Genomic DNA, 57,671 nt, shown 5'->3' with positions numbered 1-57,671 from the left:
CACTTTACTCTTTTCGATTTCAAAGGATATATAGCGCTGGCTCTTTTCCCTGGTCAGGCCCATTTGTCCACGGGCTTTAGAGGCTTTTAGTTCTTCGGGAGACATAGTTGTCACATACACTGCTTTGGGTTTTCCTGCTATCGCCCCTTTTCCCCTGGCTCCCGGGTCGCTCATGTTAATTTTCCCGCTTCCCATAATACCATTATATCCGCGTATATCCGTATAATGGTATACCCTTATCATTTCTTCCCCTTCCAATCCCCAGGCGTCTATCCAGGTATTTGGATCACGCACGTAAGCATAAAGATTGAACTCACCGGAAGCTAACTTAATCGGGTCCTGGGAGATGAACATTCCACTATCCGGTTCATAGTATCTGAACCTGTTATAGCACAACCCTGTTTCAGTATCTTCATACTGTCCCTGATAAAGATAATTACAAAAAGTTCTATCACCATGCAGATGCCGCACTTTTCCATAGCAATCCAATTCCCGCTCCCATACTTTGTTTCCGGAAGCATCGAAGGCATGTGTGGGCGTGCCCAGGTAATCAGTTACAATACTGTAGGAACCGTTGGCAGTGAGTTTGGCGCAGGGTACAAATGAATTTTCTTCGAATATCCATGTCACCAGGTTTTCCACGGGTTCCTGTTCCAGCTCTAATGCTCCATCTGCCACGGCCTGCAAATGCGGCGGGTAATCACCGGTATATTGCCATTCATGCAAGGGTACATGTCCATCCCAGAGCCAGCGGGTTACCTGCTGCTTCCGTTTATTTACCCTGGCAATACGGCGGCCCAACGGATCATAGCTAAAAACAATTTCTCCGCCGTTGGGAGTGATCACTTTTCCCAGCAATCCATTTGCCTTCCATTCATATGCCCAACCTGTATAGCTGCCATTGAGCGTAATTTTATTTGCTTTTGCCCAGGGGCGTTTATCTTCTGCAGTACTGTTATTGTTGTGCCGGAATTCTTTGAAAATAAGATTTCCTTCTCCGTCGTAGTAATAGAAATAATCCGGGCATTCCAGCAGCCGGCCGCCTTTTCCGTATATACGGTCTTTCCGCGCCTGTGTTTTAAAAAGATGCCCCAGCCTATCAGGTACACGATAAATTGTTTCGGCAACCGTTCCTCCCGTTTGACTATAACTGGCGCTCACCAGGTTATCAAATTCATCGTATGCGAACTGCGTATGCATACCGCTCATTTCATTCACAATACGGCGCAGCTGTGTGTTTCTATCCCAATCATACCGTATACGGCTTTGTTCAGCTTTATGTACACCAATGGATTGCCGTAATACCTTTCCCTCTTTGTCGCGTTGCGTTTGTACTGTTACTCCGCCTGAAAGCTGCCGCAATACTTCCAGCCCGCTTTCATTATGTTTCCACTGTGCCTGCCAGCTATCCTGATATCCGTTGGAGGCCTGCATTTTTTCCACCTGTCCCGCTCCATTGTGTTCTAACGTGATAGCAGCTCCCAGGCTGCTTTCCACAAGAACCGGATCACCCCACTCATTATACCGGCGGGTTACAGCATAGGCTCCCTGCGTTTCGCTGATTACACGACCATAATTATCCCGTTGAATAGTTACAGCGCCATCTTCATTAAAAGCGCCTGTAAGCAGGCCGTCCTTGTTATATCCATAAGCCGTTACACTACCGTCATAATGTTCTTCCCGCACCAGTAAACCGGTGCCGTCATAATCGCAAACAGTCCAGCGGTTATCAGGACGGATGACTTTTCTCACTCTTCCGGCGATGTCCCGTTCATAATGGTAATGTACGCCATCGAAGCCCCATTCATTGATCACATTGCCATTGGCGTCCTGCTCCAGCCTGTACAGCTCCCCGCCTTCGTTGGCAATGCTGCGCAACTGCAATTCGTTATCATAATTAAACCGGATGTTCACGCCTTGCTGGCTTCTTCCCGTTAATACGCCCAGCGGCCCGTAACTGAATTTAACTTCGCGCTGACCATCTGCCGCCTGCACCAGGTTATCTGCAGCATCATAACTAAAATGCTGGATGGTACCATTTGCTTCTTCCATGCGGATCATATTCCCGGAAGCATCGTAATCATATTCGTACCAATAACCTGTTTCCGTGATCTCTTTTATTAACTGGCCCAGTTCATCATATTTCCAATGCAATTCAGCATTTTCCGGTGAAATGAGCCGGGTAAGATTATGCTGCTCATCATATGCCAGCCTGAAAATGCGCCCATTGTTGTAAGTGATTTTTGTCAGATATGGACCTGTATATCCATACCGGATTATATTTCCATCAATGGTCTTTCTTCTTTCCGGTAATCCCTGTTCATTATATTCCCATTGCTGTTTCCTGCCGGCTGGTGTTTTAATACCTTCCAACCGCTGTGCTTCATCATAATAGAACGCGGTAGATTCTCCGTTTTCATTGGTTTCCTTCACTTTATTTCCAAACGCGTCATATTCAAACTTCATTGTATTCCCTGCCGGATCTATAATTACCTCCAGTTCTTCGTAGAGATTATATTGTTGCAGGACAACGCCACCGTTACCATCTGTTATTTTACTGATCAGGTTACGATCATCATAACAGTAAGTGGTGGTATGCCCAAGGCTGTTAGTAGTGGTGGTTTTTCCCTTCTCATACTTCGCATGATATTCCAGTACTCCTCCATCTCCCCAGGTATGTATACAACGGGCGTTTTCCCCGCTGCCGTCATATTCCCAGTAGAAGTTCATCCCGGTTTTGGTTGTTAACCGCACCAGTAAATGTCCTTTGTAAAAAAAGTATTTGCTCACATCCCGCGCATTGGTGGTGCTCACCATATTTCCTGCTTCATCATAGGCATAGCGCACCAGGTTAATACGGGTGGCTGCTTTGTAGGTATGAATGCATTCAATACGGCCCTGCTCATCTGTGGTTACCTGCAGCACGCGGTTGCTGCTGTCGATGATCTGTTGCAGATAGCCGTGCCCGTTATACCGGAACTGTATATGGAATCCTGCGGGGTTGAGGATTTCAGAAAGCATACAACTTCCGTCATGTGCCGGTTTTGCATGGAACCGATAGGTAAGTTGGTCTTTACTCTCCAGGTAATACCCGCTGTTGTCGCGGCGCCACCATAATTGTTCTATCCTGTTAAAGTAACTGCCGCCTGCAGGTAGTGCAGGCATTACTGTTTCGCGGCCGTCTGCCAGGCGTATACTGAAGTAACCATTACGCAGGTCATACACGCTGAGGTGATAGCTGTGATGCCAGTTGTAGCCCAATGGGCCGGGTACTTCCGCGCTGCTGTAATAGGTGCGTTCCCATACCAGTGGTATAGGCCCCGGTAACTGAAAATCTATATTGGAAGAAACCACCTGCCCGCTTGCTGCATCCACGGGCTCTCCAAACCTTTTACACTTAAAGTCCTGCAGTATGCCTGCCAGTTTGGGAAAGCGGCTTTCTATTTTATTGATCACCTTCTGCAGGGCCGCCCCTGCTGCTTTTGACAATCCTTTCAGGCCCAGCTTAAACATCAGCTGGAACAGGTCGATAATTGGTGGACCGCCTACCAGCACCGGTTTCCCGGAGGATGTCATGATCAGCAGTACTGAAGTGGGCGCCATCAGGGCGAAGGCGGAACTTTTTTTATTGAGCCGTGGCGGAGATGGTAACCCCACAAGGTTACACGATAATGCCGGGTGAAACTGGGTGGAAAAGGGACCACCATCTGCCAGCACGGTAGAACTGCCCATCCACATTTCGGAAGCGGCTTTCGGCTTCACAATGGGAAACGGCAGGTGTGCTATGATAGCGGGCAAATGCAGGATGGGTGTACCTGCATTTGCTACCCACTGGTTATGTACTTTTACTGAAGGGCTCAGGGCATGCACCAGCATTTGTGCCGTAGCTGCCAGCGAGAATGGTTGCTGCTCCGGCTCTTTTCCTTCCTCCACTGGCGGCGGTGGCGGAGGTGGCGGCACTACGCTGGCAATGGCGGCCATTATAGCTCCTATGATATCGAACACCATACCGATATGAGGCACCGGTAATAAGGGAGAAGGAGGAAATACCGAATCATGAAAATCTATGCCTATACCGAGGTCAAAATATTTTGCAGCGGGCATTCCGGGGAAAGCCGGTAATATACTGGCCATTCCTTTCTGGATATGGTCCAGTGAGTTTTTCTTTTCTGCAAATAATGCCCCGAAGCCTTTATTTTCTACAGCCATGATATGATTACTTTATCCCCGGCGGGATACGGTCTTAGTTAAACTCAAACAATGTGGATTTGCGTCTTACGGTGGCTTTGTCCATGCCCTCCGCCTGTAACAGTGTATTCCAGTCGTCGCCCAGCAATTCCTGCAGGTTGCTTTCCAGTATACGGAGATCTTCAGGTCCCCTGACCTTCTCACATAGGTGTACAGCCATAGCAGCTGCGTGAAGGAAGGTAGACTGCCTTCTTACTTCCCGTTCCAGGTAGCTGCCACCGGTCATGGCAAGCAACAGATTTTCAAATGCTGTGTTCATCTGGCCCAGCTCATAATGCAGATGTCCGCAAAGCCGGTATCCTTCCATGATCATAAAGGCATCGCCTTTGTTCACAGCTTCCAGCGCCAGCGCTTCATAAAGCGCGATGGCCTGTTTTCTTTTCTTTTTGCCCGCCAGTATAGCTGCATGGATCATAATACAGGATTTCCAGGTGGGGTATCCTGCAGGATCTCCTTTATCCATCAGCTGCCTCGACAACCGGATCGCTTTGTTGGCATAGCCTGCGCTTTTATCAGATTCCCGCGCCATGAAATAAGCCTGTGCAGCGATCATGATGCCGGCCACTTCATGTACTTCCCCGCCCATTTTTTTGCTGAGGGAAAGCAGTGCAGCCACTTCCTGGTCCAGTGCCGGCGTGCCCGGTTGCGTGGTACAATCCAGCACTTTGCGGATCTGTTTACGGAAACGGGCATCTGTGCTGATGGTATCGGAATTACCACCCCCTTTGTCCATTTCATGGTTAATTGCTGCCACCATCTGGAGGGATGGCTGTAATATTTTTACCTTTTCTGTAAATACTTTGGGGATAGTGATACGGGGGTTGGTTACCACATCAATGGTTACTAACCGGATGCCTTCAGGCAGTCCTTTTTTAAGTACATCGGTATACCAGCTGCCTGCATCAGGCTGATCGGTTCTCAGGGGAGGAAAATAAACACAGCAGCCGGTGTCTTCAAGTCCGCGGATACATCCCATAAGCCGGCGCAGTTCCTTCCAGATGCTTTGTACTGTTGGCGGCAGGCTGCGGTCCGGATGATAGTCTGTTTTCAGCAGCCCGTCTTTTTTCAGTGCCTGGTATACATCATACTCTTCGCGTGGCAGTGGTTCAAACCATTCCAGGTATTCATTCCACAATGCTGTTTCATAAGCAGTATGATCTTCCTGGTAAGGCGTATCAAACCGGAAAAATATCTCCTTAAAAACGCCAATGGCAGTACGTTCTGTTTCCAGGAACTTATCGATGATATCCACATCGGCATATTGTACCAGCCAGATGGCCAGCTTCCAGCGCCGGTCACTGTCGGCGGTAGCCCATGTATCCCTTACTTTATGAAATTCCTGTCCTATAGTTGGTGAGGTGGTCATAAGTTGGCTTTAGAGGATCAGGAATTTATTTTCACCAGTCCACCGGAAACCACTACATCTCCGTTACCGCTAACAGTAACATCTTTAGTCCCGTTTACCATTACAGAAGCGCCGGTAATATTGGCATTTTTGCTTCCGGAGGCGAGCAGGTCTTTAGATATCAGTGTGAGCGAGTCTCCTCCTTTTACTATGGCATCCTTACTATTTACGGTCACAGTTTCGGAACCTTCGAGGTAAATTCCTTTCTTGGCTACAATAGAGCCTTGCTCTGAGGCGCCTATGGAAAATTTTTCGGAAGTGATGGTGACTTCCTTGGAAGAGATCTCCATTTTATTTTTTGCGAAGAGAGACATTTTATCAGTACCATCTATGAAGATCTTGTTACCCGATTTATCCAGGATAGTGACACTGCCATCGGCATCATTCAGTAAAATAGAGATACCGGTGCGGGTACGGATGGCTTTCATATCGTTATTGGCGGTGCCAAATCCTGATTTGCCTTCCCCGTTGTAGGTAGTTCCCAGTACAAAGGGCAGTTCAGGATTACCGCCTTCAAAATCCACTACCACTTCCTCTCCTTTTTCCGGTACCATGTACATGCCTTTACTGCCGCCGCCGTGGGGGGCTACCACTCTCATCCAGGGGGTCATGCCCTGTTGCTGCCATTTAAAGCGGGCCCTTACCCGTCCCAGGTCTTTAGGGTCATGATTATCTACCACAGTGGCGCTCTGCGCTTCACTGAAGGGGATATTTTCCAGGTTCACCGGTGGTGCTGCCGCATCTGCAGGAATACCTTCAAACTCGTTGTAATAGTCGCCATTGCCGGTTACATGATGCGTAAGCCCCCATATCATAAATTTACCGTGGTCGTCATTTGCGTATACATTTTCCCTGATGGAGATATGATCTCCCACCCGCAGGGAAGTTTGCCTGCTACTGCCTTTCAGCTGTACCATGGCAGCCATGCGCCCTTTTTTCTGGCGGGTGATCAGTGTATCCAGTTCGGCTTTGGCATTGCTGGTAAACGCATGATTCATTTTATAGGTAGAAGTATTGCTGTACAATTTTTCGCTGAGCCCCTGTACATGTGAGGTATAGTCGTTCACCTTTCCGGCAGGCTGTGCCAGCGTAGTGTTTTCCACTACTTTACTGTTCCGGTAATCGTACCCGTGCAACTGCTGGTTGTTGGGTTGTACTTTCATTTCCAGGTCGAAGCTCATGAGGTCAACCAGGTGTACCAGTGATACTTCCCTGGGCTGGTATTTCCCGAAAACCAGCTGTTGCCCGTTGTAAAAGAACCATTCGCCGAAGCGCTCGGAGAGGCGGCGGAGAAAATCGAACGAATTTTCCTTGTATTGCACAATATACTTCAGCGTTGATGTGGTACCGGGATCTACCAGAGGACGTGCCACATAGGGGCCGCAGGCTTTCAGTGTAGTGTTCACGATAGTGGCGAGATCCTGGTTTTCAAAGGCCTGTATATGCAGATCGTTGTTCAGCAGGATAGTAGGGCTGTATCCGCGGATCGCACAAAACCCGTGTGTACCGTCGCTTTCCTTCCCTGAGCTTACAGACATCACAATGCCGTTGAAAATAAGGGGCTCATACGACTGCAACTGTTCAAACGCCTGGATGGTAATGCTCACTTCCTTTCCCAGGAAAGCCTTGGTAGCTGATACCATACCTGGCCCCAGTTCCTGCAGCCAGTCGTACCCTATTTTCAGCTCAAAATAATGATGTCCCTGTAACTGTTGTTCCAGGCGTAATGAATGAAATTGTTTAAACTGTTTGTCAGCAATAGATACGGTTGTTATGGTATGTAACATATACAGGGGGGCTTTTAATATTAATATGGTTCCTATATCTGATCTGAAAAGGCAGATGGGGACTGCATTCCGCGCAGGTCTCCATCTCAAAAAAACACCGGAAAACGGGTTAAGAAAATCCTAGTTAACAAAAATAAATTTAAGGAAATTTATATTACATCCGGCTCATTTCAAATATTTCCGGGTTAATTTTTTGGGGAGATGATCCTGATGTACGGATTCCTATCTACATGTTATAACACGTGACTGCGAACCAGGATCATCCTTAAGGTGGGTCAGGATTTTTGTGGCTGTACCTGTAATCCGTAAATATCCTTTAAGCGCAGCAGGCATAGCTCCTCACCTGATTTCGGAACACCGATCACCATTTCGCAGAACAGCTGGAGCTCCTGGGAAATAACGGTGCAGTTATTTTGCTTTACTACCATCATTACATCGTTCATAATGGTATAGTCGAAGCTGAGATGGTATTTTGCCTCTATATTTTTCTGGATCACGGGGATCAGCTGCAGTACCATGGCTGCACTCATCTTATACGCATTAATGAGCCCGGGCACGCCAAGCAGGCTTCCGCCGAAATAGCGGACCACCACAATGAGCACATCCGTAATCTGCTTACTGTCTATCTGTCCCAGGATGGGTTTGCCCGCAGAACCGGAAGGCTCTCCATCGTCGCTGGCGCGGAACTGCAGCCCTGCAGTACCAAGGCGGTAGGCATAACAATGATGGGTGGCCTTGGGGTGTTCTTTTTTCACTTCTCCCAGGCATTCTTTCACTTCCTCCGGCGATTTAACGGGAAAAGCGTAGGCCAGGAATTTGCTTCCCCTGTCTTTAAACTCTGCTACAGCTGTTTTATCAATTGTAAAATAAACCTCCATCAAAATAATTTAATACGCGTTTAAAACTACGCGGGATGATAAAAATCAATGCGGTCGCCCGCCACCTGCAGGGTATGCGTAAGCGAGGCATTGGTGAGCACCGGTGCTGCGGGTCCTTCCGGCAGTGTATCCGTACCTGTTATAACCCGGGCCTCATCCCACAGGCCGGCTGCAATAAATTGCTGCAGCGTAGTGCTGCCTCCTTCCACGAGGATGCTCTGTATTTGCCGCAGGTGCAATTGCTGCATCAGCTGTGGCAGCAGTGCGGCGCTGAAATCGAGGGACAGGGTTTCAGTAAGGCCGTGGGTTTCCGCGGCATTGGCCGTAATAAAAATAGTAGGAATACTGCCATCCCATACATGATGTGAGCGCGGCACCTGGAGGTGGCGGTCTATGATAATGCGAACCGGGTCTTTCCCTGTCCACAGCCGGTTATTAAGCCGGGGGTTGTCGTTAATAGCGGTGCGGGTACCTGCCAGGATGCCCATTTCCTCGCTGCGCCATTTGTGCACCAGCCGATCGCTGTACTTATTGGATATCCGCACCGGTACACCGCCGGCGCCGGCCACCAGGCCATTGCGGCTTTGTGCCCATTTCAGTACAATATAAGGCCGCTGCTGTTCGTGAAAGGTAAAAAAGCGGCGGTTGATTTGCCGGCATTCTGCTTCCAGCACGCCTGTTTCCACCTGTATGCCTGCTTTTTCCAGCTTCTCTATACCTTTTCCTGCTACGGCTGAAAAGGTATCCACGCAGCCGATCACCACCTGTTTTATTCCCTGTGCCACGATAAGATCTGCGCAGGGCGGCGTTTTACCATGATGTGCACAGGGCTCCAGGCTTACATACATGGTAGCCAGCGGGATAAGTGAGCGTTCCTCCTCTGCTACGCTGTTCACACAGTTCACCTCAGCATGGGCCTGCCCGTATTGCCGGTGATAGCCTTCGCCGATGATGCGCCCCTGGTGCACCAATACGGCGCCCACCATGGGATTAGGCGCCACCTGTCCGGCGCCCATAGCGGCCAGTTCCAGGCAACGCTGCATATAAAATTCATTGAATGTGCTATTCATAATCACCAGGCGAAGTAATATTTTTGCAAATGTATCGTTTTTACCGAATGGAAAAAGCCGCCACAGGTCTGCATTTTTCCTCTCACATTTTCTTAAACTGATTATATTGACTATACAAACGGCCTTTACCTATATTACAGGCGCCATCAGTGACCTATATGATGAGCGGGAAGCCGCCAATATTGCCCATATTGTAATGGAATACCTAACGGGCATGAGTAAACTGGACCGGATTGTTCATAAAACAAAGATCCTTTCCCCCGATCAGAATCAGCGGCTGAAATTGGCCATAGAAGCCCTGCAACGGCATGAACCGGTACGGTATATTACCGGCAGCAGCTGGTTTTACGGTATGGAGCTGCTGGTAAATAAAAATGTACTGATCCCCCGCCCTGAAACAGAAGAGCTGGTGGAATGGATGGTACATGACGCTGCACACCGCCACAGGCTTCACCTGCTGGATGTGGGCACCGGCAGCGGATGTATTCCGCTGGCCCTGAAAAAATCATTGCCGGATGCACAGGTATCTGCCATAGATGTAAGTGAAGGCGCGCTGGAAGTGGCCCGCAGCAATGCAGCGCGGTTACGGCTGGAGGTTAATTTCCTGCATATGGATGCCCTGAATACCGTGCAGGTGGCGGGCCTGCCGGAATTCGACATGATAGTGAGCAATCCCCCTTATATAACACAGAGCGAACAAACCGGCATGCAGGAATCGGTTTGGGGCTTTGAACCATCCCTCGCACTGTTTGTACCGGACAACGATGCGCTGCTCTTTTACCGGCACATCTCCCAAATGGCCCTTTCCCGGCTGGTTCCCGGCGGTACGCTCTATTTTGAGATCAATGAGGCGCTGGGAAAAGAAGTGGTGGCATTGATGGAGCAAACCGGTTTTGCGGAAGTAATACTGAAGCAGGATATGTTTGGGAAAGACAGGATGGTAAAGGGCAAAAAGATATAAAAATAAAAAGACCTGGTGGTATGGTACCGCCAGGTCCTGTTAAAAAAGTTAAGGCATCTTACTTATGCGCGGTGGCCAGTACCACTTTGGCGCCCATCTCCCTGGCTACTTCCATCACACTCACTACATCCTCCACAGGCACAGATTTCTCTGCATTGATCACAATGGTGGGATCAATTTTTTCATTACCGATAGAAGGCGCCAGCGCCTGTTTCAGGTGATCGAAGGTCACTTTATTGGTGCCAACAAAAAACTCGCGTTTATCGTTGATGCTTACCACTACCGTTTGTTTCGATTTGGTATTGCTCTTCGCTTTCGGCAGCAGCAGCTTAATCACATTCGGATTGGCCAGGGTGGAAACGATCAGGAAGAACAACAACAGAATGAACAGGATATCATTCAGTGCTGAGTTGTGCATTTCCACCTGCCTCTTATTTCGTCTGCGTAAATTCATGAGGGTGGTTTTAGCGGGTTGGTTCCTGCAGAATATCGATGAATTCAGCAGAGGCGCCTTCCATCTTGTTTACTACCTTATCTATCTGGGCATTGAGGTAACTGTAGCCGATGAAAGCCACGATACCGATAATCAGCCCGGAAGCGGAGGTGATCATTTTTACGTAGATACCGCCGGCAATGGTGCCCAGTGTAATATCTGAAGTGATGGAGATATTGAAAAAGGTTTGGATCATACCTGCAATGGTACCCAGGAACCCGAACATAGGGGCGATACCGGCAATGATAGACAGGATCACCAGGTTCTTTTCCATCCGGTAGATCTCCAGCTTACCCACATTTTCCATTGATTTTTCAATATTCTCAATTGGCTTGCCTATACGCTGAATGCCTTTTTCGATCATACGGGCAATGGGCCCGTAAGTGTTTTTGGCCAGTGACCTGGCAGACATCATATTACCTGTGGTGATCTGGTCGCGGATCATGGGCATAAAGTTATCAGGCAGCCGGCCGGCTTTACTGATGGTGATGGCCCTTTCCACGAATACGTACACGGCTATCAGGGAGAGTATTCCCAACGGGATCATCAGTACGCCACCTTTCATCAGCATATCTATGAGATGAATTTCCGGTGCCGGGGCGCCGCTGGCGGCAATACCCTGGGCTACTGTATCTGCTTTGGGAAGTAAAAGGGAATCCTGTAATAATGTAATAAAACCTAACAACATGAACTATATTTTAACGGGTGCATAAGTAGATCACTACTATAAACGGTTAAAGTAATAAAATATTTGCTAATGTTCACTGCAATATTTTATGCCTTCTCTTCCCAAACCTGTGCCAGATATACAATTGTTTGCACCGCTTTCTGCATATCCTGTATGCTTACGTATTCATGTTTGCTGTGAAGCGCCATTTCCCCGGTAAAAATATTAGGGCAGGGCAATCCCATGAAAGATAACCGGGAACCGTCTGTACCGCCACGGATGCTCATTCTCAGGGGCTGCACGCCTGCCCGGCGGATGGCTTCCGCTGCATTTGCCGTTACTTCCGGGTGGTTTACCAGCACCTCTTTCATATTGCGGTATTGCTCCGTTACTTTCAGGGTGGCCTTTGCACCATGATGTTTTGCCAGCACCTTATCCATGATCCGGCGCAGGAAGGTTTCATGCGCTTCCAGGTGAGCCGTTTCAAAGTCGCGGATAATAAAATCTATTTCCGTTTTTTCCACGGTACCCTGTATACGTACCGGGTGAATAAAGCCTTCCCTGCCGTCGGTGGTTTCAGGGGAAAGACTGTCTTTCGGTAACGCATCTACGATTTCGCCGGCTATTTTAATAGCGCTTACCAGTTTATCCTTTGCGGCGCCGGGATGCGCGCTGATGCCATACACTGTGATCTTCGCACCATCCGCTGAGAAATTTTCATCTTCCAGGGAGCCCAGTTCGCCTCCATCCATGGTATAGCCAAAATCGGCTGCCAGTTTCTTCATATCCACTTTTTCCACACCACGGCCTACTTCCTCGTCGGGTGTAAACAGGATGCGGATCTTTCCGTGTTTTACATCCGGGTGCGTCATCAGGAAATTAGCGGCGTCCATGATCTCCGCCACACCGGCCTTATCGTCTGCTCCCAGCAGGGTGGTGCCGCTGGCAGTAATAATATCGTCGCCTTTTTTGCTGGCCAGGTAAGGATGCTCTTTTGCACTGATCACTACTGTTTCATCGTCGGGCAGCACAATATCGCCCCCATCATATCCGTGGTGTACAATTGGCTTTACACCTGTACCGCTGCTGTCTGAAGAAGTATCCACATGTGAACAAAAACAGATCACCGGAACTTTCTTGTCGGTATTGGCCGGGATAGTGGCATATACATAACCATGTTCATCCAGCTCTGCATCGGTAATACCCATTTCCTGTAGTTCTTTTACCAGCAGCCGGGAAAGATCCTTCTGTTTTTCAGTGGTAGGGAAAGTGCTGCTCGTCGGGTCCGACTGTGTATCTATCTGTGCGTAACGCATGAAGCGTTTATCTACTGTATATGAGTAATTTGTAAACATATTGCAAACCTAAGGAAAAACAGCTTCACACTCCTGCCGTAGATTATTCTGTTTTACCACCTCTCACAATATGCCGGACAGTAAATTATTCTTTAAAATCATCTTTTTCTAAGACAAAAATCTAAAATTTAATCAAAGTATCGAACAAAGAAGCAATAATAATAGGTTTGTGTAGAATAAAATACATCCTATATATGCTTACCAACATACCAGGCTATCCAAGAATAGGTAGCCAGCGGGAGCTGAAAAAAGCCTGCGAAAACTACTGGGCCGGAAAAATTTCACTGGAACGTCTTGAACTAACGTCAAGGCAGCTACGAAAAGAGAACTGGAGCTTATTACAGGAAGCAGGTGTTGACCTGATCCCTTCCAACGATTTCTCCTGGTACGACCAGGTACTGGATATGTGCATCACCCTTGGTGTAATTCCTTCCCGCTTCAAAGCGCTGCAGCAAACATTTGCCAATCCCGCCTGCCCGGAGCTGTACTTTGCGATGGCAAGGGGTTACCAGAAGAATAACTTTGATATCACCGCGATGGAAATGACCAAGTGGTTTGATACCAACTACCATTACCTGGTACCGGAGTTTGAACCGGCCCAGCAATACAGTGTGCACCAGCCTAAATGTGTAGCTGAATTTAAAGAAGCCCTCAGTCATGGTATCACCACCAAACCTGTACTAATAGGCCCTGTCACCTTTATTTTATCCGGGAAAATCAAAGGAGATGAGCTTACCCGTTCCCTGCTGCTGGAAAAACTGCTCCCCGCATATATAGAACTGTTAAGATCCCTTCAGCAGGCCGGCGCCAGCTGGATACAACTGGATGAGCCTTTCCTGGTGACCGACCTGGACCCCGCTACCAGCAACCTTTACCAGGTGGCATACACTGCGGTAAGCCAGGCATTGCCTTCTCTTAAAATATTGCTGACCACTTACTTCGGAGGCCTGGAAGATAACACCAGCCTGGCTTTGCAGTTGCCGGTACAGGCGGTGCATATAGACCTGGTAAGGGCTCCGGAGCAACTGGATACTGTGCTGGCCGCATTACCGGCAGATAAAATGTTATCGCTCGGTGTGGTGGATGGCCGTAATATCTGGAAAAATGATTATGCTGCTTCCGTGCAACTGATCGAAAAGGCCATACAACAGATCGGTGAAGAACGGGTGCTGCTGGGCACTTCCTGTTCCCTGCTGCATGTGCCATACAACCTGGAAAATGAAACAGCGCTGGACCCGGAAATAAAACAATGGATGGCCTTTGCCAAACAGAAAGTGGCCGAAGTAACAGCGCTGAAACAGATTATTGCCGGCAACACTTCCCTGCTCACTGATAACGAAACAGTGATGAACAACCGCAGAACATCTTCCCGCATCCATGTGCCGGAAGTAAAAGCCAGGCTGCAAAGTATTACCACAGCGGATACACAGCGGCACAGCATCTTCCCGCACCGCCAGAAATTACAGCAATCGGTATTACAATTGCCCTTGTTCCCTACCACCACCATCGGCTCATTTCCGCAAACCACGGAAATAAGACAGCTCCGGGCTGATCTGAAAAAAGGCGTTATCACCCCCGAAACCTATAACGCCGATATAAGCCAGGCCATTACAGAAACCATTTACCGCCAGGAAAACCTGGGACTGGATGTGCTGGTGCATGGCGAGTTTGAGCGGAACGATATGGTGGAATACTTTGGCGAGCAACTGGATGGATTTGTATTTACACAAAACGGATGGGTACAGAGTTATGGTACCCGTTGTGTAAAACCGCCGGTTATTTTTGGAGATGTGCAAAGGCCGGCGCCCATGACCGTTGCCTGGAGCCGTTTTGCGCAATCACTTACCAGCAGGCCCGTTAAAGGCATGCTCACCGGCCCGGTTACTATCCTGCAATGGTCTTTTGTAAGGAATGATCAGCCACGTATGCAAACCGCCATGCAAATTGCCCTGGCTATCCGCGATGAAGTGAAAGACCTGGAAGATGCCGGCATCACCGTGATACAGGTAGATGAGCCGGCGCTCCGTGAGGGTTTGCCATTGCGCAAAGCGCAACGCAGCGATTATCTCAGCGAAGCGGTGAAAGCCTTCCGCCTGGCGGTAAGCACTGTGGATGATGCCACACAGATCCACACGCACATGTGCTACGCGGAGTTTAATGATATCATTGAACATATCGCTGCGATGGATGCAGATGTGATCACCATAGAAACGTCACGCTCACAGATGGAGCTGCTGGAAGCGTTTGCAGGCTTTAAATATCCCAACGAAACCGGTCCGGGAGTATATGACATCCACTCTCCCAGAGTGCCGGCCGTAGCGGAAATGGAGGCATTACTGCATAAGGCGGCGGCACTGCTGCCCTTGCGTAATATCTGGGTGAACCCCGACTGCGGACTGAAAACAAGAAAATGGCCGGAAACGGAAATGGCATTGCGGAATATGGTTACCGCCGCAAAGAATATGAGGCTGGCGGTTGGCGGTTAACATGGCATTGGCGCACATGTAATGCCGGGTGCATTGATACTGTATGCATCCTGGTGTTGCATGTGCATGCCGGGTTATGTTGATATGCCATTGGCAGTACCGGCGCTCTTCTGTTCAAATGCCGTCTGAAATCCGTAATTTTAGAAATGGCATGTCATGAAACCGTATCCTGCCCACGGTGCGAATGCACCTTTGAATGCCGCGTAGGCACTATCCTGCGCTGCCAGTGCCAGGACGTAGTGTTAACCGAAGAGGAGCGGTACTTTATCCAGCAGCATTATAATGGTTGTCTTTGTGCAGATTGCCTGCGGGAGATGCAGGCCATTTACCGGGGCCCGGAAGCCTCTTCCTGAACAGTGCAGCCGGCAAACGGTTTTTGCAAAGCCGGCGTACATCCATATCCCCATCTCCCGGAAAAAAATTACGGATGCCGGATAGTTTCAACAACCATTCCTGCATCCGTAAATAAAAAGATACCTGAATATTATACGATTTCAACCAGTTCGAGGTCAAATACCAGGTCTTCGCCAGCCAGTGCATGGTTAGCATCCAGGGTAATAAATTCGTCGCCAATAGCAGCTACTTTTACCTGGAAAACCTGTCCCTGCGGGTTGCTCATCTGCAGTTCCATACCTACTTCAGGATTCAGATCAGCAGGGATATTTTCTTTTGGAAAATCCATGATCATTTCATCGCTTTTGGGGCCATATGCCTGGTCAACAGGGATATGAATGGTTTTCTTGTCGCCAACTTTCATGTCCAGCACACCATTCTCAAAACCTTTGATCACCATGCCGGCGCCTACCTTGAATTCGAGCGGAGCTCTACCTTCAGAAGAATCAAAGGTAGTTCCATTCGTTAAACGGCCATGGTAGTGCACCTTTACTGTATCCCCGTTTTTAACAGTTTGCATAAAAAATAATTGTTTAGTGTTAATAATTACGCGCAAGATACAAAAAGCAGCTATAATACCCGCTTTTTAAAGCTTTGCATTATCTTAACGGTATGAACCGTATTCTCCTCCTTTGCATCCTCCTGGCAGGCTGCATATATGAAGCCTCCGCGCAATACGCGGAACATGTGTTACCAGGTGCCACACAAACCGCGCGTTACCTGCCGCTGCTGAAAAACAAGCGGGTAGCCATGATGGTGAACCAAACCGCCACTATCGATCAAACCCACCTGGTAGATACCCTGCTGAAACTGCATGTAAAAATTCAAAAGATCTTCAGTCCTGAGCACGGTTTCCGCGGCAATGCAGGGCATGGTGAAAAAGTGGCCAACAGCATTGATTCCGCTACCGGTATTCCAATTGTATCGCTTTACGGGCAGCACCGTAAAGCCACTGCAGCCGATCTCAAAGATGTGGATATCCTGTTGTTTGATATCCAGGACGTAGGCACCCGTTTTTTTACATATATCTCCTCCCTGCAGGAGCTGATGGAATCTGCTGCGGAAAATAAAAAAACGCTGGTGATCCTTGACCGCCCTAATCCCAATGGCGATTATGTTGACGGTCCTATCCTCGATACCGCTTACCGTTCCTTTATTGGCATGCAGCCCATTCCCGTTGTGCATGGCATGACCATCGCAGAATACGCGCGGATGCTGAACGGCGAACATATGCTCCGCAACGGCCTGCAATGCGATATTAAAGTGATTCCCTGTGAGAACTACAGTCACAAAACATTTTACCGCGTACCCATCAAACCCTCGCCCAACCTGCCCAATATGGCTGCCATCAACCTGTATCCCTCCCTTTGCTTTTTTGAAGGCACGGTCATTAGCCTGGGACGCGGCACCGATAAGCCTTTCCAGGTATATGGCTCACCTTCTTTTCCAAAACAGGGTTATTCTTTTACGCCCCGCGCAAGTGCTATCAATCCAACGCCGGTGCTGAAAGACCAGCTGTGCTACGGATCTGACCTGAGCAACGCACCGGAAGCCACACCGCATGCCGGCCGGAAAATTGAACTGAAATGGCTGCTGGAGGCGTATCGTATGTTTCCTGATAAATCAAAGTTCTTCATACCTTTCTTCAGCAAACTGGCAGGCAACAACATCCTGCAGCAACAGATCGTAAAAGGGCTTTCCGAAGCGGAGATCCGCAAAAGCTGGGAGCCGGGTCTGGCAATGTTTAAGGTTATCCGGGCCAGGTATTTGTTGTATTAAACGTGAACTGTTATTAAGACAAAGGGAGATAACAGTTCGCTTTTGTCTCCCTTTGTAATTATCGGGGGAACAGATCAGGTATACCTTTACCGGGCATCAAGTCCACCTTTAGTGCAACCGCTGTTTATGTCCCAGGCATGTCCGCTCCCCGTCCACTCTATATTTGAAGCGATTACCATCCCGGCAGCATATCATTCATTAAAATCGGTGAAAGGTCATTATTTTTGCATCCTATGAGTAAAGATCTTCGCATTGTTTTTATGGGTACCCCTGATTTTGCAGTGGCCTCCCTTGATATACTGGTACAGAACGGGTTTAATGTAGTAGGCGTGATCACTGCCCCCGACAAGCCCGCCGGCCGCGGCTTACAACTGCAACAAAGCGCTGTGAAACAATATGCAGTGAGTAAAGGGCTAACGGTGCTGCAGCCGGAGAAACTGAAAAACCCCGATTTCATTGCCGCCTTAAAGGAACTGAAAGCTGATCTGCAGGTAGTAGTGGCATTCCGTATGCTGCCGGAAATAGTGTGGAATATGCCGCCGGAAGGCACTATCAATGTACATGCGTCGCTATTGCCCAACTACCGCGGCGCGGCGCCTGTTAACTGGGCCATTATCAACGGTGAAAAAGCATCCGGCGTTACCACCTTCAAACTACAGCATGAAATTGATACCGGCGACATCCTGTTCAGCGACGAGGTGGCTATCCGGGAAGATGAAACCGCCGGCGAACTGCACGACGCCCTGATGCATACCGGCGCCCGTTTGCTGTTGAAAACAGTACAGGCCATTGCAGCAGGCAATGTAAAAGAAACGCCACAGGCGCATATTCCGGCCGCCGACATCAAACATGCACCAAAAATATTTAAGGAAACCTGCCAGATCAACTGGCAGCAGCCATTAGATAATATCTACAACCTGGTACGCGGCCTGAGCCCCTATCCGGCAGCATGGACCATTTTCCAGGGCAAAACCCTGAAAATTTACAAAGCCCGTAAAGAACATACTACGCCTTCCAAAACGCCGGGCGACTTTGATACTGATCAGAAATCATACATCAAAATAGCAGCTCCTGATGGCTACCTCTACCTGGATGAGATCCAGCTGGAAGGCAAGAAGAGAATGGATGTGGAAGCGTTTCTGCGGGGTTACCGTTTTGTGTAGGAGCGCCTTCGGCTTTTGTCTTGGAACACTGATTATGATGATTTCGATGATTACTTTGATTTTTGCTTTTGGGTTTGGGTTTGAGATATAAGCGGGTTTTGTCTTTTTCAGGATTAAGATGATTTCGATGATTACCCTGATTTTTGCTTTTACTATTGAATTTTGATAATAATTAAGGGAGATATAAGCAGATGTACCGGCTTATATCTCCCTTAGTCTTTATTAAATCCCAAAAATATAATCAGCAAAATCATCTTAATCCTGAAAAAGACAAAATCCGCTAATCCTCGTAACTCAGTTCGCAATAAAACTTCGTTTCATTGCTGCCGAGCGCCTGCATGGCACTGTCGCTCAGCTTGATGATGAGGCCGGCATTGGCTTTCATCTGTGGGATTACGTCCAGTACTTTTGCGTATACGGATTTACCGTTCAGCGGATTTGTTACTTTGATGATGGTTCCGCGGGGCGCCGTGTTATGCAACGCGTAGTATTTACCTACTGCATTGCTCTTAAACCAGGTACCAGGGCCCTTTTCTGAAGTAGTTTTTTTGCCGCCGTTGGTCTGTTGTTCATACAATTGCTCAAAATCGGTGCTGCTGCTAACAGGAGCAGATTTAACAGGGGCGGGCGCAGGTGCCGCAGCAACAGGAGCAGATGTTTCTTCTGCCGGTGTTGGCTCAGGCTCTTTCTTAGGCGTTTCCTTTGCGGCGGGCGGCGGTGGAGGAGTTGACACAACCACCGGCTCCGGTGCAGCAGTGGCTTTCTCTTTTACTTTTTCAGGACGCGGAGCTGCTTCAGCTGCACCGCCGGCTGCTTTCACATAACCTACAATGATGTAGCTGTCTTTTTTCAGCCCGTCACCGGAAAAGCTGTTCCACTGCCGGATATTATCCAGTGGTACTTTGTTATAGTTTACACTCACGCGGTATAAAGTTTCCTTTTCAGCAACTTTATGATATACCGGTTTGCCGGAAGCATCTGCCTTCTGTGAAAAGTTAGCAGCAGTAAGCGGGATATGCAGCTTGCGTCCCAGCTGTAAACCCTGGTCCATACTCACTTTATTGGCTGCGGCAATTTCTTTTGGCGGCAAGCCATAAGCGCGGCTGAGGCTATAGAAATTTTCTCCTTTTTTAACAATATGGGATATGTAGAGAGCAGGCGAGGTACCTTGCACTTCAAGCGTATCCTGCGCCTGCGCCGCTACCGCACTGAAACCAAACAATGCGATTGAAAGAATCGATTTTATCATACTAACTCTGTTTATGATGTAGCAGAATATTCAAATTTTTATCTGCTATTTCGGGCAACGAATATATGCGTTAAAATTGACAAAATTATTTAATAAACCAAACGGAGAAAATCCCTTTTTGTTGTGGCAGCCGTTATAAACGGCGCTCCTGTTGGCACTGTATTTCAAAGTTGGTATTATTCCCGGATAAATAGCAGTTATGTATTCTTTACAGTCCTGTAATTTCTTTCAGGATACGCAATTCTTTCGGGTAGTAATTGTTCATGCGGTTGGGTAAAATCTTTGCCCAGCCGAGGTTCATGCCTTCATATTTTATCAGCGCCCAGCCGCGCACCCGTGTGCTCACTACGGGATCTTCCTTACGCAGGTACTGCAATGCCTGTCGTAGATCCAGCGATACCGATGGTAATTCATCCGACACCAATATGCTCGCAGCCAGCTGATGATCGGGAATTAATTCCTTGGCACTGGGATGCCCTGCTTTTACGCCCGCTTTGCGAATATACAATTGTTGCCGCAACAATGGTATTTCTGCAGCCAGTAACGGAGGAAGGATCAATACTTCTTCCTGGTGCATAAAATACTGGTAATCTGCCGGGATATTTATCCAGGGAGTGATCACCTCCTGCTGCCGGGGAGTGAGTGCCATTGATTTATGCTGCTTTGGTTTACGGGGAGTTTCACCGCTACGTTTACGGAATGCTGCAATAAAAAACCCTTCCCCTTTCAATTGATCGGGATAAAACCGGTAGCCTGTACAGTTTCGTTTATGCGTTGCCGTTGTAACAATATTCCACCCGGTATCCAGCGGAACCGGGATGTTTTCCAGCTCAAAATGATCTGCCAGCCAATCCAGGATCGCTTCATCTTCTTCCTCAGAGAAAGAACAGGTTGAATAAATAACAACGCCGCCTTCTTTTACAGCCGGTAATACATCTGCCAGGATCCTTTGCTGGCGCTGGCTGCAGAGGGTTACATTTTCTGGCGACCATTCTTCCACCAGTTCCGGATCACGGCGGAATAAGCCGGAACCTGAACAGGGCGCGTCTACCACTGCCAGGTCAAAATAACCGGGCAGCCTTGAAAAATCGCGCGGGTCATTATTGCTTACCACCACGTTGGCGGCACCCCATTTTGTAAGATTGTCGGCCAGCAGTCCCGCTCTTGCCTTGATCACCTCATTGGCCACCAGCAGGCTATCGCGACTTATCAGCGACTGTAACAGCGTAGATTTTCCACCCGGCGCAGCGCAGAGATCTAGTACCTTCAGCGACTGCGTCAGATCTACTGTTGCACGTACCACCTGTTCCAGGAACATGGAAGATGCTTCCTGCACATAATAAGCGCCTGCATGAAAATAAGGATCAAAAGTAAAGGAAGGCCGTTCCGGCAAATAGTACCCCTGACTACTCCACGGTACCTGGGTTACGCCATCGGCCGACAGTGACTGCAACACAGTACTGACCTGTTCCGGCGCTTTTATTTTATTGGGATTCAATCGGAGTGAAGTAATTTTTTCGGCGGCGGCATGCACCTGCTCAAATGTTTCCCGGTTATAACCCGGAAGTCCTGCTAATGAGTCTAGCAGTGCCGCTGGTAAGTGACTGGACACGAGAGTTTTTTCGACAAATTTAGCGAATTTTGTCTTTTTCAGGATTATGATGATTTCGATGATTACTTTGATTTTTGCTTTTACTATTGAATTTTGAAAATAATTAAGGGAGATATGAGCAGATGTACCGGCTTATATCTCCCTTAGTCTTTATTAAAATCCAAAAATATAATCATAGAAATCATCATAATCCTGAAAAAGACAAAACCCGCTCTACACCTCCTTAATAGCAGAAAGCAGTTCCTGCAGCACCTTCTTCGCATCGCCAAACAGCATAGACGTTTTGGGCTGGAAAAAGAGATCGTTTTCAATACCGGCGTATCCCGGTTTCATGCTGCGTTTATTTACGATCACCACTTTGGCGTTTTCCACTTCCAGGATAGGCATCCCGTAAATAGGACTGGCAGGATCACTTTTCGCGGCAGGATTTACCACATCGTTGGCGCCTAAGATCAATACTGCATCAGTAGTAGGGAATTCAGCGTTTGCATCTTCCATTTCCAGTAACTTCTCATAAGGTACATCTGCCTCCGCCAGTAGCACGTTCATATGACCAGGCATACGGCCTGCTACGGGGTGAATAGCATATTTTACCTCTACTCCTTTTTCTTCCAGTTGTTTCTCCAGCTCATGACAAGCGTGCTGGGCCTGCGCTACGGCCAGGCCATACCCCGGCACTATAATCACTTTACTGGCATAGGCCAGCACTACAGCGGCATCGTTCAAACTGATCTCTTTATAATTGCCCTGATCCTTTCCAGCTGCGGCCGCACCGGCTGCACCACCACCAAAGGAGCCTATCAGCACATTTTTCAGGGACCGGTTCATGGCCTTGCACATCAGGATAGTGAGGATAGTACCCGCAGAACCTACCAGGATACCACCAGTGAGCATCACCGGGTTACTGTAAAGGAATCCGCCACAGGCAGCAGCTACCCCCGTAAAAGAATTAAGCAGCGATATCACTACAGGCATATCCGCGCCTCCGATCGGCATTACGAATAATACACCATAGAACAATGCCAGTCCGAAAATTATATAGAACACTGTGAGAGCTGTTCCCGGCGAAGTGTCGAAAATACATACCAGCCACACAGATAATCCAACGATCAGTGTTAATACCCCCAGGTTAAGAAAATGCTGACCATTGAAGGAAAAGTCCTTCACTTTACCGGTGAGCTTTCCCCAGGCCACTATGCTGCCGGCACAGGATACAGCGCCTATGATAAGGCTCAGCAGAATAATGATCACGGTTCCCCTGGAAGTGGATGACTCCAGCAGTTGCAACGCCAGGTGGTCGTCGGCAACGGGCGCATACAGGTTTTTTATCAGTTTGATCAGGTGATCAAACTCCACAATGGAAATCAGCGCCGCGCAGGCGCCGCCCATTCCGTTGAACATGCTTACCATTTCCGGCATGGCGGTCATCTTCACTTTTTTGGCAGACAACACGCCTATTATGCCACCAATGGCGAGCCCGGTGAATATCCAGCCATAGTTATGCAGGGGGGCATCATTCACCCGGTAGAGAAAGATGGTGCCAAGGATAGCCAGCGACATCCCCGCAGCCGCTACCATATTGCCTTTGCGGGCAGTATCCGGTTTACTTAACATTTTCAGTCCGAGGATAAAAGTAACAGAGCCGATCAGGTAAATAATTGATAAAATGCTGGATCCCATAAGTATATGCTTTTAGCCGTTAGCTTTCCGCTGTTGAACAGTTAATACCTGTGTACTGGCAACCGTTTTACAGCTATTTCTTTTTTCCTTTGAACATTTCCAGCATACGGTCGGTTACCACAAAACCTCCCACCACGTTGATCGTACCAAGTATTACGGCCAGGAAGCCGATGATCAGTGCAGGATAATTATCCGTTTCCGCTTTCCCCATTACAATAATAGCCCCGATGATAACCACGCCATGAATGGCATTGGCGCCGCTCATCAACGGGGTATGCAACACGGATGGCACCCTCGAAATCACTTCTATTCCCAGAAAAACAGACAGGATAACGATGTAGATAAGATCGATATGCTGGCGAAGAAAAGTTAAAATATATTCCATATCAGACGGGTATTTTACGATCTCAACTACTAAGCGGGCTGCATCAGGTTTTTCACACGTTCATTCACTACTTCCCCGTTGTGCGTAATACAGGCGCCTTTTACAATATCATCTTCAAAATCCAGGTGCAGCGCTCCTTCTTTTGTAAGTATCAGTTTCAGGAAGTTAAATACATTCTTTGCGTACAACTTGCTGGCATCTGCCGGCATAGTGGCCGGTAGATTTGAATTCCCGATGATGGTAACGCCTTTATACTGCACGGTTTCATTGTTCTTTGTAGCGCTGGTATTACCGCCGGTGGCAGCAGCGAGGTCTACGATCACAGCGCCGGAGCGCATGCGGTCGAGCATTTCATTGTTGACCAGTACGGGTGCAGCCTTCCCGGGGATCTGTGCAGTGGTGATCACAATATCTGCCCTGGCAATGCTTTCAGCGATGCGTTGCTGCTGCTGTTGCTTATACGTTTCGCTTTGCTCTACTGCATAACCGCCTGCTGTGGAAGCATCTGCGGCCCCTTCCACTTCCACGAATTTTGCACCCAGGCTCATCACTTCTTCCTTAACAGCGGGCCTGGTATCAAATACTTCCACCACAGCGCCCAAACGGCGTGCGGTGGCAATAGCCTGTAAACCGGCAACACCGGCGCCCAGTATCAATACCTTAGCCGGGGCAATGCTCCCTGCAGCTGTCATAAACATGGGGAAATAACGGGAATAGCTATACGCCGCCAGCAACACTGCCTTATAACCGGCTATATTGGCCTGGGAACTAAGCACATCCATTACCTGTGCACGGGTGGTGCGGGGAATAGTATCTAAACTGAAAGCAGTGATATTACGGGAAGCCCAGTACTCTACTTCATTTACCCGATACAGGGGCTGTAAAATGCCAGCGATGATTTTCCCCGAGGGGATCTGGTCTGTTATTTCCCTGGAAGGAGGTTGCAGTGTAAAGATGATGTCTGCACCGGTGAGGATCTCCGCAGCTGTTTTTATTTGCGCGCCCGCCTGCATATAGGCGTCGTCGTTATAAAAGGCATTGTTGCCGGCGCCCTGCTCCACCCACACGGTTACCGACATTTGCTGTAGTTGTTTTACTACTTCAGGGACTAGAGATACCCTGGTTTCGCCGTTTTTCTCTTTTAAAATTCCTGCAATCATCTGGTGGAAATTTATAATGGAATTTAAGAAAAAACGGCAACAAAGAACTATTTTTCTCTTTAATTTTTCTTCAGAGATGCGGCCAAAGCGGCGGCATGTTGCAGTAAAGCGGGGATGGCTACGCCTTGCAGGTAATTCCCCGTGATATGGATACCTGGATATTTTTTTTCAAAGTCTGTTACAGCATTCCGCAACTTAACATGACCTACATTTAATTGCGGGATCGCTTTATTCCAGGTACTGAAGCGCTGCATCACCGGCGGAGCTGAAAGGTGTAACAGCGGTGTTATTTCAGCCACCACGCGTTGTTGCAGGGTTGCCTGGTCCAGCTGATCAAACAGCTGTTCCTGCCTGGCTCCTCCCAGGAACACAGTGAACAGGATCTTTCCTGCGGGCGCTTTACCCGGGAAAATAGCAGAGTTGCAGATAGCGCCGAGGAAATGCATATGCTCTGCATTCGGCACCAGGAAGCCGAAACCATCCAGTGGCTGTGGCAGGGCGCCGGCATCAAAGCCCAGGTGCAGCACGGCCATACGGGGATAATGTACGTTGTTCAGTAGTGCAGCAGCTGCTGTATCTAGGTGGGTAATGGTTTCTGCCGTGCTGTAGGCAGGCGTGGCCAGTATAATTTTTTCAGCAGTATAACTTCCGGGCTGGCCATTTTCCACTACGCTCACCCTGTATCCATTATCAGCGGCAGTGATATCCATTACCCTGCAGTTAAAGCGTACAGGCGTAGTGAGCAATTGTTGCAAACGGTTTGTGAGCAACTGGTTGCCGCCTTTGAAACTGATGATTTTCCGGCCGCCCATGGCGCCTTTATCTTTCATCAGTCCTTTGGTTACGCTGCCGTATTCCCGCTCCCACCGCGGCAATGCGGGCAATACTTCCACAATGCTCATCTGCTCAGGATTACCGGCGTAAATGCCCGACAACACAGGATCGAACACGTATTCTGCAATTTCTTTATTAAATCTTCTTGTTACAAAATCATTAACGGTTTCCTCTCCTGCTGAAAGCGCCGGTTTACGGAAGCGCTCTGTAAACAGCCGCCATTTACTGCTGCGGCTCAGGTATGGAGAGCCTATGATCTTAAAAGGATGTGGAGAAACGGCGTGCAGTTGCTGCCGTCTTACCAGGAACCGGTTTTTGCTGGCGGCTGTTGCCTGCAGTATTTCTTTGTCCAGCCCAAGTTCCGTAAAATATTGCAGCAGTTCGGGAGAAGCTGCAATAGTATTGGCGCCTGCGTCCAGTTCAAAACCATCTTCCTGTATGGATTTCATTACACCACCGGTGTGGTCCGAAACTTCCAGTACCTGGTAAGGTACCTGCAGTTTCTGTAATTCATACGCAATACTTAGCCCGGACAGGCCGGCGCCGACAATCAATACGGGTTGAACGGACATATGGCAAATTTAAACGGCTTCAGTGGCAATGATCTGTGTGCAGTATTTCACAACTGCTTTTACCCATAACGGGTGAATATTCAGACACGGGATCATGGTAAAAGACTCACCACCGCTGTTCAGGAAAGAATGTTTTCCTTCCACAGCTATCTCCTCCAGGGTTTCCAGGCAGTCCGATACAAATGCAGGGCACACGATCAGCAACCTCTTTTTTCCTTCGGCAGGCAACGTTTCCAGCAAACCGGCCGTATAAGGTTTCAGCCATTCTTCACGGCCCAGCCTCGACTGGAAGGAGATGCCCCATTTTTCACGCGGCAGTCCCAGCTTCTCTGCTACCAGTTCGGTAGTAACAGTGATCTGGTGACGATAGCAATATTTATGGGCAGGTGATTTCACATGACAGCAGTCGTTCACTTTCATACAGTGCGCACCGGTAGGATCTGCCTTACGCATATGCCTTTCCGGTAAACCATGATAACTGAACAATACGTAATCATAGTCCTGCTGCAAATATGGGCGCATGCTCTCAGTAAGTGCATGGATATAATCCGGCTCATCGTAGAACGGAGGCACTACCGACAGCTTGAATTTATATTTTTTCTTTTTGTAGATTTCCTGTGCGTACTCCACCGCTGTTTCGTAGGAAGACATGGCGTAATGCGGATATAACGGCAACAGCACTACTTCCTTCAGATCAGGATTTTGCTTAAGGAGATTATCATAAGCCACCTGCGGATGCGGATTACCATAACGCATGGCTATTTCCACCGGTATCTCCATATCGTTCTGCACGGCCATCTGCAGCTGTTTCGTTAGCGCCACCAATGGTGATCCTTCTTCCCACCAGATAGATTCATAAGCCCGGGCAGATTGCTCCGCACGCTTTGGTACAATGATCCCTTCGATTAAGATCTTACGGAACAGCCAGGGATAATCGATCACACGCTTGTCCATCAGGAACTCGATCAGATAACGCTTCACATCCGGCACAGCAGTGGAATCTGGCGATCCAAGGTTCATTAATACTATTCCTACATCAGATTTAGACACCATTTCTTTTAAATTGGTGCAAAAGTAAGCAAAAAGCCGGAAGCGAAAAGTCCTGCATACGGCGCGATAACTGTCATTCTTTTGTAAAGGCAAAACCTGATAAAAATCATTTTTTCGTCGTAATGATTACCAGTAGTAGAAATGACACACTAATGACAGCTAACCTCTTATGTTTGGGGCGTATGAAAGTACTTTTGCAACCGGAAGCTTATACAAGAACATGCAGGTCAGTCATTCAAAAGAAATAGCAAATTTTCATATTGTTGGGATCAACTATAAGAAAACCGACGCTGCTATCAGGGGATTATACGCCATCAATCCGGCTCAGTATCAACAACTCCTGGAGCATGCCAGGGTTGTGCAATTAGACGATCTATTTGTACTCTCTACGTGTAACAGGACAGAAATTTACGGATTTGCAGCGCATCCCGGGCAGTTGATAGATTTGCTTTGCAGGGAATCAAACGGCGACAGGAGCCAGTTTGAAGAATTAGCCTATACCAAGTCGGGAGAAGATGCCATCAGGCATTTATACCAGGTAGGAACGGGCCTTGATTCCCAGATCCTTGGCGACTATGAAATAATAGGCCAGATACGTAATGCCGCCAAATTCGCCAAGGCCCACCAGAGCCTGGGCAGCTTCCTTGAACGCCTGGTGAACAGCGTTCTGCAGGTATCCAAACTCATCAAAACTGAAACAGGGCTCAGCAAAGGCACTGTGTCTGTGGCTTTTGCCACAGTAAGAATGCTGGAGCGCATCTGCCCTGATATAAAAAATAAAAAGATCGTATTACTTGGTGTAGGCAAAATAGGCCGCAACACCTGCAAGAATATGATCGAATATCTCGGCGTAAAAGAGGTGACCCTTATTAACCGCACCCTTCAGGTGGCCGCTGAATTTGCCGGCCAGCAAGGGCTGAAATACGCACCGTTTGAAAATATGGTGAGCGAAATGCAGCAGGCAGATGTTATCCTTGTTGCTTCCAATGCGCCACACCCAACAGTGCTGGCAGAACATTTCAGGAACAGTTCTCCAAAGCTCATCGTCGATCTGTCAATTCCTTTTAATGTGGAAGCCGCAGTAGGTGAGCTTCCGCATATTACGCTGGTGAATGTGGATGAGCTTTCCAAAGTGCAGGACGAAACCCTGCAAAACAGGCTGGGAGAAGTGCCAAAGGCCATTGCCATCATAGATGAATACATGGAAGAATTCCTTTACTGGTACAAAATGCGCAAACACGCCGTAGTACTGAAAGCGGTAAAGGATAAACTGCAGGAAATACATACCCGCGAAATACAGCAGCAGAAGAACGGAGGCCACTACAATATGGAAGATATCGAGCTTGTCTCTTCCCGCATCATACAAAAAATGATTAATCTAATGGCAGGCAAAGTACGCAAGGAAACAGACAAAAGCGACCAGTATATCGCCATGATCAACGATATTTTTGAGACAGGAGTTAACCAGGAATAAACAAATGGATAAAGTTATCAGGATAGGCACAAGAGAAAGTCAGCTGGCCTTGTGGCAGGCAAACCAGGTAAATGATCTGCTCACCGCACAAGGTTACCGCACCGAACTGGTACCTATTAAAAGCGAAGGAGATATAGACCTGGTAACACCCCTCTATGAAATAGGCGTACAGGGCATCTTCACAAAAAGCCTCGACCTGGCACTGCTCAACAACCGTATAGACGTTGCCGTTCACTCCTTTAAAGACGTTCCTACACAACTGCCAAAGCAAATTGTACATGCCGCTGTCCTGCAACGCGGACCGGTAAAGGATCTGCTGGTTTATAAAAACGATACTGATTTCCTCTCACAACCGGATTATATAGCTAACATCGCTACCAGTAGTGTGCGCCGTAAAGCCCAGTGGCTGCGGAAATATCCGCAACACCAGCTGCATAACCTGCGTGGTAATGTTAATACCCGCTTAAGAAAACTGGCAGAGGAAAACTGGGACGGCGCTATCTTCGCTGTGGCAGGCCTGGAAAGGATCCATGTACGCCCTTCCAATTCCATTGACCTCGACTGGATGTTGCCAGCCCCTGCGCAAGGCGCAGTGGTAGCCGTTTGCAGGGAAGATGACCAGTTTTGCCTGGATGCCTGCGCTGCTTTCAATCACGCAGATACCGCCCTTACCACACATATTGAACGCGAATTCTTACGCACCCTGATGGGTGGATGCACCACTCCCATCAGCGCTTACGCTTATATACAAAACGATCACATTCACTTCAGCGGAGAGCTTTGCAGCCTGGATGGCGCCCGCTTCTTCAGCATTTCACGCGAAGTGCCGGTAACCCAGGCCAATCACCTGGGAAGGGAAGCTGCAGAAGATATTATGGCGCAGGGTGGCGCTGAAATTGTAGCACAGATCAGAAATGCTAAATGATAAATACCGCATATTAAGCACCAGACATTTAACAGACAGCTCCATTGCTGTTGCTGGTGATAACGGTATCCGCATAGATGTACAGGACTTTATACAGATAAAGCCGGTAATACTTCCATCATTAAAAGGAAACCAGCCCGGCTGGAACGATACGCATATATCCAATATTTTTCAGGCGCCTAATGTGTCGGTTTTTACAAGCGCCAATGCGCTGAATGTATTGAAACAAAATTACTTTGGGGTGCGTGGTTTGCGTAATGGCCTCCGTACTGTTTTCCTAACCGACAACGCCCGTATCTGTTGCATATCCGGCAAAACACTGGAAAAGGCAAAGGCAGTTTTTCCCGGCGCGGAAATTTTAGCCTCATCCCCTTACGGCAGCGAACTGGCGGCAGCCATGATTGCATTAGGAAATATCAGCGAGGTAAATTTCTATTGCGGCACCCAGAGAAGACATGAATTACCAGATGCTTTAAAACAGGCAGGTATTACTGTGAATGAATTTGTGATCTACGAAAACATTCCTGCGCCTACTGTAGTAGCTGATGGTTACGATGGCATATTATTTTTCAGTCCAAGCGCCGTTAAAAGCTACCTGTCTGCCAACAGGATCAACAGCAAAACCGTTTGCTTTGCCATTGGCAGAACAACCGCTACAGAACTGAGAGAGCATACCGATAACAAAATTATAATGAGCACCGATATCAGTGAAGACAGCATGGTGCAAACTGCTATATTTTATTTTAACAACATTAACTGCTACGAATGAGCCCATTGAAGAACGACTTATTGCTGAAGACCCTTAAAGGTGAAACCGTTTCCCGCACACCCGTATGGATGATGCGCCAGGCTGGTCGCTATTTACCGGATTATATCAAACTGCGTGATAAGTATACTTTTTTTGAACGTTGTGAAAACCCGGAACTGGCCACCGAAATAACGGTGATGCCGGTAGACCAGGTTGGCGTTGATGCAGCTATTATCTTTTCCGATATCCTGGTAGTACCACAGGCAATGGGCATGGAAGTACAGCTGGTGGAAAAAGTAGGACCGCTTCTCCCCGCTCCCGTTAAAACTGCACAGGACCTGCAGCGTTTATGCGTTCCCGATGTACAGGAAAGATTACACTATGTTTTCGATGCCCTGAAGCTCACTAAAAAAACACTGGATGGCAAAGTACCACTGATAGGCTTTGGTGGCGCTCCCTGGACCCTGCTCTGCTACATGGTACAAGGCAAAGGCTCTAAAACTTTTGATGAAGCAAAAGCATTCTGCTACCAGCAGCCGGCTGTTGCACATCAGCTGTTGCAGATGATCACCGATACCACCATCGCTTACCTCAAAGCACAGGTAGCCGCGGGCGCTGATACCGTACAGGTGTTTGATTCCTGGGGAGGTTTGCTCAGCCCGCAGGACTTTGAAGTATTTTCTTTACAATATATCCGCCAGATAGTAGCGGCAATGAAGGATGTTTGTCCGACCATTGTGTTTGCAAAAGGCGCCTGGTTTGCATTAGAAGACATGGCCGCTACCGGCGCTCATGGACTGGGTATCGACTGGTGCATTAAGCCGGAGCTGGCCCGGCAGTTTGCCGGCAGCAACATCACCCTGCAGGGAAACTTTGACCCCGCCAAATTGCTGGCGCCCATCCCCGAAATCGAAAAAGCAGTAAAAGAAATGCTGAAAGGCTTTGGCAGACAGCGTTACATCGCCAACCTGGGACATGGTATATTACCCAACGTGCCGGTTGACCATGCCAAAGCATTCGTAGAAACAGTTAAAGCGCACGGATAATTACCATGAGCATTAAAGATAATTTCATATCGTTTATACACGGCCTGCAGGACGAGATCTGTGCAGCACTCGAGAAAACAGACGGCAAAGCCGTTTTCCGGGAAGACCGCTGGGAACGCCCCGGTGGCGGCGGTGGTAAAACACGTGTAATTGCCAACGGCAACGTATTTGAAAAAGGAGGCGTTAATACTTCCGTTGTTCATGGAGAACTGCCGGAAGTAATGGCGCAGCAGTTTGGCGTTACCAACAGCCGGTTCATGGCCTGCGGTATCTCACTGGTGCTTCATCCCCTGAACCCTTTTGTGCCTACGGTACATGCCAACTTCCGCTACTTTGAACTGTACGACCAGGACGGAACGCTGAAAGACAGCTGGTTTGGCGGTGGTGCAGACCTGACTCCGTATTACCTGGAAGAAGCAGATGGTATCCATTTTCACCGTACCTTTAAAGATGCCTGTGATCCGTTTGGAAAAGAACTGTACCCGGCCTATAAGAAGCACTGCGACGAATACTTTATCAATAAGCACCGTAACAACGAAGCACGCGGCATAGGCGGTATTTTTTACGATTATCTCCGGCCAAATGCAGAAAGATCAGCGGAAGCACTCCTGGAGTTTTCCCAGGCGAACGGAAAGGCTTTCCTTGATGCTTATCTCCCCCTGGTAGAAAAAACAAAACACCTTCCCTATACAGAAGCACATAAAAACTGGCAGGCGTATAGGCGTGGACGTTATGTTGAATTCAACCTGGTTCACGACAGGGGAACGTTGTTTGGATTAAAAACGAACGGACGTACGGAATCCATCCTGATGAGCTTACCACCGGTAGCCCGCTGGGAATACGACTTCCACACCACTCCGGGCAGCCCCGAAGCACAGCTGGAAGAATTTCTGAAGCCAAGGGAATGGGTAAAATAATGTACCGGCAGACGACGATATAAAACAATAAAAAAATTTATAAAGATGATCAGAAGAAACAGAATTTTAAGAGTATCTCCCGCCATTCGCGCAATGGTAGCGGAAACAATTTTAACGCCCAACGATTTCATGGCGCCGTTATTTGTTACCGAAGGAGAAAATGTGAAGGAAGAGATCAGCTCTATGCCAGGTTATTTCAGGTATTCCCTTGACCTCACTATTAAAGAAGCAAAGGAACTCTGGAGCCTGGGCATTAAAAGTGTACTGCTGTTTGTAAAAGCACCGGATAGTGTAAAAGATAACAAGGGTACCGAAGCGGTAAATCCGGATGGCCTGATGCAACGCGCCATCCGTGGTATCAAAAATGCCATTCCCGATATGGTGGTGATGACGGATGTGGCGCTGGACCCTTACTCCTCTTACGGCCACGACGGTATCGTGGAAGGAACAGAAATAGTGAACGACCCCACCGTGGAAGTACTGGCCCGCATGAGCCTCAGCCATGCGCAGGCTGGCGCCGATTTTGTGGCTCCCAGCGATATGATGGATGGCCGCATCCTGGCGATCCGCAACATCCTTGAAGAAAACGGTTTCGACAAAACAGGCATTATGGCTTACAGCGCCAAATATGCTTCCTGTTTCTACGGCCCCTTCCGCGATGCGTTGGATTCCGCTCCCGGCTTCGGCGATAAGAAAACTTACCAGATGGACTATGCCAATTCCCGTGAAGCGATCAAAGAAACGCTGATGGACATTGAAGAGGGCGCTGACATTGTAATGGTAAAACCCGCAATGGCATACCTCGATATTATGCGTATTATTAAAGATCGTGTAACCGTTCCAGTGAGTGCCTATCATGTGAGCGGCGAATACGCCATGATCAAGGCAGCAGCACAGAGGGGCTGGCTGGATGAAAACAAGGCCATCCTGGAAACCATGACCAGCATGAAGCGTGCCGGCGCTGATCTGATCGCTACCTACTTTGCAAAGGACGCGGTAAAACTGCTGAATGCATAATTCCCTATCTTGCGTAAAATAATAAACCACCAACAGATGTACAGCAAAAGTGAAATGTTATTCGGGAAAGCAAAGCAGGTAATTCCCGGCGGTGTTAACTCTCCCGTACGCGCATTTAAAAGTGTAGGCGGCACACCCGTGTTCATGGAACGTGCAAAAGGCGCCTATATGTATGATGTAGATGGTAACCGTTATATCGACTATATCAATTCCTGGGGTCCCATGATCCTCGGTCATGCTTACGAACCGGTAGTAAAGGCCATACAGGAATATGCCACCTATTCTACATCTTTCGGTGCGCCTACAGAGCTGGAGATAAAGATTGCAGAGCTGATTGTAGGCATGGTGCCTAACATCGATATGATACGCATGGTAAACTCCGGTACAGAAGCCTGTATGACAGCCCTCCGGCTGGCAAGAGGCTATACCGGCCGTAATAAGTTTATCAAATTTGAAGGTTGCTACCACGGGCATGCAGATGCATTCCTGGTAAGCGCCGGCAGTGGTGTGGCTACGCTTGGCATTCAATCAGTACCGGGTGTTACCACCTCCGTGGCAGAAGATACGCTCACGGCTCCCTACAATAATTTACCTGCAGTAGAACAATTGATTGCAGATAACATTAACCAGATTGCTGCGGTGATCATTGAACCGGTAGCAGGCAACATGGGCTGTATACTTCCGCAGCCGGGCTTCCTGGAAGGTCTTCGTCAGCTTTGCGATGCCAACAATATCCTGCTGATCTTCGATGAAGTGATGACAGGTTTTCGTCTTGCCCGCGGCGGCGCACAGGAATTACTGGGCATCCGGGCCGACCTGGTTACCTTTGGTAAGATCATCGGGGCCGGTATGCCGGTAGGTGCTGTAGCCGGTCCGAAAGAAATCATGGAATATCTAGCCCCTGCCGGGAAAGTATACCAGGCAGGCACTTTAAGCGGCAACCCTATTGCAATGATTGCCGGTTATACCTTACTGCAAACATTGAATGATAATCCAGTTATTTACCAGCAACTGCAGGAAAAGGCAAGCTACCTGGTAAACGGGTTAAAAGAAGCATTTGGCGCCGCAGGTATAGTACATAGCATTAACCAGATGGGTTCAATGCTGAGCGCACATTTCACTGAATACCCCATTGTGGATTTCAGCGCCGCCTCTGCTGCCAATAACGAATTATTCAAACGTTTCTTCCACGCTATGCTGGATCGTGGCATTTATTTGCCGCCTTCTGCTTTCGAAAGCTGGTTTATGAGTAATGCACTTACTACAGAAGACCTGGATGAAACCATTGCTGCTGCTAAATCTGCCATGCAGGCAATAAAATAGTTAACAATTCAATCCTGTGCAGAGTGGAAAATCAGTCCACCGTCCCGGCCGGGACGGTGGACTGATTTTATTTATGATAGATAACGGTTTGCCCCGGGGAATAAATATTGCCGGAGTAATTGTTATCCGTTTTCTGGGTTTGCCCGTTCAGCTTTACCGTAAAGTGATAGGTTTGTGCCGGGTCGGGTAGTGTGAAGGCATATTCCAGTGGCGCACCGGGTAATGTAGCGGTGGCTACGTTTACGGTCTTCATCACGGTAAGCACCTGGTTCACTTCTATGTATACGTTCAGTGGTTGTTGTATTGCCACCGGGATATTACCGGGTATTTTCCAGGATATCTTTACGTTGCTGGCATCTGTTTGCTGTAAGGTAAGATCAGTAACAGCCGGCAAACTAACGCCTGGTTTGGTTACGTCATCCACTGATTTTCTGCAGGCAGCTGCTGTCAATAATAATGTGCCGAAGGCAAATAGCAGGAATTTTCTCATGGCGTGTATGTTTTAGTAAGTACCCCCAGGCATCTCAGCCTGAAATTCTGTTAGAACCGTGCGTAACAATCTTCCTTTACACGGCTCCGGTTATCAAATCATTCAGGACACTCAATATCCGGGATTTTGTTTGTAACCACCTTTCGACCAGTTCATCTGTGCCTGTGGAATGGGCAGGAATTCGTCCCTGCCGGCGGTGAAATGCGCTACACGGAACCAGTCGAACCGGTTCTTTTCCTTGTTAAGGAATGCATTCATTACGGGTTCCAGCACACCCCAGCGCATAAGGTCGAAGTACCTTCTTCCTTCGCAGGCCAGCTCCAGGCGGTCTTCCCACATGAGTGCCTGCCAGGCAAATTCTTTGGTCCAGTTGCAGTTGATGCCGGGTTTATATTCTTCAATTTTATAGTTCAACCATAAGGTGCCGTCGTCTTTCTTCAGCCGCCCGGTGCTATGGGCAGCCCGCGCCCTGACCCTGTTGATCAGCGGGAGTGCTTCATTAAAGCGTCCCAGCTGTATCAGTATTTCTGCTTTCCACAACAATACTTCTGCATAGCGGATCTCTTTTTTATTCATGCTGTTCTGTACATAAAAAGGTTTGTACATACAGTTGCAGCTGGGATGTACCTGTTCTTTCATGGAATTGAAATACCCGTACTGGAAGGGGGCGCGGGAGCCGGATTCTTCAAAAAGAAGGTGGTTGTCATATTTCCAGGGATATCCCGGAATGGCAACAGTATGGCCCATGCGGGGATCAAAAGCATGAGCGGTGAAGAACTGTTTATATTGCTGACCGCCCATTTCTGTATTGTTGTAGTTATCGAAATCGGGGAGACCGGTACCATCTGTTTTAAATGCATTGATCATGGTGTAGGACACCTTGTGGAAGTCGCAGCAGCTGAACCAGGGATTCCACCAGGGAGCATTGAGCTGGTCGCCCCAGTTAACGCGGCCATTGGTGGTACCATCATCAATAGAATATTGTATTTCCCATAATGATTCTTTGGTGTTGTTATCATATTCTATCATGAAGTTTTCTGCAAAGTCGGGCGTGAGATCAAACATAGCGCCGTCTTTGGCTGTGATAGCATCGATATGGGTCAGTGCTTTGTTGAGTGTTTCCTGGTTGATAATGGTGACCTGGTGCCGGTCATTTTTTTCATAGGCCCTGAACAGCAACGCCTTTGCTGCCAGTGCGTGTGCTGCATACCTGGTAGGCCTGCCTTTTTCTGACTGTGTTTCGGGCAGCACTCCGGCAGCATCTTCAAAGTCTTTGATGATCTTATCCCACAGGGGCAGATCGTTGGTCATTTCCGGAGGGCGGTTGGAGATACCTTCTACTATGATGGCATCATTCTTTACTTCATCATCTATGTAGGGCACATAGTTCCAGCGTAGTTTCATGCCCAGGTATATCCATCCCCGGATAAACTTCATTTCTGCGATGCGTTGATCACGGGCCTTGAAGCTGTTGGGATCCACTTTGTTCAGCAAACGCAGGGCAGTATTGGCCCTGCTGATGCCGCAGTAGCCACGGTACCAGGGACCGTCGTTGTTGCCGATGTTGGACGTTACGCCGGTAAATATTTCCATTTCATACCAGGGTGTTTGGTCACTGAGGCCACCGCCGCCTTTATAGGCGTCGTCAGACCTTACGCTTTGAATCCACGGCGCATGTGTATCTCCGTAGCCAAGAGAGGGCATATAGGAGTAAGCAGCAACCACGAAGTTCTCTATCTGGTCGGCGCCCTCTACCTGTTCTTCGGATAATACTCCTTTCGGTTTGACGTCCAGGAAGTTTTTACATCCGGCAGTGAGCAGGGCGACCAGGCTGATGAATATTATAGTACGTGTTTTCATGTTGTTCGTTTAAAAGGTGACATTCAATCCAAAGAGACCGTTAACAGGCAGCGGGTAGGCTTCATTGGGATTTTCAGGATCTCCGCCGGTAAATTTGTCCTTACCCCATGTCTTTTTAAAGTTGAGGAGGTTTTGTCCTGATATGTATACCCTGACCCGGTTCATGTGCCATCTTTCCATTAAACTATTAGGGAGGGTATAGCCGATATCTACTGTTCTTAGTTTGATGTATGAGCCATCTTCAATGAAATAGGTAGACATCCGTTTTTCCCCGTTGGCATCGCGGCGGGAGAGGGCAGGAATGTCCGAGTTGGGATTGGATGGCGACCAGGCTTCGAGTATCCGGGAAGGGTGGTTCCGGTCGTTTTGCACGCCGATGTTCCAGAAGTCACTGAGTTCTTTCCAGTTGTTGTAAACGCTGTTGCCAAACACTCCCTGGACAAAAATGGTGATATCCCAGTTTTTATAGGTTGCTTCCAGGTTTAATCCGGCCATCAGCTTAGGATCTCTTACACCTATCCAGGTACGGTCGTAGGTTTCGTTGATCACGCCGTCGCCGTCAAGGTCTTTGTACCGGATGCGGCCTACACCTTTCCCTTGTTGTTGCGGGGAATTATCCACTTCTTCCTGAGTTTTGAAGATACCGTCTGCCACGAGGCCGTAGAAGGAGTTGAGGGGGCGGCCAATAATATTGTCCAGCAGGCCGTTACCGCCGTATGTATACTTTACGTTTTCCGGTATGGAGTTGATTTTGTTCTTATATGCGGATACATTGGCAGTGAGGCGGTAGGTAAATTCCCGTTTCCTTTCGCCCCAGCTGAGCAGCAATTCGTAGCCCTGGTTTGTCATGTCAGCGGCGTTTACCCAGCGGTAGCCGCCTTCACCCAATGCACCTATATAGGGCGGTTGGAAGAGCATGTCTGTTGTTTTTTTATTGAACCAGTCGAAAGATCCTGACAAGCGGTCGTCCAGGAAGCTGAAGTCGGCGCCGATGTTTGTTTGCGTGGTGGTTTCCCATTTCAGGTCGGGGTTACCCAGGCTGTTCCTGCGGTATCCGGAGGGGATACTGCCTGTTTGGTTGCCACCGATAGCATAGGCGGTGCCATCAAAATCCCCGAGGTAAATGTTTACGAGGCTGCCGGCGGTGAGCGGGGCGGAGTTACCGTTCTGGCCCCAGCTGGCCCGCAGTTTCAGATCGTTCAGGAATCCGGCATTCTTTAGAAAAGGTTCCTGGCTGATCCTCCATCCGGCAGAAAATGCGGGGAAGGTGCTGTACCGGTTATTCTCCCCGAATACGGAAGAACCATCGCGACGGACGGTGGCAGACAACAGGTATTTTGACTCATAGGAGTAGTTGATCTTACCAAAAAAAGATAACAGCGTCCTTTCATCGCCACCGCCGGTCAATGATTTATTATCGCCTGTGGCGGCAGACAGATATGCATAGTCCCGGCTTTCCAGCAGGATATTATTGCGGTAGGCATTGGTGAATTCATATACATACCGGTAGGTTTCTATACCGCCTAATATGTCGAAGAGATTTTTGCCGAACTTCAGATTGTAGATAAGCGTGTTTGTCCAGGTGCGGCCGATGTTTTGCCAGTTGTTTTGTCTGACGCCATTGATATCGCTGCTTTTGCCGCCTGCTTCCTTCCATTTATGTTCGATGTTCCGGTCGTACCACATGTTATAGTCCAGGCCAAACTGTGTTTTAAAAGCCAGGTTATCGAGGATCCTGAGATTAGCGTAGCCTGTACCCAGTATCTTCAGGAAGTTGCCTTTATTGTCTTTATTGATCTCCAGGTCCCTTACAGGGTTGTTGAAGTCGTCCATTCCCAGCGCCATAGCTACACCGCCCCATCCGCCGTTGTTATCGTATACGGGTATATTGGGCGGCATTACCAGGAAGCCATAGGTGCTGTTGATGTCTCTTATCCGGAGATTGGTCATGGTAAAATTTTCCCCTATGGTGAGTCTTCCTTTCAGCATTTCGTATTCATTATTAAAGCGTGCAGAATAGCGTCTGAAAGAGGAGGTGATCTGTGTTCCCTGGTTATCGTAATAGTTGAACGAGAACAGGCTGGATAAATGCTCTTTCCCGCCGGTGATGGTGATCTGGTGGTTTTGCCTGATGCCTGTACGGGTGCCTTCTTTGAACCAGTTGGTGTTGGAAGACGGCATAGTTTTGTCCGCGTTTAACCATTCCACAGGGGTTACAGCATTTAAAACGGGTATGCCGTTCTTATCGCGGTTCCAGTCGTATTTATAAATGCGGATGGCAGCAGCAGGGTCGTCTCCGTCGTTAACGGTAGCCTGCCAGAGCGCTCTTCCGTAGCCGTTTGCATCCAGCATATCCGGTACGCCTGTTATTTTGGATACGCCTACATAGCTTTCATAGGTAACTCTGGTTTCTCCTGATTTGCCTCTCCTGGTATTTATGAGGATAACTCCGCCGGCGGCTCGTGATCCGTAAATGGATGCGGAGGCAGCATCTTTGAGCACCTGCATGGATTCAATATCATTAGGATTGATATCGCGCAGGTTGATGTTAACGGGCTGGCCATCCAGCACGATCAAGGGGGGTGAGGAGTTGATAGAGGTGATACCTCTTACCTGTATGCCTACGTTTTCTGCGGGGTTACCGTCGGTAGTGATATATAGTCCGGGTATCTTTCCCTGCATGGAGCGCATTACATTGGCGCTGGGATTTTTGTCAAAGTCGGACCGGTTGATTACCGTGATGGCGCCGGTGAGGTCTGCTTTCCGCTGGGTCATATAACCGGTGGAGATAACCACTTCGCTGAGGTCTTTGCTTTGGCCCAGTAGGATCACATCATATGTTAGTGCAGCCGTTAGCGGTATTTCCCTGGTTTCTTTCCCTATGTAAGTGAATACCAGTGTGGTGGCGTTGGCCGGTACATCAATACGGTACCTGCCCTGGTCGTTGGTGGTGGCATGCACAGGAAAGCCTTTAGCTGTAATCCCTACACCAGGCAGCGGGTTGGCGGCATCGTCCCTGACCACGCCTGTGATGGTCTTTGCCTGTTGTGCCCATGCGCTTAGAAATGCGCCGGTGCTGAGGCACAACAAGAGGATACCCTGTAATATCCATTTTCCGGTATAGGCAGGGAACCCGCGCCCGCCATGCGTCCTGTCATTGGAAGAATACTGTTTTTTCATGAGACCGTAGTTGTTTTTTGGGTGATAAAATTGCTATCGCATTTTCCGGGTACTACATAGCAACCGTGGACCGTATCCCGGCAATTATTTACAGGCGTGTAAGACCGCAGTGGCATTGTTTTTACCAGTAGTGATCAGTTGTTAAGAATAAAGTGGAAGAGGAGGAGTATAATAAATTATTATACAGTGCTCCGGGACGGTTTTTCAGCTCCGGAGAGGCATAACAGTCCTGCTCCTGAAAATTGTGTTTTCAAGCGGTGATTGTTCATAACCAGTGGATTTATATGTGTTTTATTGCGCTCCGGGTATCAACCCCTGTTATATAGAATTTGATTGATATTAAACAGCTTTAACGTTTAAACAACTTGAACGAACTTGCAAATAAAGCTATTTCTTCTCCCTGAATTTTTAAATAATAAGCCAATTTTGATATGATATTGGCTTATGGGTAGTAAATGTTATCCTGGCAGCCCGGAAGGGGGCAGTGTGTTGCCAATACACTATGGTAGCGGTCATGTTGCCACGCTGCCATGCTGGATGATGAAGTAGCACTGCGGGGCGAATTATATGCGCATAAAAGAGGCTATATGCAGCCTATCTTTTTTAATAATCATCTTACCGGTTATCAAAAAATAGTTCCTTTACAATAATCTAATCTTCAAATAAATTAAAAACAATTAATTTTGCGGCTTGATGAATAATCGTGCGCACATATTAAAACGGTGGACCCTGGTTAGCTTCCTGCTGTGTTTACAGCTGGTAACTGCCGTTCTACCTTCACTTGCCGCACATCGTCATTATTTTCTGTTACCGGATCTGCATAAGCAACAGGTAGAGCAGGACAGGTTATTAAGTCTTGTTAATAAAATCCCTGTACATTTTGATGCAGATGATGATGGCGCAGAAATGTGGCACATCACCAAACACCGGCGTAAAACCCGCTTGTACCTCAATGCAGCTGCTCCACAGGTGAGTACTGCTACCCGTATTGTTTATCTTGATGCAGATAATACTGCACGCAGTATTTATATTACTGAGAATAAAACCGGTGAGTACGGCCGTCAGAAATCCTTCCTGCCTGCCTACTATTCCTTTCTCTTCCGGTTTACTCCCTTCTGAATACCAGCACATCTTTTATTGTAATCTTTTTTAATTTTTTTTAGGGAGATGCCTGTGTTTTCTGCTTCCATAGCAGATGGCCTCCTGTTGTGTTGTATTCACCTATTCCGGTTATTCCGGGATCAATATTTTATTGCTATGCGTCAATATACAGGGATCTTAACATCGCTGATCGCTCTTTTCATGGCTGGTTGCGCCACCAAAGGAGAAAGTACCAACAAAGAGGATCTTAAAGTTTTACCGGTTACCACACTGGTAACAAAAGATACATTGTTACACCGTTCTTATGTAACAGATATCCAGGCCGTACAAAATGTGGAAATACGCGCCCGTGTTAACGGATTTCTTGATAAAATATTTATCGATGAAGGCCAGGAAGTAAAAAAGGGACAGCTGTTGTTCGGCATAAGTGATGCAGAATACCGCGCCGAGCTGGCCAAGGCCAAAGCTGTGCTGAGCAGCGTAGTGGCAGAGAGCAAAGCCGCCGCACTGGAACTTGACAGGGTAAAATTGCTGGTGGAGAAAAAAGTAGTGGCGCCTTCCGAACTGGAAGTTGCCAATGCCAAGCTGGCTGCAGCCCAGGCGAAGATAGAAGAGGCCCGTTCCGCCGCCTCCAATGCAGAAATGCGCTTATCATACACCAGTATCCGCGCTCCTTTTGACGGTATCATTGACCGTATCCCTTTAAAGAAAGGAAGCCTCATCAGTGAAGGTACCCTGCTTACAACGGTATCGGATACACGCGAGATCTATGCTTACTTCAATGTTTCAGAAACTGAGTATCTCCAGTATAACAAAGCACTTGCAAAAGGCGATAACAGTTACCGCACAGTATCCCTGGTACTGGCAGATGGTACCGATTATAATCATCCCGGTAAAATAGAAACCATAGAAGGCGAATTTGAAGAAAACACAGGTTCCATTGCCTTCCGGGCACGCTTCCCGAATCCTTCCAAACTGCTGAAACATGGCGCCAGCGGGAAAGTTCGTCTTACTACCGAAATAGACAGTGCAGTGATCATCCCGCAAAAAGCAGTATTCGAAATGCAGGATAAAAACTATGTATTTGTGGTGGATGGCGCTAATACAGTGAAGATGAGAAACTTTGTTCCACAGGCCCGCTTCGCACACTTCTACATTGTTGGGTCAGGGCTGAAACCCGGCGAGCGCATTGTATGTGAAGGTGTGCGCAACATCCGTGATGGTATCCGGATTTCACCGCGCGGCGTTCCAATGGATAGTTTACTCAGTTTATAATCACAGCTCCTTAGCTGAAACCACGCAATAATGTTTGAAACTTTTATAAAAAGACCGGTGTTGTCACTGGTCATATCGCTTATTATCACACTGGTAGGCCTGCTTGCCCTGTTTACATTACCGGTTACCCAGTTCCCGGATATTGTGCCGCCTTCCGTAACAGTAACGGCCAAATATACCGGCGCCAACGCAGAAGTATCTGCCAAGGCGGTGTCTACACCTTTGGAGAGGGCTATTAACGGGGTGCCTGGTATGACGTATATGTCGTCTGTATCCAGTAACGACGGGATCACGGTGATCCAGGTATTTTTCCAGGTGGGTACAGATCCCGACCAGGCAGCTGTAAACGTACAAAACCGCGTGGCCACCATCATTGATGAGCTGCCGGAAGAAGTGATCAAGGCGGGTGTTACCACGGAAAAAGAGGTGAACAGTATGCTGCTGTACCTCAACGTGATGAGTGAAGACACCACCCTTGATGAGCAGTTCATCTACAACTTTGCAGATATCAATGTGCTCCAGGAACTGAAACGTATCGACGGTGTAGGCCGCGCGGAAATCATGGGTGCAAAGGAATACGCCATGCGCGTATGGCTGAAACCCGATCGCATGCTGGCTTACAACGTATCCGCCGATGAAGTGATACAGGCCATCCGTAAACAGAACATTGAAGCCGCTCCCGGTAAAACCGGCGAAAGCTCTGATAAAGACCCCAATATGCTGCAATATGTATTGCGGTATACCGGTAAGTTTTTTGAGCCGGAACAATACCGGCAGATCGTATTGCGGGCCGGCCAGGATGGTTCGGTGCTTCACCTGAAAGATATTGCCGATGTAGAATTCGGTTCGCTCACCTACAGCATGGTATCCAAAACAGATGGTAAACCCTCTGCCTCTATCATGCTCAAACAGCGGCCCGGCTCCAATGCGCGTGATGTAATTAACAATGTGAAGGCAAAAATGGAAGAAATGAAGCAATCCTCATTTCCCCCGGGCATGACCTTCAACTTCAACTACGACGTATCCCGCTTCCTGGATGCCTCTATCCATGAAGTGGTAAGAACCTTGTTTGAGGCATTCCTGCTGGTGTTTATAGTAGTATTTATTTTCCTGCAGGATTTCCGCTCCACCCTCATCCCGGCCCTTGCCGTACCGGTAGCACTGATCGGTACGCTGGCCTTTATGCAGATGATGGGCTTCTCTATTAACCTGCTCACTCTTTTTGCCCTGGTGCTGGCTATTGGTATCGTGGTAGACAATGCCATTGTTGTAGTGGAAGCGGTACACGTAAAGATGAGTGAAGAGCACCTGCCTCCTATGGAAGCCACGCTGGCCGCCATGAAGGAGATCAGCGGAGCATTGGTGGCCATCACTCTTGTAATGTCTGCAGTATTTATACCAGTGGCATTCCTGTCGGGCCCGGTCGGGGTTTTCTACCGGCAGTTCTCCCTCACTCTGGCCATTTCTATCGTGATCTCCGGTATTAACGCAGTAACGTTAACGCCTGCACTCTGTGCCATCATGTTGAAAGACACACATGGCAAACCACGTAAAAAGAACCTGCTGCAGCGCTTCTTTAATGCTTTCAACAAAGGATATAATGCTACTGAAAATAAATATGCGAAGCTCATCAGCTTCATCGCAGGAAGGAGACTGATCACCCTGGCCTGCCTCATCTTTTTCTTCGCCGCCACCTGGGGCGTAAGCGCTATCCTCCCTTCAGGGTTCATCCCTACTGAAGACCAGGGCATGATCTATGTAAACGTAACCACTCCTCCCGGCGCCACTGTAGAACGCACCGAAGCCATACTGGACCAGGTACAGGCTATTGCCGCTGAACTGGGCGAAGTAGAATCCGTATCCACCCTGGCGGGTTACAGCCTGGTAAATGAGGTAGCCGGCGCTTCCTATGGCATGGGCATGGTAAACCTGAAATCATGGGACGAGCGCGAAGCCTCCGTACAGGATATCATTGAAATCTTACAAAAGAAAACAGCCGCTATTGCAGATGCTAGTATCGAATTTTTCCCGCCGCCTACCGTTCCCGGGTTTGGTAACTCCAGCGGGTTTGAATTACGGCTGCTCGACCGCAGCGGTACCGGCGACCTGCGGCAAACGGCACAGGTAACCAATCAATTCATTGATGCACTGAAAAAACGGCCGGAAATAGGCAGCGCCTTCACCAGCTTTGATGCGGAGTTCCCCCAGTACCTGATCCATGTAGACCAGGCCATGGCAGCCAAAAAAGGGGTGAGTATAGAGAATGCCATGAGCAACCTGCAAACGCTGATGGGTAGCTTCTATGCGTCTAACTTCATCCGCTTCGGGCAAATGTATAAGGTAATGGTACAGGCGGATCCGGCTTACCGTGCCAAACCCGACGACCTGTTACGGCTATACGTAAAAAACGACCGGGGTGAAATGGTTTCCTATTCCGACTTCGTAAAACTGGAACGCGTATACGGCCCGGAACAGCTAACACGGTATAATATGTATACCGCCGCTATGATCAATGGCGACGCCAAACCCGGGTTCAGCAGCAGCCAGGCCATTGCTGCCGTGCAGGAAGTAGCCGCCAAAGAACTTCCCAGGGGATACAGCTATGAATGGAGCGGTATGACCAGGGAGCAGATCCTTTCCGGTAACCAGGCGGTTTATATTTTTATTATCGTACTGGTATTTGTGTACCTGCTGCTGGCGGCCCAGTATGAAAGCTTCCTGTTGCCGTTGCCCGTGTTGCTGTCGCTGCCCGCCGGTATCTTTGGCGCCTTCCTTTCGCTGAAGCTGCTGGGCCTGGAAAATAATATCTATGCGCAGGTAGCGCTGGTAATGCTGATAGGATTACTGGGTAAAAACGCTATCCTCATCGTGGAGTTTGCCATCCTGAGAAACAAACATGGCGCTACTATCCTGGCAGCGGCCAAAGAAGGAGCCGTATCCAGGCTACGCCCTATTCTCATGACCTCCTTTGCGTTCATAGCCGGATTGATACCCCTTTGTATTGCTTCCGGCGCAGGCGCCATGGGCAACCGTTCCATCGGTACCACCGCTGCGGGCGGAATGCTCATCGGAACCATCTTCGGTGTACTGATCATACCCGGATTATATGTGCTGTTTGCTTCCATGATCAGGAAAAAATCCGTTGAACTAAAAGCTTACACCAATGAATAAACGAATATATCAATACGCATTATATGCTGCCATGGCCACTGCAACAGTGGCCTGCAGCACACAAAAGGAACTGGCCCTGCCGGAACGTATAAGCGTTCCCGTGGTTTCCGGTAACAGCAGCGATACCATTTCGCTGCAAAACTTTACACAGGTGTTTAATGATCCTCATCTGCGGAGCCTCATCGACACTGCGTTGCGTAACAACTACGACCTGCTCTCCGCAGCACAGCGGGTGGCCACCGCCCAGGCCAACCTGATGATGGCGAAGAATGCATGGCTGCCATCGCTGAACCTTTCCCTGTCGGCCGGTGTGGATAAGTACGCAGACTATACACTTAACGGTGTAGGTAACTTTGATACCAACCTGTCGCCCAATATCAGTAAAGACCAACGTATCCCCGGCCCAACGCCTGAGTATTTCGCCGGGCTGAGAAGCAGCTGGGAAATAGACCTGTGGGGAAAACTGAAAAGTCAGCGCCAGGCTACCTATGCACGCTTCCTGGGCAGTGAACAGGGACGGCGCCTGCTTACCACACAAATTGTAGCAGGCGTTACCGGCCTGTATTACGAACTCACTGCGATGGACAATGAGCTGGCTATTATTCAACGCAATATCAAATTACAGGAAGCGGCTGTTGCTACCGTGCACATTCAGAAAGCCGGTGGCCGCGCTACAGAGCTCGCAGTACAACAATTCACCGCACAGCTGCTGAGCACGCAGGCATTGGAGTATGGCGTCAAACAGGAAATTGCTTCCCTTGAAAACCAGCTCAACGCCCTCCTGGGCAGGTTGCCACAGCCTGTTGAGCGCAGCGTTGTAAAGGACACGCAGGCCTTGCCCGATGCTATTAAAAGAGGGATTCCCGCCAGTTTGCTGCTGCAACGCCCGGATGTACAACGCGCCGAGCTGGAGCTGGCTGCTACAAAAGCCGATGTTAAAGCGGCAAGGGCGGCCTTTTTACCTGGCCTTACCATTACCCCTTATGCAGGTTTTAATGCCTTCAAAGCGGGGTTGCTGTTCCAGTCGCCCGCATCCATTGCCTGGGGCGCTGTAGGCAATTTAACCGCCCCCATCTTCAATAAAAAACAGATAAAGGCACAATACAATATCAGTACCGCCAATGCGTGGACGGCTTTCTACGATTACCAGCAGGCCATTGTAAATGGATACCAGGAAGTGGCATCTGCCCTGAATAAAGTAGAGAACCAGCAGGAAGCGTATGCGCTGAAAAGCAAAGAGGTACTGGTATTACAACAGGCGGTGTCTACAGCAAATGTGCTTTTCACAACAGGGTATGCCAACTACCTGGAAGTGATCACTGCACAGAAAAATGTGCTGGAAGCCGAACTGGCGTTGGTAACCACGCGGCGTAATGTATACCAGGGCATGGTATCCCTGTACAGGGCATTGGGTGGTAATTAAGATGTAAAAAAGAAGAAGGAGCGCCTGAACGCTCCTTCTTCTTTTATTTTTTACGGTGTTTAAATAACCAGGGCATAAAACCGGGCTCCACAAACATATTATCCCAGCTGTTGTGCCCCACGCCGGGATATTCTGTATATTTTTCTTCGGCGCCCAATGCTTTCAGTTTCTCATCATAAGCCCTGGAAGCCTCTACCGGCACTATCTTATCTTCTCCGCCGTGAAAGATCCACACCGGCACTTTTTTCGCAAAGTTTCCAGCGGCGGCCACGTTACCTGCGCCACAGATAGGAAACGCAGCAGCAAAAAGGTTGGGACGTTTCGTGATTTCATAGAAAGTACCCATTCCTCCAAGCGATAAACCACCGATGTATACACGTTGGATATCTATTTTTCCGCTTGCCAGCAGGCTATCCAGCAACTGGTTAAGTAAAGCAGTGGGAGGTGTAGGATCGCCATCCAGCGGGAAATCTGCCTGTATGACTTTACCGGTACTATCGCGCACAAATTTCATAGGCGCCCAGGTTTGATTATCCGGGCACTGGGGGAAAAGTACAAATGCAGGGTAGTTGGCACGTATGGTATCACGCAGGAACATGGCGCCTCCATGCTTAAGTTGCGCCTCATTGTCCCGGCCTCTTTCCCCTGCTCCATGCAGGAAAACAACCAATGGGTATTTTTTATGACGGTTGTATTTAGCCGGCAACAGGAGACGGTACCGCAGGGTATCACCCTTACGGATAAACGATTCTTTACTGTATTGGGAAAGACTATCCTGTGCAGTGGCTGCCAGGCTGCCGGAGAGCGAACAGGCAATGAGGAGTATTTTCAGGTAACGCATAACGGGGAAATTTTATGCCCTAATATACTACCTCAAAATCAGTATTTCAGGGTAAAATGTTGTTTCACCTTAAAATCCTTTCTGAAAAATACCAGCCCTATAAAAAACAGGTCGATGGTCATGGTTACCTGCGGATGTTCCTGTATGGTATGCCAGGCTGCTTCCATATCCGGGGTCCAGTGAATATCGTCGAAAATAAAAACCGAATACTCATCCGCAAACTGAAGGCACTGCTCAAAGTAGGCCAGCGTAGGCTCTTTGCGGTGATTGCCATCTATATAAACCCAGTCGGGCAACTGTATCTGCTTTAATACATCCGGTAACACGGTGTCGAAGTTACCGGTGATCTGCCTGATATTTTTTATGTGCAGCGCTTCAAAATTTTTGGCAGCCCTGGCTGCTATATTAGGGCATCCTTCTATGGTATAAACATGGCCATGCGGGGCAGCCTTTGCCATATATGCCGTAGAAAGCCCCATAGAAGTGCCCAGTTCCAGGATACGGGCAGGTTGGAGGTATTGTATCAGCCGGTAAAATAACTGGCCGAATTTAGGCTGTTTGGCGGCATAACGGGTGATGTCCCGCACACGACGCTCATTACCGGCCGACATCAGTGATCCTGCGCCCAGGTCGGTCACCTGCAGCGTTTCATCGCTTTTCAGAAGTTGTTTCCGCAACTGTTCTATTTCCCGGAAAGCAGGATGCTGTTTCTTATCCAGCAACACGTCTTCTATCAGTGAAAATACAAAGGGAGAATGTACATCATGACGATTGCCTGAAGTAAAATAATACTTCAGGTATTTTCCTGCTAAATTATACTGTTGCGCTAAACCCACTGGCTGAATTATTTTTTAATAGATCTTTCCTTTTACGATGCCCCACATATGCAAACGATGCTGCAGGGACACTCTCAATACGCCGAGGCCGTAAATGGCGCTGCGCTTGAAATTGATACTGGAGGCCTCGTCAAAATATTTGGTAGGACAGGTAATCTCTGCAATATCGTATCCTTTCATAAATATCTGGGAAACCATTTCATTATCAAACACAAAATCGTCATTATCAGCCATATAGTTGATATTACGCAATACCTCCGATGAGAATGTCCGGTAACCGGTGTGATATTCACTCAGTTTCTGACCGATGAGGATGTTTTGTGTCAATGTTAAGAAACGATTAAATATATATTTATACATCGGCATTCCCCCTTTCAGGGCGCCCTTTCCCAGGATCCTGGACCCGAAAACCACCGGGTATACATCATTGGCAATAATACTGCACATAGCAATAATGAGCTTGGGTGTGTATTGGTAATCGGGGTGCAACATCACCACGATATCGGCTCCCAGCTCAAGTGCTTTGTTGTAACAGGATTTCTGGTTACCTCCGTAACCCTTGTTTTTATCATGACGTATCAGGTGCTGAATCCCAAGCCGCTTGCCGACTTCAAGGGTATCGTCCCTGCTGGCATCGTCTACCAGTACCACGTCGTCAACTATGTCAAAAGGGATCTCCCGGAATGTTTTTTCCAGTGTAAGTGCTGCGTTGTAGGCCGGTAATACAACCACTATCTTTTTGTTGTTAAGCATGAAAGTGGATCAAATTTGGCAGCAAAGGTAACTTACCTGCTGATAATTCAAAATATATCAGGTAAATGCCAGCCCGATGCCACCTATCATGATTTAATTTTAACTGTTATTAATTATTTATCTTTGCGTGATGACGTTTTTGGCATCATATTTTCTTAAATTTTTGTTAACAAAAAGCAAAAACAACATGTTAAAACACCTACCAACGGAAATGAGGCATGATAAACGCTTGACCTGCAAGCCCGATGAGTCATTACCGTTAGTACACCTGGCTCAGAGACTCCTGACCACCGGATGGATGAAAGTGCTACCAGCCCCTCTTGTTTTACTTTTTACTTTCCAGACAGCTTACGCACAGGACCCGGAACTGAAAAGTACCACAGCGCCTGTAATCAAAACGCAGGATACCACTATCCGTAAACTGATGGAAGACATACAACGGATCACCGACAATGACAAACAAAACTCCACTGCGATACAGGCTCTTTTACAGGGAAAGGAAATAGATAACATCACCAAATACGAGCTGATAAAGAACAATATCATCAATGCCAGCGAAACGTATTACCTGCTTAACAAAAAGATCATCGATCTGAAGTCGCGTACCACTACCAATAACCTCGATGTTTTTATTACCTCCCTGAATAACCCTGAAAGTAAAGCGTTAGGGTTTTCGCTGAGCGACCGTATCGTGGAACTGGTTGAAAAGATTATCCTGAAAAATAAGGGCGATAAAAGTGAGAAGAACTCCAAGATTGTGGAGTCTACCAAATCCATCATCAACAGCCCTATTTTCCAGAGCTTTACTTCCCTCACGCCGCCGCTGGCTATTGCCAACTCGGTGATGAACTTTCTTCACAGCGTGAGTGTGAATAATAAGCAGATCAACCAGAAGTCATTACAGGAATTCGAAAAAGAGCTGAATAAATATGTGGTGTATTATACTGCATTGAATGATGCTAACCAGAAATTTGAATATGGGTTGAACTTTAACAAAGATCAGCTAAGCCTGTTGCAGGATAACCTGTTTGATCATCTTTCATTTACCGCCACCTCTCTTAAATTCCCTGCTCCTCAAAAAGGCAACCAGGGTCTGAGCCAAACGATGAATGAATACTTTTTTGATTTCAAGAAAGAGAAGGTAGTGGATTACTTTGCAAAACTGGAAGAGAAATACACCAAAGGCAAACGGATCGATTACGAATCCCTGCTCCGCGAGAATTCTTCCCTGAAAGAAGTAAACAACCAGCTGGAAGACCTGGTGCTGCAAACCAAGCGGTTTGAAAATCTTTACAACGAGTATTTCACTTTGCTGGATTCATATTATACCAAAGTGAACAACTCACTAAAAATAGCGCAGGATAACGGGCTTGCCGATAAAAGCATTATCGACACCAAGCAGGCTGAATTCAGGAACCTGAAAACAGAAGCAGTGGCAGAAATCCAGGCGTCTATCAACATCAGGGAACTGTATAGCAATACGGAAAAAATTAAATACCGTTACCGGATATTCTAATTAAATACATTCATTATAATGCAAATGACGGCAGGAAAATATTTCTTTGCCGTCATTCGCTTTTATAGGATTTAACGTCTTTCCTATAGATTTTATTTATACCTTTGTTTCCACAATCTCAGAGGAAATGACCACAGTTCAATTGGAGTACATCGTTGCGGTAGATACATACAGAAGTTTTGTAGTAGCAGCAGAGAAATGCTTTGTAACCCAGCCAACGCTGAGCATGCAGATACAGAAACTGGAAGATGAATTAGGCATTAAACTGTTTGACCGCAGTAAATTACCGGTAGTGCCTACAGAAATAGGCGTATCCGTGATAGCCCAGGCCAGGATCATTATTAAAGAAAATGCCCGTATCCGGGAGATCATTGCAGATCAGAAAAAAGAGGTACAGGGAAATCTGAAAGTAGGGATCATCCCCACCCTGGCGCCTTACCTGCTTCCCCGTATACTCACGGGTTTCATGAAAAAATATCCGAAAGTACGGCTGGAGATATGGGAATATCCTACAGAACAGATTATGCAGCAGCTGAAACAGGAACTGCTGGATTGCGGCTTACTGGCCACTCCACTGCACAATCCCCACCTGGAAGAGCATCCTTTATTTTATGAATCGTTTGTAGTATATGCTGCTAAAACCAATTCCCTGTACGAGAAAAAAATAGTGAAGGCAGAAGACCTGGACATCAAAGATGTATGGTTGCTGAATGAAGGCCATTGTATGCGTAACCAGGTGCTGAATATCTGCAAGGATAAGTTCACCATGGGCGATAATAAGAACCTGGAATACAATACCGGCAGTGTGGAAACGCTGAAAAGAATGGTGGATATCAATGAAGGCTATACGATTTTACCGGAGTTGTCGCTGCAGGATCTTTCCACCCGCCAGCTGAATATGGTGCGCTATTTCAAAGCGCCGGAACCGGTAAGGGAGATCAGCCTGGTAACACACCGTCATTTTATCAAACAGGCGTTGATTGAGGCTTTTAAGAAAGAGATCCTGGCACATGTTCCGGATAAAATGAAAGTGCAGAAAAATAAAAAGGTGATTGAAATTATAACAGAATAAGGAAGATAAAAAAGCAACGGGCCGGTAATGATACATTACCGGCCCGTTGCTTTTTTATAATTTATGCTTTACCGGGAGTATAATATTTCATTGCCTCCGGCATCAGCTGTTGCAATTTCTGTACGCGGGTAGCATCGCTTGGGTGAGTGCTCAGGAGTTCAGGCGGTTTCTGACCCTTGCTCATGTTAGCCATACGCTGCCAGAAAGGAATGGATTCCTGCGGGTTGTAACCTGCCATCGCCATGAATATCACGCCCAGGTGATCGGCCTCCAGCTCATTACCACGGGAAAAAGCCAGGGTACCTAAATTACCGCCAACTCCGAATGCCTGGTTAAAAATATTTACTGCGGTGGGATTCCTGTTTAATGCTACCGAACCTGCTACCTGGATTCCCTGCATTACCAGGCCCTGGCTCATACGCTCGTTACCATGACGGGCAATAGCATGTGCAATTTCATGTCCCATTACACAGGCAAGTGCTGTTTCGTTTTGGGTTACCGGCAGCAAACCGGTATACACCACCACTTTACCACCCGGCATGCACCAGGCATTTACTTCTTTACTGTCTACCAGGTTAAACTCCCATTTATAGCTGGATATTTCATTACCCATGTTATTCTGGTTCATGTACCTGGTTACCGCGTTCGCAATACGCTGGCCCACCCTTTTTACCATTTCGGCATCTTTACTGGCAGTTTGCGATACTACTTTGTTCTCTGACAAAAACGACTGGTACTGCTGCAGCGCCATAGATTGCATGGTACTTTCAGGAACAAGGTTCAACTGGCTACGGCCGGTAATGGGTACACGTGAACAGGCCGCCAATGCAAGGCTTGCAGTAAAGAATAAGACATACTTTTTCATGGGAGCATCAATTTAAATATGCGTAAAACGCAAAAAGCACAAAGCAAAAAGCATGCACATTTTATGGCTATCGCTTTTTGCTTCCTGCTTTAATAATATAACTATAACTAGTTCTTGTCCTTTTTGTTTTTAAACAGTGGCACTTTACTTTCCACTCCTTTTAACAACCGCGTGATATTCTTCTGGTGGGTTAATACCACCATTAAAGCAACAGCTATAGCAAATATGCGATAAAAAATTTCAGGTTCGTTGAAGATATAGAGGATAAGTATGGGAAAAGCGATACTGGCAATGATAGAGCTGAGAGACACATATCTTGTCAGGAAAAGGATCATTAAAAAGACCCCTACACAACACAAAGCTACCAGGGGCTGGATAGCCAGTACCAGTCCGAACAGGGTAGCAATTCCTTTACCTCCCTTGAAGTTTGCCCAAATGGGGAATATATGACCTACCACTGCGGCGAGCCCCAAACCGATCTGGAGGTTCACCAGCTGGGTAAGGTGCTCAGGATCAAGATAATAAGGCGCCAGATAAGCCAAACGCACGGCTAATACACCTTTCAGCATATCTACCACCATTACAAAAGTACCCGCTTTCGGACCAAGCACCCTGAAAGTATTAGTGGCGCCGGCATTGCCGCTGCCATACTCCCGGATATCCATACCAAAAACGCCTTTACTCACCCAAACAGCCGTAGGAACAGATCCTACCAGATAAGCACAAATAAGCAATAAAATTTCTACCATCACTACAAGTTAGGAATGCTAAGATAACAAATTCTGTGTTAAAATAGAGAGAATATTAGAAAAGATTGTAACACAAAAGTTGGATTATCAACGCTATTTATATGTAACTTTTATTTATTTTACTTCCGGTACACAAAACCGGAGCGCCAGCCAGTTATCTTTTTCTATTCTTTCTTCCCTGGTAAATCCTTCAGAAACTGCTGCTGCTGTAATGTTTTCTTCATCGGTAGGTAAAATGCCACTCAGCAGTAATTTGCCTCCGGGCACCAGTAACCGGTACATATCTCCCATAAATTTCATCAAAATGTTATAGTTGATATTTGCCAGCAATATATCATATTTTCCGGTAATCACATCAAGATTGTCCGCCTGCCATACCTTTACTTTGCTCATTCCATTGGCGGCGATATTTTCCAGGGTATTATTTACAGACCATTCATCATAGTCGATGGCATCTATCGTTGCTGCTCCCATCATTTCCGCCAGTATAGCCAGTATCCCGGTGCCTGTGCCGAAGTCAAACACCTTTTTATCTTTAAGGTCCAGCTGCTCCATGAGCTTTATCATAGAGGCGGTAGTGGCATGGTGCCCGGTACCAAAAGCCATTTTAGGGGTAATAATAATTTCATATTCGGGCTGCGGGTCAAACGGCGGGTGAAACTCCGCCCGGATACCGCAAAAGCGGTCTACCTGCACAGGCTGAAAATTACTTTCCCATACCGCGTTCCAGTTAACCGGCAGTATGGTTTCTTTCGTATAGGTAACCCCGTGAGCGGTAAGCTTCTCTTCCAGTGCGGCCTCATCAAAATCGGCAGCGGGAATATAGGCGATCAGCGCATCTGGCTGTTCTTCAAACCCTTCGTACTTCAGTTCAGACAATTGTGCAATCAGCAGGTCTGTTTGTGCCGCAGCAGCGCGGATGGTAATGGCAATGTAGGACATAGGCGGCAAAGATAGCTATTAGCTGGTAGCTTTCAGCGTTTACAGCAATGGATTTCACTGCTGTATTAAACGGCGGCTTCCCGTGCCTGCGGCAGCCGGGGGATTGTTCATTACTTCAACGTAAACATTATATCGGGTTATTTTACCTCACCGGGTAACGATAGGGATTGTTCATCGCTTCAAAGTAAACCCGCGCATCTTCCTGATATAAAAATTTGTTATATTTGATTTTTAAATTATATCACATATCCTATGAAAGCACTGTTTCTCCTGCTTACCGGCATGGCCCTGTCGCTGACCGGAATAGCCCAGGTAATCAAAGTACGGCCTCCTGAACCTATCACAGATTCTATTATTTATCAAACCGAAAATGTAACACTGATCTTTGACCGGAAGCATCTTACGGAATATATGGCGACCATGGATTCCACTCTCCGCAACAGTAAGTATAGCAATAAGGTATTTAACAGTGTGCAGTTTGCACACCTGAATGCCATAGATATGGGCAATCATTTCCGTAAGGCCTACTGTTACCTGGAAGATACTGCCAATAAGGATTTCAGCTACAGTACCGGTAAAATGAACATGTTATGGGCAGAAGATGGGGGCATTATGCTTCCCTATGTGGAAGAAATAATGCCAGACCTGCTGGCTGCGGGTGAAGTAAGGGTGATAGACAGAAGTACAAAGGCAATACAACCGGCTTATAAAATGATTGCCGAGCCTGTTGATGGTACCAACTACCGCGTATTCCGCCTGAATAGCGGGCGGGAGATCTTCAGGGAAAGCACTTTCCGGGTAGAACAGCTCACCAGGAGATAAAAACGGATCCATCATAAATAGAAAAGCAGTCACCTGGGTGACTGCTTTCTTTTTGTATTTAATTCCAGTTATCTGCTAGCTATAACAGCGCCTATTCGGCATCAAAGGTGGGCTCCTGTGGTTTTTCAGGACCTGCGTTGTAGTTTCCGCCGCCACGGTTTCCATCGCGGTTGAAATCACGCCTGTCGCCGCCACCGCGCCTGTCATCACCGCCACGTCTGTCGTCACGGGGACCACGTCTGTCGCCACGATCACCGCGATCACCACGGTCTCCGCGATCGCGGAAATCGCCTCTGTCGCCACGCTCTTCACGTTCTGGTCTTTCCACATATCCATCCGGTTTAGGCATAAGCACTTTACGGCTCAGCTTAAATTTACCGGTTTTAGGATCAGTACCAGTCAGTTTTACTTTCACTTTTTCGCCTTCTGTGAGCACACCTTCCATTGTTTCCAGGCGTTTCCAGGAAACTTCGGAGATGTGGAGCAAGCCTTGTTTACCAGGCATGAACTCAACGAAAGCACCATAAGGCATAATGGATTTTACAACGGACTCATATACTTCACCTACTTCAGGTACAGCAATGATTCCTTTCACCCATGCCACTGCTTTATCGAGGCTTTCTTTCTGGGCAGAGAAGATGCTTACTTCACCGGTTTCACCAACTTCTTCGATGTTGATGGTAGTACCGGTTTCGCGTTGGATCTCCTGTATAATTTTACCACCGGGCCCGATCACAGCGCCGATAAATTCACGGTCGATGATGATCTTTTCCATGCGTGGTGCATGTGGTTTTGGTTCAGGACGGGCAGCAGGTACTACTTCGTACATAGCTTCCACGATATGCAGGCGGCCTTTCTTGGCCTGGGCCAGTGCAGAGCGCATTACATCCATGCTCAGGCCATCTACTTTAATATCCATCTGGATACCCACAATACCATCACGGGTACCGGTTACTTTGAAGTCCATATCACCGAGGTGATCTTCATCACCGAGGATATCTGTTAATACTGCCCATTTACCATCGGAAGCGCGGGAGATAAGTCCCATTGCCACACCGGAAACATGTTTTGGCATAGGTACACCAGCATCCATCAGTGCCAGGGAGCCGGCACATACGGTAGCCATGGAGGACGAACCATTTGATTCGAGGATATCGGAAACCACCCTTACGGTATAAGCGTAGTCGCTGCCCGGCATCATCTGCTTCAGGGAGCGCATCGCCAGGTTACCATGTCCTACTTCACGACGGCCGGGGCCGCGCATCATTTTCACTTCGCCTGTAGAGAAGGGAGGGAAATTGTAGTGCAGGATAAATTTGGAATAGTTGGAAACCGCCGCGCTTTCGATCAGCAGTTCATCTTCCGGAGTACCCAGTGTAACAGTGGTCAGGGACTGTGTTTCACCGCGGGTAAACAGGGCTGAACCGTGAGGGGAAGGCAGGATATCGATTTCCATTGCCAGCGGACGTACCTGGTCCAGTGAACGGCCATCCAGGCGAACGGATTCGTCCAGGATCATGTTGCGGATCACTTCTTTTTCCAGGTCGTGCAGGTATTCTTTTACCAGCGGCTGGTCTTCTTCCGGTAATTCACCCAGGTGCTCTTTCAGTTCCTCACCGATAGCAGCAAACGCATCACTGCGGTCGTGCTTGGCGGAAGCCGATTTGGCCACCTTGTAAATTTTATCTTTTGCAAAAGCTTCTACTTTTGCTTTCAGTTCTTCGTTCTGATGAGGTTGTGCGTATTCACGTTTGCCGGTTACACCTTTCAGGTCACGCAGTTGTTCCTGTGCCTTTACCTGCACCTTGATAGCAGCGTGTGCTGCCTCAATGGCAAGGATCAGATCTTCTTCCTGGCACTCTTTACTTTCACCTTCCACCATCATGATGTTCTTATCGGTGGCACCGATGATGAAGTCCATGTCGGCTTTGGCCAGTTCGGTACGGTTAGGGTTGATCACAAATTTGCCATCGATGCGGGCTACGCGTACTTCAGAAATGATTTCCTGGATGGGCACGTCGGAAACAGCCAGTGCAGCGGATGCAGCCAGGCAGGCCAGTGCATCGGGCATAACTTCGGGATCAGATGAAATCAGGGT

At 48.0% G+C, this 57,671-nt stretch carries 45 protein-coding genes (2 of these 45 only partly in view); 19 read left to right on the top strand and 26 right to left on the bottom strand.

All coding sequences use genetic code 11. The annotated features are described in order from the left end of the window. The 5 genes from FN124_RS19020 to ribD all read right to left on the bottom strand — a co-directional run. A protein-coding gene (locus FN124_RS19020) for a DUF6531 domain-containing protein (RefSeq protein WP_142686330.1) crosses the window boundary here: on the bottom strand, positions 1-4,209 show its 5' portion. It extends 129 nt beyond the left edge of the window; 4,209 of the gene's 4,338 nt are visible here — the first part of the coding sequence; it begins with the start codon at positions 4,207-4,209; its stop codon lies off the left edge, out of view. Positions 4,210-4,243: 34 nt separating this feature from the next. Next, positions 4,244-5,614 carry a hypothetical protein gene (locus tag FN124_RS19015; RefSeq protein WP_142686329.1) on the bottom strand — a complete coding sequence of 457 codons (1,371 nt, stop codon included), beginning with the start codon at positions 5,612-5,614 and terminating at the stop codon, positions 4,244-4,246. A 17-nt stretch (positions 5,615-5,631) separates the two neighbouring features. After that, a complete protein-coding gene (locus FN124_RS19010) occupies positions 5,632-7,440 on the bottom strand; it encodes a type VI secretion system Vgr family protein (protein WP_142686328.1) in 1,809 nt (602 codons plus the stop codon). 275 nt (positions 7,441-7,715) lie between these two features. Next, positions 7,716-8,318: an IMPACT family protein gene (locus tag FN124_RS19005; protein WP_142686327.1), complete on the bottom strand. Its 603-nt coding sequence runs from the start codon at positions 8,316-8,318 to the stop codon at positions 7,716-7,718. A gap of 26 nt (positions 8,319-8,344) precedes the next feature. Then, positions 8,345-9,388 (bottom strand): bifunctional diaminohydroxyphosphoribosylaminopyrimidine deaminase/5-amino-6-(5-phosphoribosylamino)uracil reductase RibD, encoded by a 1,044-nt coding sequence (ribD, locus tag FN124_RS19000; RefSeq protein WP_142686326.1) that lies wholly within the window; start codon positions 9,386-9,388, stop codon positions 8,345-8,347. 106 nt (positions 9,389-9,494) lie between these two features. Here ribD and prmC point away from each other — a divergent pair, with 106 nt between their 5' ends. Then, positions 9,495-10,349: a peptide chain release factor N(5)-glutamine methyltransferase gene (prmC, locus tag FN124_RS18995; RefSeq protein WP_185937262.1), complete on the top strand. Its 855-nt coding sequence runs from the start codon at positions 9,495-9,497 to the stop codon at positions 10,347-10,349. 58 nt (positions 10,350-10,407) lie between these two features. Here the strand turns inward: prmC and FN124_RS18990 are convergent, their stop codons facing one another. The 3 genes from FN124_RS18990 to pepT all read right to left on the bottom strand — a co-directional run bounded on the left by FN124_RS18990 (position 10,408) and on the right by pepT (position 12,864). Further along, on the bottom strand, positions 10,408-10,803 hold the full coding sequence (locus tag FN124_RS18990) for an ExbD/TolR family protein (RefSeq protein WP_079470398.1): 396 nt from the start codon (positions 10,801-10,803) through the stop codon (positions 10,408-10,410). 10 nt (positions 10,804-10,813) lie between these two features. Continuing rightward, entirely contained in the window at positions 10,814-11,530 is a 717-nt protein-coding gene (locus FN124_RS18985) for a MotA/TolQ/ExbB proton channel family protein (RefSeq protein ID WP_142686324.1), read from the bottom strand. Between the two features lie 86 nt (positions 11,531-11,616). Then, positions 11,617-12,864, bottom strand: coding sequence for a peptidase T (gene pepT, locus FN124_RS18980; RefSeq protein ID WP_142686323.1), 1,248 nt, complete (start codon positions 12,862-12,864; stop codon positions 11,617-11,619). 194 nt (positions 12,865-13,058) lie between these two features. On the opposite strand from pepT, the gene metE reads away from it, so the two are divergent. After that, positions 13,059-15,350, top strand: a complete 2,292-nt coding sequence (gene metE / locus FN124_RS18975; protein WP_142686322.1) for a 5-methyltetrahydropteroyltriglutamate--homocysteine S-methyltransferase — start codon at positions 13,059-13,061, stop codon at positions 15,348-15,350. A gap of 146 nt (positions 15,351-15,496) precedes the next feature. After that, entirely contained in the window at positions 15,497-15,703 is a 207-nt protein-coding gene (locus FN124_RS18970) for a cysteine-rich CWC family protein (RefSeq protein ID WP_142686321.1), read from the top strand. Between the two features lie 131 nt (positions 15,704-15,834). On the opposite strand, the gene FN124_RS18965 is transcribed toward FN124_RS18970, so the two are convergent. Next, positions 15,835-16,263: an FKBP-type peptidyl-prolyl cis-trans isomerase gene (locus FN124_RS18965; RefSeq protein ID WP_079470987.1), complete on the bottom strand. Its 429-nt coding sequence runs from the start codon at positions 16,261-16,263 to the stop codon at positions 15,835-15,837. A 92-nt stretch (positions 16,264-16,355) separates the two neighbouring features. Here FN124_RS18965 and FN124_RS18960 point away from each other — a divergent pair, with 92 nt between their 5' ends. Continuing rightward, the gene (locus tag FN124_RS18960; RefSeq protein WP_142686320.1) at positions 16,356-17,522 is read left to right on the top strand and encodes an exo-beta-N-acetylmuramidase NamZ family protein; all 1,167 of its coding nucleotides are present in this window, start codon (positions 16,356-16,358) and stop codon (positions 17,520-17,522) included. A gap of 233 nt (positions 17,523-17,755) precedes the next feature. Then, positions 17,756-18,685, top strand: a complete 930-nt coding sequence (fmt, locus tag FN124_RS18955; protein ID WP_260607508.1) for a methionyl-tRNA formyltransferase — start codon at positions 17,756-17,758, stop codon at positions 18,683-18,685. A gap of 280 nt (positions 18,686-18,965) precedes the next feature. On the opposite strand, the gene FN124_RS18950 is transcribed toward fmt, so the two are convergent. The 7 genes from FN124_RS18950 to hemH form a co-directional block, all read right to left on the bottom strand. Beyond that, entirely contained in the window at positions 18,966-19,934 is a 969-nt protein-coding gene (locus FN124_RS18950) for a LysM peptidoglycan-binding domain-containing protein (protein WP_142686319.1), read from the bottom strand. Positions 19,935-20,142: 208 nt separating this feature from the next. Beyond that, the gene (locus FN124_RS18945; RefSeq protein ID WP_142686318.1) at positions 20,143-21,546 is read right to left on the bottom strand and encodes a methyltransferase RsmF C-terminal domain-like protein; all 1,404 of its coding nucleotides are present in this window, start codon (positions 21,544-21,546) and stop codon (positions 20,143-20,145) included. 213 nt (positions 21,547-21,759) lie between these two features. Beyond that, complete coding sequence (locus FN124_RS18940; RefSeq protein WP_142686317.1) at positions 21,760-23,226, bottom strand: NAD(P)(+) transhydrogenase (Re/Si-specific) subunit beta; 1,467 nt, start codon at positions 23,224-23,226, stop codon at positions 21,760-21,762. Positions 23,227-23,299: 73 nt separating this feature from the next. Next, positions 23,300-23,611 (bottom strand): NAD(P) transhydrogenase subunit alpha part 2, encoded by a 312-nt coding sequence (locus FN124_RS18935; protein ID WP_142686316.1) that lies wholly within the window; start codon positions 23,609-23,611, stop codon positions 23,300-23,302. Positions 23,612-23,640: 29 nt separating this feature from the next. Then, positions 23,641-24,771 carry a Re/Si-specific NAD(P)(+) transhydrogenase subunit alpha gene (locus FN124_RS18930; protein ID WP_142686315.1) on the bottom strand — a complete coding sequence of 377 codons (1,131 nt, stop codon included), beginning with the start codon at positions 24,769-24,771 and terminating at the stop codon, positions 23,641-23,643. A 59-nt stretch (positions 24,772-24,830) separates the two neighbouring features. Next, on the bottom strand, positions 24,831-26,177 hold the full coding sequence (gene hemG / locus FN124_RS18925; RefSeq protein ID WP_142686314.1) for a protoporphyrinogen oxidase: 1,347 nt from the start codon (positions 26,175-26,177) through the stop codon (positions 24,831-24,833). 9 nt (positions 26,178-26,186) lie between these two features. Continuing rightward, positions 26,187-27,230, bottom strand: coding sequence for a ferrochelatase (gene hemH / locus FN124_RS18920; RefSeq protein ID WP_142686313.1), 1,044 nt, complete (start codon positions 27,228-27,230; stop codon positions 26,187-26,189). A 217-nt stretch (positions 27,231-27,447) separates the two neighbouring features. Here hemH and hemA point away from each other — a divergent pair, with 217 nt between their 5' ends. From hemA to hemL, 7 genes are read left to right on the top strand one after another with little or no spacing between them, the layout of a single operon-like run. Then, complete coding sequence (hemA, locus tag FN124_RS18915) at positions 27,448-28,701, top strand: glutamyl-tRNA reductase (protein WP_185937261.1); 1,254 nt, start codon at positions 27,448-27,450, stop codon at positions 28,699-28,701. Positions 28,702-28,705: 4 nt separating this feature from the next. Beyond that, the gene (gene hemC, locus FN124_RS18910; protein WP_142686311.1) at positions 28,706-29,626 is read left to right on the top strand and encodes a hydroxymethylbilane synthase; all 921 of its coding nucleotides are present in this window, start codon (positions 28,706-28,708) and stop codon (positions 29,624-29,626) included. Continuing rightward, on the top strand, positions 29,616-30,395 hold the full coding sequence (locus FN124_RS18905; RefSeq protein ID WP_142686310.1) for a uroporphyrinogen-III synthase: 780 nt from the start codon (positions 29,616-29,618) through the stop codon (positions 30,393-30,395). Before hemC ends, FN124_RS18905 begins: the two co-directional genes overlap by 11 nt. Continuing rightward, a complete protein-coding gene (hemE, locus tag FN124_RS18900; RefSeq protein ID WP_142686309.1) occupies positions 30,392-31,420 on the top strand; it encodes a uroporphyrinogen decarboxylase in 1,029 nt (342 codons plus the stop codon). The genes FN124_RS18905 and hemE overlap by 4 nt, the downstream gene beginning before the upstream one ends. 5 nt (positions 31,421-31,425) lie before the next feature. Next, positions 31,426-32,337: an oxygen-dependent coproporphyrinogen oxidase gene (hemF, locus tag FN124_RS18895; protein WP_142686308.1), complete on the top strand. Its 912-nt coding sequence runs from the start codon at positions 31,426-31,428 to the stop codon at positions 32,335-32,337. Between the two features lie 45 nt (positions 32,338-32,382). Continuing rightward, positions 32,383-33,354, top strand: a complete 972-nt coding sequence (hemB, locus tag FN124_RS18890; RefSeq protein WP_260607507.1) for a porphobilinogen synthase — start codon at positions 32,383-32,385, stop codon at positions 33,352-33,354. 36 nt (positions 33,355-33,390) lie between these two features. After that, positions 33,391-34,677, top strand: a complete 1,287-nt coding sequence (hemL, locus tag FN124_RS18885; RefSeq protein ID WP_142686306.1) for a glutamate-1-semialdehyde 2,1-aminomutase — start codon at positions 33,391-33,393, stop codon at positions 34,675-34,677. 67 nt (positions 34,678-34,744) lie between these two features. Here the strand turns inward: hemL and FN124_RS18880 are convergent, their stop codons facing one another. The 3 genes from FN124_RS18880 to FN124_RS18870 all read right to left on the bottom strand — a co-directional run bounded on the left by FN124_RS18880 (position 34,745) and on the right by FN124_RS18870 (position 40,207). Then, positions 34,745-35,167, bottom strand: a complete 423-nt coding sequence (locus FN124_RS18880; RefSeq protein WP_142686305.1) for a DUF4945 domain-containing protein — start codon at positions 35,165-35,167, stop codon at positions 34,745-34,747. Between the two features lie 111 nt (positions 35,168-35,278). Further along, positions 35,279-37,027: a RagB/SusD family nutrient uptake outer membrane protein gene (locus FN124_RS18875; protein ID WP_142686304.1), complete on the bottom strand. Its 1,749-nt coding sequence runs from the start codon at positions 37,025-37,027 to the stop codon at positions 35,279-35,281. A gap of 9 nt (positions 37,028-37,036) precedes the next feature. Continuing rightward, a complete protein-coding gene (locus FN124_RS18870; RefSeq protein WP_142686303.1) occupies positions 37,037-40,207 on the bottom strand; it encodes a SusC/RagA family TonB-linked outer membrane protein in 3,171 nt (1,056 codons plus the stop codon). 693 nt (positions 40,208-40,900) lie between these two features. Here FN124_RS18870 and FN124_RS18865 point away from each other — a divergent pair. From FN124_RS18865 to FN124_RS18850, 4 genes are all read left to right on the top strand, one after another. After that, positions 40,901-41,326, top strand: coding sequence for a hypothetical protein (locus tag FN124_RS18865; RefSeq protein ID WP_142686302.1), 426 nt, complete (start codon positions 40,901-40,903; stop codon positions 41,324-41,326). A 138-nt stretch (positions 41,327-41,464) separates the two neighbouring features. After that, positions 41,465-42,583 carry an efflux RND transporter periplasmic adaptor subunit gene (locus tag FN124_RS18860; protein ID WP_142686301.1) on the top strand — a complete coding sequence of 373 codons (1,119 nt, stop codon included), beginning with the start codon at positions 41,465-41,467 and terminating at the stop codon, positions 42,581-42,583. A 30-nt stretch (positions 42,584-42,613) separates the two neighbouring features. Next, the gene (locus tag FN124_RS18855; protein ID WP_142686300.1) at positions 42,614-45,754 is read left to right on the top strand and encodes an efflux RND transporter permease subunit; all 3,141 of its coding nucleotides are present in this window, start codon (positions 42,614-42,616) and stop codon (positions 45,752-45,754) included. Beyond that, on the top strand, positions 45,747-47,177 hold the full coding sequence (locus tag FN124_RS18850) for a TolC family protein (RefSeq protein ID WP_260607506.1): 1,431 nt from the start codon (positions 45,747-45,749) through the stop codon (positions 47,175-47,177). Before FN124_RS18855 ends, FN124_RS18850 begins: the two co-directional genes overlap by 8 nt. 43 nt (positions 47,178-47,220) lie before the next feature. Here the strand turns inward: FN124_RS18850 and FN124_RS18845 are convergent, their stop codons facing one another. Genes FN124_RS18845 through FN124_RS18835 form a run of 3 tightly spaced genes read right to left on the bottom strand, consistent with a single transcriptional unit; the run spans position 47,221 to position 49,607 of the window. Continuing rightward, positions 47,221-48,018, bottom strand: coding sequence for a carboxylesterase family protein (locus FN124_RS18845; protein WP_142686299.1), 798 nt, complete (start codon positions 48,016-48,018; stop codon positions 47,221-47,223). A 38-nt stretch (positions 48,019-48,056) separates the two neighbouring features. Beyond that, entirely contained in the window at positions 48,057-48,854 is a 798-nt protein-coding gene (locus FN124_RS18840; protein ID WP_142686298.1) for an O-methyltransferase, read from the bottom strand. 15 nt (positions 48,855-48,869) lie between these two features. Beyond that, a complete protein-coding gene (locus tag FN124_RS18835; RefSeq protein ID WP_142686297.1) occupies positions 48,870-49,607 on the bottom strand; it encodes a glycosyltransferase family 2 protein in 738 nt (245 codons plus the stop codon). Positions 49,608-49,794: 187 nt separating this feature from the next. On the opposite strand from FN124_RS18835, the gene FN124_RS18830 reads away from it, so the two are divergent. Further along, positions 49,795-51,123 (top strand): hypothetical protein, encoded by a 1,329-nt coding sequence (locus FN124_RS18830; protein WP_142686296.1) that lies wholly within the window; start codon positions 49,795-49,797, stop codon positions 51,121-51,123. Between the two features lie 127 nt (positions 51,124-51,250). Beyond that, a complete protein-coding gene (locus FN124_RS18825; protein ID WP_142686295.1) occupies positions 51,251-52,195 on the top strand; it encodes a hydrogen peroxide-inducible genes activator in 945 nt (314 codons plus the stop codon). A gap of 61 nt (positions 52,196-52,256) precedes the next feature. Here the strand turns inward: FN124_RS18825 and FN124_RS18820 are convergent, their stop codons facing one another. The 3 genes from FN124_RS18820 to prmA form a co-directional block, all read right to left on the bottom strand. Next, the gene (locus FN124_RS18820; RefSeq protein ID WP_142686294.1) at positions 52,257-53,060 is read right to left on the bottom strand and encodes a M48 family metallopeptidase; all 804 of its coding nucleotides are present in this window, start codon (positions 53,058-53,060) and stop codon (positions 52,257-52,259) included. A 107-nt stretch (positions 53,061-53,167) separates the two neighbouring features. After that, complete coding sequence (gene plsY, locus FN124_RS18815) at positions 53,168-53,809, bottom strand: glycerol-3-phosphate 1-O-acyltransferase PlsY (RefSeq protein WP_142686293.1); 642 nt, start codon at positions 53,807-53,809, stop codon at positions 53,168-53,170. Positions 53,810-53,923: 114 nt separating this feature from the next. Then, the gene (gene prmA / locus FN124_RS18810) at positions 53,924-54,751 is read right to left on the bottom strand and encodes a 50S ribosomal protein L11 methyltransferase (RefSeq protein ID WP_142686292.1); all 828 of its coding nucleotides are present in this window, start codon (positions 54,749-54,751) and stop codon (positions 53,924-53,926) included. 252 nt (positions 54,752-55,003) lie between these two features. On the opposite strand from prmA, the gene FN124_RS18805 reads away from it, so the two are divergent. Next, entirely contained in the window at positions 55,004-55,573 is a 570-nt protein-coding gene (locus FN124_RS18805; RefSeq protein WP_142686291.1) for a hypothetical protein, read from the top strand. 91 nt (positions 55,574-55,664) lie between these two features. Here FN124_RS18805 and FN124_RS18800 read toward each other — a convergent pair whose 3' ends face one another. Further along, positions 55,665-57,671, bottom strand: the 3' portion of a protein-coding gene (locus FN124_RS18800; RefSeq protein WP_142686290.1) for a polyribonucleotide nucleotidyltransferase. Its footprint extends 351 nt past the window's final position; the window shows 2,007 of its 2,358 coding nt (coding positions 352-2,358); its start codon lies beyond the right edge, outside the window; it ends in the stop codon at positions 55,665-55,667.

Source organism: Chitinophaga polysaccharea (genome assembly GCF_902150045.1).
Classification (GTDB): domain Bacteria; phylum Bacteroidota; class Bacteroidia; order Chitinophagales; family Chitinophagaceae; genus Chitinophaga; species Chitinophaga polysaccharea_A.
The sequence above is the reverse complement of the archived record's forward strand: the minus strand, read 5'-3'. Positions and strand labels throughout refer to the sequence as shown.

What these genes read in the sequence shown, in the direction of transcription:
- FN124_RS18855 (WP_142686300.1), top strand. Translation starts at nt 42,614, where the DNA reads ATGTTTGAAACTTTTATAAAAAGACCGGTGTTGTCACTGGTCATATCG.
- FN124_RS19010 (WP_142686328.1), bottom strand. Translation starts at nt 7,440, where the DNA reads ATGTTACATACCATAACAACCGTATCTATTGCTGACAAACAGTTTAAA.
- hemF (WP_142686308.1), top strand. Translation starts at nt 31,426, where the DNA reads ATGAGCATTAAAGATAATTTCATATCGTTTATACACGGCCTGCAGGAC.
- FN124_RS18835 (WP_142686297.1), bottom strand. Translation starts at nt 49,607, where the DNA reads ATGCTTAACAACAAAAAGATAGTGGTTGTATTACCGGCCTACAACGCA.
- hemE (WP_142686309.1), top strand. Translation starts at nt 30,392, where the DNA reads ATGAGCCCATTGAAGAACGACTTATTGCTGAAGACCCTTAAAGGTGAA.
- plsY (WP_142686293.1), bottom strand. Translation starts at nt 53,809, where the DNA reads ATGGTAGAAATTTTATTGCTTATTTGTGCTTATCTGGTAGGATCTGTT.
- FN124_RS18935 (WP_142686316.1), bottom strand. Translation starts at nt 23,611, where the DNA reads ATGGAATATATTTTAACTTTTCTTCGCCAGCATATCGATCTTATCTAC.
- FN124_RS18930 (WP_142686315.1), bottom strand. Translation starts at nt 24,771, where the DNA reads ATGATTGCAGGAATTTTAAAAGAGAAAAACGGCGAAACCAGGGTATCT.
- FN124_RS18865 (WP_142686302.1), top strand. Translation starts at nt 40,901, where the DNA reads ATGAATAATCGTGCGCACATATTAAAACGGTGGACCCTGGTTAGCTTC.
- FN124_RS18820 (WP_142686294.1), bottom strand. Translation starts at nt 53,060, where the DNA reads ATGAAAAAGTATGTCTTATTCTTTACTGCAAGCCTTGCATTGGCGGCC.
- FN124_RS18860 (WP_142686301.1), top strand. Translation starts at nt 41,465, where the DNA reads ATGCGTCAATATACAGGGATCTTAACATCGCTGATCGCTCTTTTCATG.
- FN124_RS19005 (WP_142686327.1), bottom strand. Translation starts at nt 8,318, where the DNA reads ATGGAGGTTTATTTTACAATTGATAAAACAGCTGTAGCAGAGTTTAAA.
- FN124_RS18990 (WP_079470398.1), bottom strand. Translation starts at nt 10,803, where the DNA reads ATGAATTTACGCAGACGAAATAAGAGGCAGGTGGAAATGCACAACTCA.
- FN124_RS18985 (WP_142686324.1), bottom strand. Translation starts at nt 11,530, where the DNA reads ATGTTGTTAGGTTTTATTACATTATTACAGGATTCCCTTTTACTTCCC.
- hemC (WP_142686311.1), top strand. Translation starts at nt 28,706, where the DNA reads ATGGATAAAGTTATCAGGATAGGCACAAGAGAAAGTCAGCTGGCCTTG.
- hemA (WP_185937261.1), top strand. Translation starts at nt 27,448, where the DNA reads ATGCAGGTCAGTCATTCAAAAGAAATAGCAAATTTTCATATTGTTGGG.
- FN124_RS19015 (WP_142686329.1), bottom strand. Translation starts at nt 5,614, where the DNA reads ATGACCACCTCACCAACTATAGGACAGGAATTTCATAAAGTAAGGGAT.
- ribD (WP_142686326.1), bottom strand. Translation starts at nt 9,388, where the DNA reads ATGAATAGCACATTCAATGAATTTTATATGCAGCGTTGCCTGGAACTG.
- metE (WP_142686322.1), top strand. Translation starts at nt 13,059, where the DNA reads ATGCTTACCAACATACCAGGCTATCCAAGAATAGGTAGCCAGCGGGAG.
- FN124_RS18960 (WP_142686320.1), top strand. Translation starts at nt 16,356, where the DNA reads ATGAACCGTATTCTCCTCCTTTGCATCCTCCTGGCAGGCTGCATATAT.
- FN124_RS18830 (WP_142686296.1), top strand. Translation starts at nt 49,795, where the DNA reads ATGTTAAAACACCTACCAACGGAAATGAGGCATGATAAACGCTTGACC.
- FN124_RS18805 (WP_142686291.1), top strand. Translation starts at nt 55,004, where the DNA reads ATGAAAGCACTGTTTCTCCTGCTTACCGGCATGGCCCTGTCGCTGACC.
- hemL (WP_142686306.1), top strand. Translation starts at nt 33,391, where the DNA reads ATGTACAGCAAAAGTGAAATGTTATTCGGGAAAGCAAAGCAGGTAATT.
- FN124_RS18970 (WP_142686321.1), top strand. Translation starts at nt 15,497, where the DNA reads ATGGCATGTCATGAAACCGTATCCTGCCCACGGTGCGAATGCACCTTT.
- hemG (WP_142686314.1), bottom strand. Translation starts at nt 26,177, where the DNA reads ATGTCCGTTCAACCCGTATTGATTGTCGGCGCCGGCCTGTCCGGGCTA.
- hemH (WP_142686313.1), bottom strand. Translation starts at nt 27,230, where the DNA reads ATGGTGTCTAAATCTGATGTAGGAATAGTATTAATGAACCTTGGATCG.
- FN124_RS18850 (WP_260607506.1), top strand. Translation starts at nt 45,747, where the DNA reads ATGAATAAACGAATATATCAATACGCATTATATGCTGCCATGGCCACT.
- FN124_RS18870 (WP_142686303.1), bottom strand. Translation starts at nt 40,207, where the DNA reads ATGAAAAAACAGTATTCTTCCAATGACAGGACGCATGGCGGGCGCGGG.
- FN124_RS18940 (WP_142686317.1), bottom strand. Translation starts at nt 23,226, where the DNA reads ATGGGATCCAGCATTTTATCAATTATTTACCTGATCGGCTCTGTTACT.
- FN124_RS18880 (WP_142686305.1), bottom strand. Translation starts at nt 35,167, where the DNA reads ATGAGAAAATTCCTGCTATTTGCCTTCGGCACATTATTATTGACAGCA.
- hemB (WP_260607507.1), top strand. Translation starts at nt 32,383, where the DNA reads ATGATCAGAAGAAACAGAATTTTAAGAGTATCTCCCGCCATTCGCGCA.
- FN124_RS18950 (WP_142686319.1), bottom strand. Translation starts at nt 19,934, where the DNA reads ATGATAAAATCGATTCTTTCAATCGCATTGTTTGGTTTCAGTGCGGTA.
- FN124_RS18825 (WP_142686295.1), top strand. Translation starts at nt 51,251, where the DNA reads ATGACCACAGTTCAATTGGAGTACATCGTTGCGGTAGATACATACAGA.
- fmt (WP_260607508.1), top strand. Translation starts at nt 17,756, where the DNA reads ATGAGTAAAGATCTTCGCATTGTTTTTATGGGTACCCCTGATTTTGCA.
- FN124_RS18875 (WP_142686304.1), bottom strand. Translation starts at nt 37,027, where the DNA reads ATGAAAACACGTACTATAATATTCATCAGCCTGGTCGCCCTGCTCACT.
- pepT (WP_142686323.1), bottom strand. Translation starts at nt 12,864, where the DNA reads ATGTTTACAAATTACTCATATACAGTAGATAAACGCTTCATGCGTTAC.
- FN124_RS18845 (WP_142686299.1), bottom strand. Translation starts at nt 48,018, where the DNA reads ATGCGTTACCTGAAAATACTCCTCATTGCCTGTTCGCTCTCCGGCAGC.
- FN124_RS18905 (WP_142686310.1), top strand. Translation starts at nt 29,616, where the DNA reads ATGCTAAATGATAAATACCGCATATTAAGCACCAGACATTTAACAGAC.
- FN124_RS18965 (WP_079470987.1), bottom strand. Translation starts at nt 16,263, where the DNA reads ATGCAAACTGTTAAAAACGGGGATACAGTAAAGGTGCACTACCATGGC.
- prmA (WP_142686292.1), bottom strand. Translation starts at nt 54,751, where the DNA reads ATGTCCTACATTGCCATTACCATCCGCGCTGCTGCGGCACAAACAGAC.